The organism is Rhodococcus sp. 14-2470-1b (assembly GCF_002259415.1).
GTDB lineage: Bacteria > Actinomycetota > Actinomycetes > Mycobacteriales > Mycobacteriaceae > Rhodococcoides.
The window spans coordinates 1-57,671 of record NZ_NPFY01000008.1 but is presented as its reverse complement, the minus strand read 5'-3'; the positions used below and the strand labels follow the sequence as shown (position 1 = coordinate 57,671).

51 protein-coding genes and 1 pseudogene (1 of these 52 running past the window's edge) are annotated in these 57,671 nt (G+C 65.0%); 27 read left to right on the top strand and 25 right to left on the bottom strand.

Annotated features, from left to right (window positions below; translation table 11 throughout):
- From CH293_RS05215 to CH293_RS05205, 3 genes are all read left to right on the top strand, one after another.
- On the top strand, positions 1-690 hold the 3' portion of the coding sequence (locus tag CH293_RS05215) for a LysR family transcriptional regulator (RefSeq protein WP_037114303.1). The gene continues 207 nt to the left of window position 1, outside the view; the window shows 690 of its 897 coding nt (coding positions 208-897); the start codon falls outside the window, past its left edge; it ends in the stop codon at positions 688-690.
- Between the two features lie 28 nt (positions 691-718).
- Positions 719-1,270, top strand: coding sequence for a TetR family transcriptional regulator (locus CH293_RS05210; protein WP_037114302.1), 552 nt, complete (start codon positions 719-721; stop codon positions 1,268-1,270).
- 105 nt (positions 1,271-1,375) lie between these two features.
- Positions 1,376-2,962: a GMC oxidoreductase gene (locus tag CH293_RS05205; RefSeq protein WP_176459917.1), complete on the top strand. Its 1,587-nt coding sequence runs from the start codon at positions 1,376-1,378 to the stop codon at positions 2,960-2,962.
- 19 nt (positions 2,963-2,981) lie between these two features.
- On the opposite strand, the gene CH293_RS05200 is transcribed toward CH293_RS05205, so the two are convergent.
- Positions 2,982-5,171, bottom strand: coding sequence for an HNH endonuclease signature motif containing protein (locus tag CH293_RS05200; RefSeq protein ID WP_094719568.1), 2,190 nt, complete (start codon positions 5,169-5,171; stop codon positions 2,982-2,984).
- A 466-nt stretch (positions 5,172-5,637) separates the two neighbouring features.
- Between CH293_RS05200 and CH293_RS28120 the strand changes: the two genes are divergently transcribed.
- The 7 genes from CH293_RS28120 (at position 5,638) to CH293_RS05165 (ending at position 15,271) form a co-directional block, all read left to right on the top strand.
- On the top strand, positions 5,638-5,799 hold the full coding sequence (locus tag CH293_RS28120) for a hypothetical protein (protein WP_176459916.1): 162 nt from the start codon (positions 5,638-5,640) through the stop codon (positions 5,797-5,799).
- A gap of 132 nt (positions 5,800-5,931) precedes the next feature.
- On the top strand, positions 5,932-8,733 hold the full coding sequence (locus tag CH293_RS05190; RefSeq protein WP_094719566.1) for a helix-turn-helix transcriptional regulator: 2,802 nt from the start codon (positions 5,932-5,934) through the stop codon (positions 8,731-8,733).
- A gap of 118 nt (positions 8,734-8,851) precedes the next feature.
- Positions 8,852-10,123: an NDMA-dependent methanol dehydrogenase gene (gene mdo / locus CH293_RS05185; RefSeq protein ID WP_037114423.1), complete on the top strand. Its 1,272-nt coding sequence runs from the start codon at positions 8,852-8,854 to the stop codon at positions 10,121-10,123.
- Positions 10,124-10,141: 18 nt separating this feature from the next.
- The gene (locus CH293_RS05180) at positions 10,142-11,209 is read left to right on the top strand and encodes a MoxR family ATPase (RefSeq protein ID WP_037114297.1); all 1,068 of its coding nucleotides are present in this window, start codon (positions 10,142-10,144) and stop codon (positions 11,207-11,209) included.
- A complete protein-coding gene (locus CH293_RS05175; protein ID WP_094719565.1) occupies positions 11,206-12,744 on the top strand; it encodes a VWA domain-containing protein in 1,539 nt (512 codons plus the stop codon). The genes CH293_RS05180 and CH293_RS05175 overlap by 4 nt, the downstream gene beginning before the upstream one ends.
- A gap of 53 nt (positions 12,745-12,797) precedes the next feature.
- Positions 12,798-13,631, top strand: coding sequence for an NmrA/HSCARG family protein (locus CH293_RS05170; protein WP_094719633.1), 834 nt, complete (start codon positions 12,798-12,800; stop codon positions 13,629-13,631).
- Positions 13,632-13,654: 23 nt separating this feature from the next.
- The gene (locus CH293_RS05165) at positions 13,655-15,271 is read left to right on the top strand and encodes an MFS transporter (protein ID WP_255122702.1); all 1,617 of its coding nucleotides are present in this window, start codon (positions 13,655-13,657) and stop codon (positions 15,269-15,271) included.
- On the opposite strand, the gene CH293_RS05160 is transcribed toward CH293_RS05165, so the two are convergent.
- Entirely contained in the window at positions 15,238-16,122 is an 885-nt protein-coding gene (locus CH293_RS05160; RefSeq protein ID WP_094719634.1) for a DUF5996 family protein, read from the bottom strand. The genes CH293_RS05165 and CH293_RS05160 overlap by 34 nt on opposite strands.
- 68 nt (positions 16,123-16,190) lie before the next feature.
- On the bottom strand, positions 16,191-17,450 hold the full coding sequence (locus CH293_RS05155; protein WP_037184703.1) for an NADH:flavin oxidoreductase/NADH oxidase family protein: 1,260 nt from the start codon (positions 17,448-17,450) through the stop codon (positions 16,191-16,193).
- 90 nt (positions 17,451-17,540) lie between these two features.
- Here CH293_RS05155 and CH293_RS05150 point away from each other — a divergent pair, with 90 nt between their 5' ends.
- From CH293_RS05150 to CH293_RS05140, 3 genes are all read left to right on the top strand, one after another.
- Positions 17,541-18,116, top strand: coding sequence for a TetR/AcrR family transcriptional regulator (locus CH293_RS05150; protein ID WP_241483958.1), 576 nt, complete (start codon positions 17,541-17,543; stop codon positions 18,114-18,116).
- Positions 18,117-18,281: 165 nt separating this feature from the next.
- A complete protein-coding gene (locus CH293_RS05145; RefSeq protein ID WP_094719563.1) occupies positions 18,282-19,853 on the top strand; it encodes an MFS transporter in 1,572 nt (523 codons plus the stop codon).
- 41 nt (positions 19,854-19,894) lie between these two features.
- The gene (locus CH293_RS05140; protein WP_094719562.1) at positions 19,895-22,027 is read left to right on the top strand and encodes a thiamine pyrophosphate-dependent enzyme; all 2,133 of its coding nucleotides are present in this window, start codon (positions 19,895-19,897) and stop codon (positions 22,025-22,027) included.
- Here the strand turns inward: CH293_RS05140 and CH293_RS05135 are convergent.
- Genes CH293_RS05135 through CH293_RS05115 form a run of 5 tightly spaced genes read right to left on the bottom strand, consistent with a single transcriptional unit; the run spans position 22,024 to position 24,770 of the window.
- On the bottom strand, positions 22,024-22,458 hold the full coding sequence (locus CH293_RS05135) for a GNAT family N-acetyltransferase (RefSeq protein WP_094719561.1): 435 nt from the start codon (positions 22,456-22,458) through the stop codon (positions 22,024-22,026). The genes CH293_RS05140 and CH293_RS05135 overlap by 4 nt on opposite strands.
- 13 nt (positions 22,459-22,471) lie before the next feature.
- A complete protein-coding gene (locus tag CH293_RS05130) occupies positions 22,472-23,125 on the bottom strand; it encodes a TetR/AcrR family transcriptional regulator (RefSeq protein ID WP_037114281.1) in 654 nt (217 codons plus the stop codon).
- A gap of 20 nt (positions 23,126-23,145) precedes the next feature.
- The gene (locus CH293_RS05125; protein WP_019663698.1) at positions 23,146-23,331 is read right to left on the bottom strand and encodes a rubredoxin; all 186 of its coding nucleotides are present in this window, start codon (positions 23,329-23,331) and stop codon (positions 23,146-23,148) included.
- A 3-nt stretch (positions 23,332-23,334) separates the two neighbouring features.
- Complete coding sequence (locus CH293_RS05120) at positions 23,335-23,502, bottom strand: rubredoxin (protein WP_037114278.1); 168 nt, start codon at positions 23,500-23,502, stop codon at positions 23,335-23,337.
- Entirely contained in the window at positions 23,502-24,770 is a 1,269-nt protein-coding gene (locus CH293_RS05115; RefSeq protein ID WP_094719560.1) for an alkane 1-monooxygenase, read from the bottom strand. Before CH293_RS05115 ends, CH293_RS05120 begins: the two co-directional genes overlap by 1 nt.
- A 301-nt stretch (positions 24,771-25,071) precedes the next feature.
- Here CH293_RS05115 and CH293_RS05110 point away from each other — a divergent pair, with 301 nt between their 5' ends.
- The gene (locus CH293_RS05110; protein ID WP_033189251.1) at positions 25,072-27,249 is read left to right on the top strand and encodes a glutamine synthetase III; all 2,178 of its coding nucleotides are present in this window, start codon (positions 25,072-25,074) and stop codon (positions 27,247-27,249) included.
- A gap of 97 nt (positions 27,250-27,346) precedes the next feature.
- Here CH293_RS05110 and CH293_RS05105 read toward each other — a convergent pair whose 3' ends face one another.
- The 3 genes from CH293_RS05105 to CH293_RS05095 are packed head-to-tail and all read right to left on the bottom strand — an operon-like array spanning position 27,347 to position 30,388.
- The gene (locus CH293_RS05105) at positions 27,347-28,852 is read right to left on the bottom strand and encodes a tripartite tricarboxylate transporter permease (protein WP_019663694.1); all 1,506 of its coding nucleotides are present in this window, start codon (positions 28,850-28,852) and stop codon (positions 27,347-27,349) included.
- Between the two features lie 16 nt (positions 28,853-28,868).
- Positions 28,869-29,402, bottom strand: a complete 534-nt coding sequence (locus CH293_RS05100; RefSeq protein ID WP_094719559.1) for a tripartite tricarboxylate transporter TctB family protein — start codon at positions 29,400-29,402, stop codon at positions 28,869-28,871.
- The gene (locus CH293_RS05095) at positions 29,399-30,388 is read right to left on the bottom strand and encodes a tripartite tricarboxylate transporter substrate binding protein (RefSeq protein ID WP_037114269.1); all 990 of its coding nucleotides are present in this window, start codon (positions 30,386-30,388) and stop codon (positions 29,399-29,401) included. The genes CH293_RS05100 and CH293_RS05095 overlap by 4 nt, the downstream gene beginning before the upstream one ends.
- Positions 30,389-30,494: 106 nt before the next feature.
- Here CH293_RS05095 and CH293_RS05090 point away from each other — a divergent pair, with 106 nt between their 5' ends.
- The 3 genes from CH293_RS05090 to CH293_RS05080 all read left to right on the top strand — a co-directional run bounded on the left by CH293_RS05090 (position 30,495) and on the right by CH293_RS05080 (position 33,503).
- Positions 30,495-30,914: a universal stress protein gene (locus CH293_RS05090; protein ID WP_037114267.1), complete on the top strand. Its 420-nt coding sequence runs from the start codon at positions 30,495-30,497 to the stop codon at positions 30,912-30,914.
- 166 nt (positions 30,915-31,080) lie between these two features.
- Complete coding sequence (locus CH293_RS05085; protein ID WP_037114265.1) at positions 31,081-32,484, top strand: hemolysin family protein; 1,404 nt, start codon at positions 31,081-31,083, stop codon at positions 32,482-32,484.
- Entirely contained in the window at positions 32,481-33,503 is a 1,023-nt protein-coding gene (locus CH293_RS05080) for a hemolysin family protein (RefSeq protein ID WP_176459915.1), read from the top strand. The genes CH293_RS05085 and CH293_RS05080 overlap by 4 nt, the downstream gene beginning before the upstream one ends.
- A gap of 299 nt (positions 33,504-33,802) precedes the next feature.
- Here the strand turns inward: CH293_RS05080 and CH293_RS05075 are convergent, their stop codons facing one another.
- On the bottom strand, positions 33,803-34,291 hold the full coding sequence (locus tag CH293_RS05075; RefSeq protein ID WP_094719558.1) for a MarR family winged helix-turn-helix transcriptional regulator: 489 nt from the start codon (positions 34,289-34,291) through the stop codon (positions 33,803-33,805).
- A 93-nt stretch (positions 34,292-34,384) separates the two neighbouring features.
- On the opposite strand from CH293_RS05075, the gene CH293_RS05070 reads away from it, so the two are divergent.
- Genes CH293_RS05070 through CH293_RS05060 form a run of 3 tightly spaced genes read left to right on the top strand, consistent with a single transcriptional unit; the run spans position 34,385 to position 37,572 of the window.
- Positions 34,385-35,494, top strand: a complete 1,110-nt coding sequence (locus CH293_RS05070; protein ID WP_094719557.1) for an AbrB family transcriptional regulator — start codon at positions 34,385-34,387, stop codon at positions 35,492-35,494.
- A 52-nt stretch (positions 35,495-35,546) separates the two neighbouring features.
- Complete coding sequence (locus CH293_RS05065; protein ID WP_094719556.1) at positions 35,547-37,022, top strand: MFS transporter; 1,476 nt, start codon at positions 35,547-35,549, stop codon at positions 37,020-37,022.
- Positions 37,012-37,572, top strand: a complete 561-nt coding sequence (locus CH293_RS05060) for a TetR/AcrR family transcriptional regulator (RefSeq protein ID WP_241483957.1) — start codon at positions 37,012-37,014, stop codon at positions 37,570-37,572. The genes CH293_RS05065 and CH293_RS05060 overlap by 11 nt, the downstream gene beginning before the upstream one ends.
- Positions 37,573-37,590: 18 nt before the next feature.
- On the opposite strand, the gene CH293_RS05055 is transcribed toward CH293_RS05060, so the two are convergent.
- The 3 genes from CH293_RS05055 to CH293_RS05045 all read right to left on the bottom strand — a co-directional run bounded on the left by CH293_RS05055 (position 37,591) and on the right by CH293_RS05045 (position 41,039).
- On the bottom strand, positions 37,591-38,526 hold the full coding sequence (locus CH293_RS05055) for an iron-siderophore ABC transporter substrate-binding protein (protein ID WP_094719555.1): 936 nt from the start codon (positions 38,524-38,526) through the stop codon (positions 37,591-37,593).
- A gap of 62 nt (positions 38,527-38,588) precedes the next feature.
- Complete coding sequence (locus CH293_RS05050) at positions 38,589-40,619, bottom strand: neutral/alkaline non-lysosomal ceramidase N-terminal domain-containing protein (RefSeq protein WP_369597557.1); 2,031 nt, start codon at positions 40,617-40,619, stop codon at positions 38,589-38,591.
- A 45-nt stretch (positions 40,620-40,664) separates the two neighbouring features.
- Positions 40,665-41,039, bottom strand: a complete 375-nt coding sequence (locus CH293_RS05045; RefSeq protein WP_094719553.1) for a helix-turn-helix domain-containing protein — start codon at positions 41,037-41,039, stop codon at positions 40,665-40,667.
- Between the two features lie 110 nt (positions 41,040-41,149).
- On the opposite strand from CH293_RS05045, the gene CH293_RS05040 reads away from it, so the two are divergent.
- Positions 41,150-41,995, top strand: coding sequence for an SDR family oxidoreductase (locus CH293_RS05040; protein ID WP_176459914.1), 846 nt, complete (start codon positions 41,150-41,152; stop codon positions 41,993-41,995).
- Between the two features lie 31 nt (positions 41,996-42,026).
- On the opposite strand, the gene CH293_RS05035 is transcribed toward CH293_RS05040, so the two are convergent.
- Entirely contained in the window at positions 42,027-43,397 is a 1,371-nt protein-coding gene (locus tag CH293_RS05035; RefSeq protein WP_094719551.1) for an FUSC family protein, read from the bottom strand.
- A 74-nt stretch (positions 43,398-43,471) separates the two neighbouring features.
- Between CH293_RS05035 and CH293_RS05030 the strand changes: the two genes are divergently transcribed.
- Positions 43,472-43,981, top strand: coding sequence for a MarR family winged helix-turn-helix transcriptional regulator (locus CH293_RS05030; protein WP_037114241.1), 510 nt, complete (start codon positions 43,472-43,474; stop codon positions 43,979-43,981).
- Positions 43,982-44,072: 91 nt separating this feature from the next.
- Here CH293_RS05030 and CH293_RS05025 read toward each other — a convergent pair whose 3' ends face one another.
- Positions 44,073-44,684 carry a lipocalin family protein gene (locus tag CH293_RS05025; protein WP_176459913.1) on the bottom strand — a complete coding sequence of 204 codons (612 nt, stop codon included), beginning with the start codon at positions 44,682-44,684 and terminating at the stop codon, positions 44,073-44,075.
- 5 nt (positions 44,685-44,689) lie between these two features.
- Complete coding sequence (locus CH293_RS05020; protein ID WP_255122709.1) at positions 44,690-46,675, bottom strand: MMPL family transporter; 1,986 nt, start codon at positions 46,673-46,675, stop codon at positions 44,690-44,692.
- A gap of 193 nt (positions 46,676-46,868) precedes the next feature.
- On the opposite strand from CH293_RS05020, the gene CH293_RS05015 reads away from it, so the two are divergent.
- Positions 46,869-47,387 carry a MarR family winged helix-turn-helix transcriptional regulator gene (locus CH293_RS05015; RefSeq protein WP_170945164.1) on the top strand — a complete coding sequence of 173 codons (519 nt, stop codon included), beginning with the start codon at positions 46,869-46,871 and terminating at the stop codon, positions 47,385-47,387.
- Here the strand turns inward: CH293_RS05015 and CH293_RS05010 are convergent.
- Entirely contained in the window at positions 47,384-48,565 is a 1,182-nt protein-coding gene (locus CH293_RS05010) for a zinc-dependent alcohol dehydrogenase (RefSeq protein WP_026347533.1), read from the bottom strand. The genes CH293_RS05015 and CH293_RS05010 overlap by 4 nt on opposite strands.
- Positions 48,566-48,808: 243 nt before the next feature.
- Here CH293_RS05010 and CH293_RS05005 point away from each other — a divergent pair, with 243 nt between their 5' ends.
- Positions 48,809-49,210: an anti-sigma factor antagonist gene (locus tag CH293_RS05005; RefSeq protein ID WP_230620978.1), complete on the top strand. Its 402-nt coding sequence runs from the start codon at positions 48,809-48,811 to the stop codon at positions 49,208-49,210.
- 33 nt (positions 49,211-49,243) lie between these two features.
- Here the strand turns inward: CH293_RS05005 and CH293_RS05000 are convergent, their stop codons facing one another.
- From CH293_RS05000 to CH293_RS04980, 5 genes are all read right to left on the bottom strand, one after another.
- Positions 49,244-50,872, bottom strand: a complete 1,629-nt coding sequence (locus CH293_RS05000; RefSeq protein ID WP_094719631.1) for an NAD(P)/FAD-dependent oxidoreductase — start codon at positions 50,870-50,872, stop codon at positions 49,244-49,246.
- A 22-nt stretch (positions 50,873-50,894) separates the two neighbouring features.
- Complete coding sequence (locus tag CH293_RS04995; protein WP_037114235.1) at positions 50,895-51,545, bottom strand: ANTAR domain-containing protein; 651 nt, start codon at positions 51,543-51,545, stop codon at positions 50,895-50,897.
- 188 nt (positions 51,546-51,733) lie between these two features.
- Positions 51,734-52,117: a universal stress protein gene (locus CH293_RS04990; protein WP_037114232.1), complete on the bottom strand. Its 384-nt coding sequence runs from the start codon at positions 52,115-52,117 to the stop codon at positions 51,734-51,736.
- A gap of 28 nt (positions 52,118-52,145) precedes the next feature.
- Positions 52,146-53,543 carry a CitMHS family transporter gene (locus CH293_RS04985; RefSeq protein WP_037114228.1) on the bottom strand — a complete coding sequence of 466 codons (1,398 nt, stop codon included), beginning with the start codon at positions 53,541-53,543 and terminating at the stop codon, positions 52,146-52,148.
- A gap of 55 nt (positions 53,544-53,598) precedes the next feature.
- On the bottom strand, positions 53,599-54,594 hold the full coding sequence (locus CH293_RS04980) for a tripartite tricarboxylate transporter substrate binding protein (RefSeq protein ID WP_255122701.1): 996 nt from the start codon (positions 54,592-54,594) through the stop codon (positions 53,599-53,601).
- Between the two features lie 119 nt (positions 54,595-54,713).
- On the opposite strand from CH293_RS04980, the gene CH293_RS04975 reads away from it, so the two are divergent.
- Together CH293_RS04975 and CH293_RS04970 are read left to right on the top strand one after the other, a co-directional pair.
- Positions 54,714-56,258: an ATP-binding protein gene (locus CH293_RS04975; RefSeq protein ID WP_094719547.1), complete on the top strand. Its 1,545-nt coding sequence runs from the start codon at positions 54,714-54,716 to the stop codon at positions 56,256-56,258.
- Positions 56,259-56,260: 2 nt separating this feature from the next.
- On the top strand, positions 56,261-56,923 hold the full coding sequence (locus tag CH293_RS04970; RefSeq protein WP_176459912.1) for a response regulator: 663 nt from the start codon (positions 56,261-56,263) through the stop codon (positions 56,921-56,923).
- Between the two features lie 4 nt (positions 56,924-56,927).
- Here the strand turns inward: CH293_RS04970 and CH293_RS04965 are convergent, their stop codons facing one another.
- Complete coding sequence (locus tag CH293_RS04965; protein WP_241483954.1) at positions 56,928-57,284, bottom strand: DUF1801 domain-containing protein; 357 nt, start codon at positions 57,282-57,284, stop codon at positions 56,928-56,930.
- Between the two features lie 68 nt (positions 57,285-57,352).
- Between CH293_RS04965 and CH293_RS04960 the strand changes: the two are divergent.
- A pseudogene (locus CH293_RS04960) lies at positions 57,353-57,671 on the top strand (hypothetical protein); the annotation flags it as partial.

The following is a 57,671-nucleotide window of genomic DNA, read 5'->3' as shown; positions in this document are numbered from 1 at the left end:
GCCATATCGGCCGACGTGGCCGAATTGGAGGAATCCATCAGCGGCCACTATGCGGAGCTGCGTGGGCGCCTGCAGGTTCACTCGTCGGTCGGACTGGGGCGGGCCCACATCGCTCCCCTGATGGCGGAATTCGTGGCGTTGCATCCGAGGCTCGAGGTGGACGTGGAACTCTCCGCAACACCTCCGGCGGCATCGAGGACGCCGTACGACCTCTCCATTCGGGTTGGTGCACTACAGGATTCGAGGTCCACCGCCAAGCGGCTGGCGCGCAGCCGTCGAATCGTGGTCGCCTCACCCGGCTACGTCGCCGAGCACGGATTTCCTCGGACCGTCGAAGAGATACGCCGGCACAACTGCATCGTGCTTCGTCAGGACGAGGGTGACTTCGCGTTGTGGCGATTCGGCGTCGGGGCCGACGAGACGGCGCTGCGGGTCTCGGGCAACATGACGAGCAACGACGGGGACGTCACCACCGCGTGGTGTGTGGAGGGACGTGGTCTGCTGATGCGATCGCTGTGGCACGTCGGTCCGATGCTGCGTGACGGCACGCTGGTGCAGGTTCTTCCGGACATCGCCACCCCCGACGCGGATATTCACGCTGTGTACTCGGCGGCTCCCCAGGTTCCGCGACGAGTGCGTGCGGCCGTCGACCATCTTCGCGAACACCTGCCGCCGCGCCTGTCCGCATGAAACTGCTGAAGACGTAGATAATGGACCGATGCGGTCGCGGCAGAAGGTCCTCAACGCAACGTTGCGTCTGATCGAGGACGGTGGATTCGAAGGAGTCAACGTCGCCGCGGTCGCCAGTGCCGCGGGGGTCTCACGGCAAACCGTCTACAGCATCTTCGGGTCCCGCGAAGAGGTCGTGTCGCAGGCGGTGGCCAGCCTGGTGTTGGAGATTCTGGGCGGTATTCGAGTGAGGCTCGAATCCGCCGGGTCCGTCGCGGAGTTCGCGACGGAAATGATCGTGTCCGGGCGTGACGCGTTTCGGTCCAATCCGGTGCTCGCAGCGCTTCTGGTGGCCGAGCAGGGAAACCCGGTCTTCGACTACGGCATGATCGCGCGCGCCAAACCTGTTGCGAAGCAGTTCTTCGTTTCGCTCGTGGATCGCGGAATGGTCGACGAACACTACCTTGACGAGATCGTCGAGATCACCGTGCGCCTCGGGTTGTCGGTGATCGTCTTCGACAGTGATGCGGTGCGTACGGATGAGTTGCTCCGCGAGTTCCTCGGCAAGTGGCTCGAACCCGCGCTCGAACGGCTGACCTGACGCCGTTACCGAGGGAAACCTTGACACTTCTCCGCTGCGGTGTCTAGTTTTGGGTCCACTCAGCCCGAAGTGGCTGCAGTTTCCTACGGGGTGGGGGTGGGCTCGATGCCGACTGTGAGTCGCAGAACGTTCTTGACCGGGGCAGGGGTCGCCGTAGCGGGCGCCGCGCTGGGAGGTGGCCGAGCCGGTGCGCGGTCGAAGGTGAACCGGGTGCCCCTCGTCCGGGAGGACCACCGCGTCGTCGTCGTGGGGTCCGGATTCGGCGGCGGCGTCGCATCGCTGCGCTTGGCGGAGGCCGGTGTGCCGGTGACGGTGCTCGAGCGTGGAATGCGCTGGCCGACCGGCCCGAACTCCGAGACGTTCCCGCACGCGGCCAACCCGGACAAACGCATCTTGTGGCACAGGTCCAACCCGCAGCTGTTCGGGAGACCGCTCGCATTCGATCCGTACGCAGGCCTCCTCGAAGCCGTCGTCGGAGACAACATGACGGCTCTGTGCGCAGCCGGCGTCGGAGGCGGGTCCCTCGTGTATCAGGGTATGACGCTGCAACCCGCGGAACACGTCTTCGACGCCAACTTCCCGGACGGGCTCGACTGGAAGACCCTCGACCGTGTGCACTACCCGCGCGTGGCACGCATGCTCGGACTGGCCACCGCGCCGGACGAACTGATCGACAGCCCCAACTACCAGGCCGCGCGAGTGTTCGCACAGAACGCTGTGCGAGAGGGTTTTCCGGTGTCGAAGATTCCGATGCCGATCGACTGGAACTACGCACTCGCAGAACTGCGCGGAGAAATGGCCCCGTCGTACACCAACGGCGACGGAGCTCTCGGTGTCAACAACGGCGGAAAGAACTCTGTCGACGTCACTTACATTGCCGCAGGGGAGGCGACGGGACTCGTCACCGTGGAAATTCTCCACGAAGTCCGCGATGTGGAGCGAGCACCGGACGGCAGATGGACCCTCTACGTGGACCGGACGGACCCGTCGGGTGTGGTGCTCGAGAACAAGATTCTGACGACCGACACGCTCGTGATGGCCGCAGGAAGCACCAACACCACCAAGCTGCTGCTGCGGGCGTCCGCGTCGGGCCGTATCCCCGACATGCCGGATGCACTCGGTGAGGGATGGGGCACCAACGCAGACCGCATCTACGTGTGGACGGACATCGCGAACGGGTTCGGACCGCAGCAGGGAGGACCGGTCGTCTACGGAAGTTTGCAGTGGGACGATCCGCATGCCGCCTTCACTATCATCCAGGCGTCGTTCCCGCCGCTCGGACTGGACGGCAGAAGCACGACGATGGTCGGGTACGGCGTCAGTGCAGGCCGCGGAAGGTTCGAATACGACAGCGCCGTCGACGACGCGGTACTGCGATGGCCGTGGGAGGGCGACTCGGCCATACAACTGTCGAAGATCGGGCCCGCTGCACACAGGTTGGCCGGTCCATCGGGTCTGCTCACCGACACCAACGCCCTCGTGCCGACCACTTGGCATCCACTCGGCGGCGCCAACATGGGTTCGGTGTGCGATCTCGAGGGTCGTGTCCTCGGGCAGCGTGGACTGTACGTTCTCGACGGGGCGCTTCTCCCCGGCAATGCGGCCGCCTGCAATCCGTCGATGACCATCGCAGCCATCGCAGAACGCGCCCTCGACCGACTGGTCACCGAGGACGTCGGCACGGTGATCTAGCGTCCCGAGCGCAGAGCATTCAGAAGGGCGCCCGGTAGTTTCGTGTTTCTCGGGCTGCGATGACCGTTCGATGCTCGACGAACATGCGCCGAATGAACGTGGCGTCCTCCCGGTCCTGGGTGTCGGTCATCCGCGCGATGTCGCCGAGCGAGGGTATGCGAATGGTGCCGTCGGCCATCGGGGAATTCATGTCGGCGACCTTCGACCACGTCGAGTCGGTGACGGAGATGTGCATCTCCCACCATGTCGGCTCGTACAGTGCGTCGGAGGGCACACGCTCCAGTGCCGCTGCAGTGTCTGCTCTGTCGGCGGACATGGGTTGCGCCGAGTCGTCCAGATCGCATGGGTCGACGACGTAGCCCATGCCGTTCTCTCGGTCCGAGTTCCATATCCACGATTCAGGCCGCATGCGGTGTTTCGATGTATGTCGGAACGTCGCGGGCACCACGACTGTCCCGAAGGTCGACGGTGTCATGTGGCGCAGGCCCGACGTCGACACCCAGTAGATCGCGTCGCCGGCCAATACCGCAGCGGTCCACAGCTTCAGTGTCTTCGCCTGGTGGTGGTATTTGCACAGAGGCTGCAGGTTGGATCGAACGGTCCATCCGCCTGCGAGGGGATCGTTGTGATCGAACGGTACGACGTGGTCGATTTCGCACCGTTCGGACGGCACACTGCACCCAGGAAATGTGCACGTGCAGTGCGTAGCTCGCGTGAGTGCGACAAGCTCGGCCGACGGCCTGTACGTCAGCGCGCCAGGTGGCGGCTCGAGGAAACCGCCATGGCCGTCGGGGTGTATTCCGCGGGTCAACGATGAATCCTGCGCCGACGCGGACAGGAAGTCCTGTATGTACTTCGACAGATCGATGTCGTGGTGTCGGACCTTCGACGACGTTGTTCTGTTGGCGGAAGCGGATTCCCGTGAAGGTAGCGGAGCTGCCGACCGGATCTTGCCTCGGCGCAGCAGCCGCACAGCGCGCGGACCTTCCGATTCGCCGCTGCCCGAAGGTACCCGCGGTACAGGGCCGGACGGAACATCAGGGTCGGACGGAACACCAGGGCCGGACGGAACACCGGGGCCACCCGAGTCACTGGGGCCGCCCGAATCACCGGGGCCGTCGGTGTCGCTGTCCCCGTCGGTGTCGCTGTCACCGTCGGTGCCGTCGGTGTTGTGTTGTGGCGAGGCGTCGTCGGACTCGACCCGGGCTTCGGCGGTGCGATCGGTTGCAGCGGTCGCGTGGTGCGCGGCGTCGAGAAGTTCGGTCAACAGGATCTGCCACTCGGCACTGCGGGCGATGTGTCGTGCGATTTCAGGGTCGAGAACGGTTCCGTCTCCGAGGGTCGCGGGTTCGTTGGTCAGCCCCAGTAGTGTCTTGATGTCGATCATGATCTGGAGCAGGTGGGGGCGACGATCCTTGTGGACTCGCTCGGTGCTGCGGACAGGGCACTCTGCTCGACCGCAGGTGCAGAGGATGTAGTCCTCGCGGTGGAAGAGGGCCAGCAGTGCGAATCCTCGGAGCTGCTTCTTGGTCCGCGGATCACGGGAGCACACTGTCCCGATCAATTCTTCCAGAACCGAGTTGCATTCCGCGCCTTCGAGAGTGGACATCTTGGCAATGAGGGTGGCCGTACCGTCATCGCCTCGCTTCACCTCGGCGCAGCGCTCCTCGGATTCGGTTGCTTTCTGAGCGGCGGAGGCTTCGGCGGCGTCGTGCTCGAACCAGGCTCGCCAGATGTTCTCCTTGAGTGCTCTGGTGTTCATGCGCAGCGCGGCCGACAGTACGGACTCCTCCAACGCCGCGACCGTGGTATCGCTTGCCTTCTCCAGGGTGAGTGCGATTGCCCGGGCGCGTGGGTAGTCCAAGTCGCCCTCGTCGAAGGCTGCGGAGACCCGAGGTAGGCGCCACGCGAGTTGCGCACCGACGGTCAACAGGTCACGCGTCATCATGCGGGACAGGGACAATGCGACGGCGGCCTCGCATTCGACCGTGCGCCTGGCCAATGCGATATCGGCCTCGTCCTCTCCTAAGTGATGTACATCCATCTCCGTTGCGAATCTGAGTTCGGTCAAGTCGTGTACGGAACGGACCACCGCGGCGGCGCACCTGTTCTCGGCTCGGCGGGCATCTGCAAGCGAGGACAGCGCTGTCGCCGCGGCTGCATCGGCAGCCGCGCGAATCTCTCTGGTCGTGCCCCCCTGCATCCCCATGCCGCAAGTCTAATCGAACGTATGTTCGAACGCAATAGCCACGCGCTGTGCGTGTATGCGTGTAGGTAGTTCAGTTACCGAGGATCAACGTGTTGCGGGGTTTGCGTTGTTCGAGGAGGGTGTTGGTGCCCTCTCGGCTGCTGCGAAGGTCGGTGGTAGGCGCTGTGGTCTTGCTTTACGGCCGGTGGCGGGTTCGAGGGGGAAATGGGTTGGTGGAGAAACCGGATCGAGCTGGCGCGTGAGTGCGGACTGTCGTCGGCGAGAATCATCGATCCGTGGGTGCGCGGATATCGCCGCGCGGCGACGAGGCGCTACGTCCGAAGAGGTCGGGTCGGGGACCGGCACCGTCGGGAGTTGATCCGGGTGAGGCCAGCGAGCTCGACCGCCTGCGCGGAAGGAACGAGCGGGTGCGCACTCAGATGGCGTACCTGGGAGAATTGCGGGCCTCGAGGGAACTGGGACGACGGTGAAGGTTCTCGCTGGCATCGCGCTCGAGGCGCAGTATCGCTCTCGAGAAGAAATGTTTCGTCACCTCCGATACCTCGACTGGTTCTACAACGACCGCATCTCGTTACGCCTCGACGGCCTGAGCCCGGTGCGATGCCGAGCCCAGGCCCTCGCGGCCTAGGCTTTGCATTGAGCAGTCCAACCCACGGGGTCCAGCGCGCTGCCGTGGGTGGCCATGCGAACGCTGTACGACAGGCGCGGCGGTGTCACAATGTGAACGACATATTGTTGCTACAACTACGGGCGGTGCTCGATGACTGCGGAACGCGAGCCCGCTGGGGCGCTGGTGGGGCGAGACGCGCTGGCTGCGTCGATCACCCGCATGGTGACGAATCCGGGCGCGGGCGATCGGATGTTCTGGCTGCTGGGTGAGGCCGGGATCGGCAAGAGCACTCTTCTCCGGCATGCGCGTGCCGTCGCCGAGGACGCCGGTGTTCGAGTGCTGCAAGCCTCAGGCGTGGACGCCGAGACCCAGCAGATGTTCTCCGGACTGCAGCAGTTGTTGTGGCCGGTCATGGCGTATGCCGACCGTCTGCCCGAAGCAATTCGAATCCCACTCGACGAGATGCTGGGTCGCGCACCCCTGCCCGCCATGGTCGACATGTACGCCTGCAGGCACGCGGTACTCCACCTCCTCGAAGTGCTCGCCGCGGAGTCACCCCTCGTGCTGCTTCTCGACGACGCGCACCTGCTCGACCGTGATTCGCTCGACATCGTCGTCTACGCAGTCCGGCGGGTGGCCGGTCCGATGACCACGCTGTGCAGCTCGAGAGGTCACCGTATTCCCGACGGCGTCGATCCTGGCGTCGCCGCGGCGGAGGTCCCCAGTCTCACCGAAGCAGAGTCCGCCGTCTTGTTGGACCGTCAGCCCATGACACCGTCGCGCTCTGCGCGACTCGAGATCATTCGTCAGGCAAAGGGAAATCCTCTGGCGATCATCGAGTTCAGCCGTGCCGTCGTCCGGTCGGGCGTCGACCTGTCGGCCAGTACGGGCGACGACCGGGTTCGTCGGGTGCAGTCGCTGTTCTCCCTTCGAATCGCCGACCTGACGCCGCAGACCCGAAAGTTGTTGCTCTACGCGGCGTCCGGATCCGGATACGAGTCTCTGGACATCATCACCGCGGCTGCAGGGTTCGGCGGCGATCTGTCGGTGTGGAGGGAAGCGGAACAGTCCGGTCTCGTTGTGATCGACGGCCGTGCCGTACATTTCACGCATCCGCTGGTCCGCTCCGCAGCCTATTCCGACTGCAGTGTGGACCAGCGCCGCGCCGCACACGAGGATTTCGCTGCTCGACTGGTCGACGACCCGCCATGCCGGGCGTGGCATCGTGCTGCGGCCGCGGACGGCGTGGACGAATCGGTGGCCGCGGAACTGGAAGGCGCCGCCGAACTGTCTCACCGCCGAGGAGGGTTCTTCGAGGTCGCACGTGCGTTGGAACGGTCTGCGCAAATCTCTCCGGCGCCGGACAAAGCGGCGTTGCGATACGCCAGTGCTGCGCACGCTGCCTACATGGCGGGCGATCCGCAGTGGGGACTGTCGTTGGCTGCTCAGGTTCGCCGAGCAACGACCTCGCCCGAGATTCGCAGTGCGGCAGCGCTTCCGACTGCCTCGATACTGCTGCAAACGGCGAAACCGGACGAGGCGTTCGACGTGGTGCGTCGCACGTTCTCGGAGTACACACCGACGGACGAAAGTCTTACTCTGGCGCTGTTGTTCACTGCCCTCGGCGCGGCGCATTTCAGTGGCGGAGAGTGGCGAAGGACCGCATTGTCCAGTCTCGCCGAGGCGATTCCCGCACCGAGCGCCGGCGGTGAGGTCTCCTCGGAAGGGCGCGACCTTCTGTCGCCGATGCCGGATGCGGCGAAGGAAGCCGTCAGGCAGCTGATTGCCGAGTACTCGACGAGCACCCTCGGGGCGGAGGCTCGCGTAGCCCTCGACGAGACCTCGTCCATCGCAGCCAAGATCTCGTACCTGCTGGCGGAAGGGACGAGGGCATACCTCAGCGAGAACAGCGTCGACGCCCTGTCCTACTTCGGGCGAGGAATCGAATCTCTGCGTGAGGTAGGAAGTCTCGGAGCCGGGGCGATGGGGATGGCTGCATTCCTGGGTGCCCTTGTCGACACCGGCCGGTGGAACGAGGTGGACAAAGCTGCCGAGGAGGCATCCGAGGTGGCGACGGTGGGCAGGATGGCGCTCGTCGAAGCGATCGTCGAAATCCACCGTGGCACCATCGAGACTCACCGCGGCAACGTGGATGTCGCGAAAGGACACCTGGCCCGGGCGGCGACACTGTTCGAGCCGCGAGCGAACGGTGCGCTGACGGTCGATCTGACGCGGGCCCGTTCGTTCCTCGCCTGTGTGAACGGTGATTTCGCGAGCGCGTACGAGCGACTGCGAGGTGTCTTCGAGGACGACGGCACGCCGCTGCACAGCATCCAATCGGTGCTCGGTATCGCGGACCTGGCATGGGCTGGTGCAAGGAGCGGGCAACAGGCGTCGGCCAGGCGGTTCGTGACAGCCATCGGGCGTGCGATCGGGTCGAAGCCACCGGCCAGGATCAGGTTGCTTCGGCACCTGGCTGCCGCCCTGGTGAGCGAAACCACCCGCGGCGCCGAACGTCATTACCGGACGGCAGTTCTCGATCCGGACGGTGGTCAGTGGCCGGTCGAGCGTGCACGTGCTCAGCTTCACTACGGCGAATGGCTGCGGCGCAACCGCCGTCCTACCGACGCCAGGCCACAGTTGGCAGCGGCGTTGGACACGTTCGAATCCGTCGGCGCGCGGACGTTCGCGGACATCGCTCGGGCGGAACTGCGGGCAGCAGGCGGCACTCGCGGATCGACGTCGACGACGACGGACGGGTGGGCGTCGCTGACTGCTCAGGAACAACACATCGCGACCCTCGCCGCGGAAGGCCTGACGAACCGCCAGATCGGCGAGCAATTGCACCTCTCACCACGCACGATCGGCTCGCACCTGTATCACGTGTATCCGAAGCTCGGAGTCAGCAAGCGTCACGAACTGCGGGGGATGATCGACCGGGCAGCACGCTGACCTGACCGATCGGGTAGTTCGGTCCAGCGGACGGGCGGTTCGGGGTGAAATCCCTTGTCGCCGATCATGTCGAACCCTCAGAGTGAGCGTAGTCACACCGACTCACCAGGAGGATCCGATGGCAATCGAGCTCAACCAGATCTGGGACTTCCCGATCAAGGAATTCCACCCCTTCCCACGCGCGCTTCTCGGAGTGGGCGCACACGACATCATCGGCGTCGAGGCGAAGAACCTCGGATTCAAGCGTTCGCTGCTGGTCACCACCGGACTCCGCGGTTCGGGCATCATCGAAGAACTCATCGGCAAGATCGAGTACCAGGGTGTCGAGGTCGTCCTGTACGACAAGGTCGAGTCGAACCCGAAAGACTACAACGTCATGGACGCTGCTGCCCTCTACCAGAAGGAGAAGTGCGACAGCATCATCTCCGTCGGTGGTGGCTCGAGTCACGACGCAGCCAAGGGCGCTCGCATCGTGATCGCCCACGACGGACGCAACATCAACGAGTTCGAGGGCTTCGCCAAGTCCACCAACAAGGAGAACCCCCCTCACATCGCGGTATCGACCACCGCCGGAACGGGTTCGGAGACGTCCTGGGCATACGTGATCACCGATACCTCGGACATGGACAATCCGCACAAGTGGGTCGCGTTCGACGAGGCATCGATCGTCACCGTCGCCATCGACGATCCGCTGCTGTACTACACCTGCCCCCAGCACTTCACCGCCTACTGCGGGTTCGACGTGTTGGCCCACGGCAGTGAGCCTTTCGTGTCCCGGTTGGACTTCGCTCCGTCGCTCGGCAACGCCTTGTACTCGGTGGAGCTCGTGGCGAAGAACCTCCGCGAAGCCGTGTACGAGCCGCGCAACCTGAAGGCCCGCGAGGGAATGATGAACGCGCAGTACATCGCCGGACAGGCGTTCAACTCCGGTGGTCTGGGCATCGTGCACTCCATCTCGCACGCGGTCAGTGCATACTTCGACTCGCACCACGGTCTGAACAACGCCATCGCGCTGCCCCGCGTATGGGAGTACAACCTGCCCTCGCGGTACGAACGCTACGCACAGATGGCAGGGGCTCTCGGCGTGGACACCCGCAATCTCACGACGGTACAAGCTGCCGACGCCGCTGTGGAGGCCGCGATTCGGCTGTCGAAGGACGTGGGCATCCCCGACAACTTCGGTGAGGTCAACACCAGGCTCTACGACAAGAACCGGATGAACACCGGCAAGTACGCCGGCCGCGGCGAGGTCATCCCCGGCGACGAGAAGACGGTGCTCAAGATTTCCGAGCACATCCAGGGAGACTGGTGCACCCCGGGCAACCCTCGCGAGGTCACCGTCGACTCCATGATCCCCGTCGTCGACCACGCCATCAACAAGGCTTACTGAGCGCAGGAGAGAATTACCATGACATCGGCCGGCCTGGAGGCATGCAGTGAACCGATCTTCTCGACCAGTGCGGACACCGTCCGTGACGGGCTTCGCGAGACGGGATACATCTCGGGGGACGATCTCGCCGTCGTAGTCCATCTCGCGATCGCCCTGGATCGACCATTGCTGCTCGAAGGGCCGGCCGGTGTCGGCAAGACCGAATTGGCCAAGGCGCTCGCCGTCGCAGGCGGGCGCAGGCTGGTGCGGTTGCAGTGCTACGAGGGCCTGGACGACAACCGCGCCCTCTACGAATGGGATTACGCCAAACAGCTTCTGCACGTACAGATGCTGCGCGACCGCATCGGCTCCGAACTCGCGGCGGTCGAGAGCACCGAGGAAGCGTCGCAGATCCTGGCGGACACGGACTTCGGCCTGTACTCGGAGAAGTTTCTCGCGGTGCGGCCACTCCTCGACGCCATACTGTCCGAGGAACCCGTCGTACTCCTCATCGACGAGGTCGACCGAACCGAGGAATCCATGGAGGCGATGCTCCTGGAAATCCTCGCGGAGAAACAGATCACGATCCCCGAAGTCGGAACCTTCGTGGCCAGGACCGATCCGTGGGTCATACTCACCTCCAACGACACTCGCGAACTGTCTGCTGCGTTGAAACGTCGCTGCCTGCACTTCTCCGTCGGCTACCCGACGCCCGAACGCGAACGTGAGATCGTGTCCTCCCGGGCCCCCGAAGTGGAGGACGCCACCGTCGCCGACGTCGTCGAACTCGCCAGGTCCCTGAGGGAACTCCCGCTGCGCAAGAGTCCATCGGTCTCCGAGGTCATCGACGCAGCCCGCGCCGCGATGATCCTGAAGGATCACGACACCGAACGCACGCGAGAGATCCTGCTGGCAGCTCTTCTCAAGTACGGAAGCGACGTCGAACTGGTTCGTGGACGAGCGCAGGCGCCTGCCCCGGACACATCCGACGAGCCGAACGCGACCGTCGCCTCCCGCCCGCCCAACACCACCACCGCGGCGTTTCGAGGCACCGGCGGCCGCGACCCTCGCACGAGCGGCGTGGGGTTCGGAATCCGAAAGAAGTGAGTGCCGTGTCCGATCTCGGTCGCCGAAGCACACCGGCCTACGTACTCGACGTCCTCGCAGCGGTGTTCGGCCGCCTGCTTCGTCGTCACGGTGTATCGGCGTCGCCTGCCGAAGTGATCGAGGTGCGTAGAGTTCTCGGTCTCGTCGGCGCCGGTGACCTCCGAGTGCTCGAATCCGCGCTGCGCGCGACGTGTGCCAAGTACAGCTACGAGCAGGACGGATTCGACGCCGCGTTCGAGCGGCTGTTCCACCCCCGCCCGGTTACCGTGTTGGACGAGCGTCGGCCGACGCATGATTCGGGTGCCGACGGGGCGCCCACTACCCTCGAGATCTCGAACGACGACAGGGACACCGGCCGCTACGCGGACTACAACGAGAATGCAGCCGAAGTCGGTGACTTCTTCGACACTCCCGAGGCGGACAAAGGATTCAATCCGCACAAGGACGACGACGACCTGTCCATCACCGGCGCGGACTCCAACCTTGCCGTCGACACCGAGAACGACAGCGGCAGAAGGGGCGTGTCCTTCACCGTCGACGTCGACCGCGCCGACTCCGCGACCGTCGGCGACCTCTCGTCGGCACAAGCGATGATCTCGCAAGGGACGCTGGCATGGGATGACCCGGAGGGCATTCTCCGTTGGCTCGACGCCTACGACCCCCACTCGCTCTACGGTGATCAGGGAGACGGTGAGCCGTTGACCGCGGCACAACTCGACAAGTTGGTCGACGCGGTGGAAGCGTTCGTCGACGCCATCGCAGGCCAGGATCGAACCGCAGACTCCCGAGACACGGCGACGGCGTCCGACGCACCCGACTCGGACATTCCGTCGCGCGCCGAGGTGGGCGATGCGTGTCGAGAAGTACTGCGCCGCATGCGTGGTACACCGCGACCTCGCCCACGTGAAGCCACGAACGGGCGACTGAACATGCGCCGAACGGTCCGGGCGAGCATGAGAACCGACGGCGTGCCTTTCCATTTGATGGTGGACAAGCCAGTGCCGGAACGGGTTCGGCTCCTCGTCCTCGCCGACGTCTCGCTGTCGGTGCGTCCGATCACCGCGTTCACACTGCGGCTCGCGCAGGCGATGCGGCACCGGACCAGCAGGTGCACGGTGCTCGCCTTCGTGGACAATCCCGTCGACGTGACGGACCTGCTGGCGCGCAGTACCGGTGACGACGCGCTCGCATCGGTGCTCGCGGCACCCGAGTTGGACCTGGAGGCGAGCAGCGATTACGGCCGCACGCTCGAAGAGCTGTTGACGACGCACGGCTCCAAGGTCACCTCGCGCACCTCGGTCCTGATCGTCGGTGACGGCCGGTGCAACGGTCTGCCACCGCGGGTGGACAAATTGGAGGAACTGTCCAGGAAGGTGCATCGCCTGGCCTGGGTGACACCCGAGCACGAGAGGTATTGGTCGCAGGCCTCGTGCGCCATGAGCGAGTACGCCGAGGTGTGCAACGGCGTCGTGACGGCCAGGGATGCGCGTCAGTTGATCGAGAGGGCGCCCGATTTGGGTAATGCTCTGCGCTGAGTTCAGTCGCACGACTGATGACCGAGCCGCACGGACACGGCACTGTGACGAGTATGAGCAAGCCTTGTGCAGTCGTGGGAGCAACCGGAGGTCAGGGAGGGGCGGTTGTCGACGCCCTCCTGGAACGGGGCATTCCGGTCCGGGCCCTGGTACGGCGCCTGTCCGCCCGCACCGACGCACTCCAGCAGCGGGGTGTGGAGATCAGAGAAGCGGACATCACCGATCGGTCCGCGACGACCGACGCGTTCACCGGTGTGGCCGGAGTGTTCGCAATGACCACTCCGTTCGAGGACGGGCCGGAGGCTGAGATCGCCCAGGGGCAGGCACTCGTCGACGCACTGGTGGCCGCGAACGTTCCCCACGTCGTGTTCTCGTCCGTTGCCGACGCGGATCGATCCACGGGAATACCGCACTTCGAGACGAAGGCCAGGACGGAAGCGATTCTGCGAGCGTCCACCGTGCCGTTCACCATCGTCGGCCCCACCTACTTCTACGACAACATGCTGGGCGGCATCGAGGACGTTCGACGTGGACGACTCGACCTACCGCTACCGGTGGACACCCCGTTGCAGCAGATGTCCCGCCGCGATCTCGGTCGATTCGTCGCGCTCGTGTTGTCCGATCCGTCCCGATTCCTCGGCGCCCGAATCGATCTGGCGTCCGACGATCCGACCCCCGCCCAGATGGCCGCTGCGCTCGGGGCAGTCCTCGGTACCGCCGTCACCGCGCACTCGTACGACGCCGCCGCGATCTCGTCGCCGGACATGCGCGCGATGTTCCAGTTCCTGACCGATACCGGGTACGACGCGGACATCGACGGTCTGCGCCGCGAGTACCCGGAGGTCGGCTGGCAAAGGTTCACGGACTGGGTGGCGGAACTGAGGTGACTGGGGTGACTGGGGTGACTGGGGTGACTGCACACGAGGGTTCAGCATGGGCGCCGCTGCGAAACTCGGTGTATCGCATGCTTTTTCTCGCTCAGCTCGTGTCCAACATCGGCGGCTGGATGCAGACCGTCGGGGCGCAATGGTTCCTCGTCGAACGAAGCGCGTCGACGACGGTGATCGCCTCGGTACAGACCGCGAGCCTCGCCCCGACGTTGCTGCTGGCGCTGTTCGCGGGAGTCCTCGCCGACGCACTGGATCGCAGGATCCTGCTTCTCGTGATCGGCGTCGCGTCGAGTGTCACGGCCGGCGTTCTCACGGTCCTCGCCTGGACGGGCACGCTGACCCCGATCGGTCTGCTGGCGTCGACCTTCGTCCTGGGGTGTTGGACGTCGCTGTCGGCACCGGCATGGCAGGCGATCCAGCCCGAGTTGGTTCCACGGGAACAGATTCCTGCAGCGTCCGCACTGGGAAGCGTGACGGTCAATGCAGCTCGCGCTGTCGGTCCCGCCATTGCAGGCGTGCTCGTCGCGTTCGCCGGGCCGACGTTCGTCTTCGGTCTCAACGCCCTGTCGTTCCTGGCCGTAGTCGGTGCGCTGCTGGGATGGAAGCGTCCCCGCACGGACAACTCCGGCCGCGAGCGACTCGGAGAATCGTTGCTGACAGGCCTTCGGTACGTACGATCCGGGCCGATCGTCCGACGGATCATGGTCCGCTCGGCACTGTTCGCCTTCCCTGCGTCGGCGCTGTGGGCGCTTCTTCCGTCCATCGCGTCGTCCGTTCTGGACCTGGGCGCAATAGGGTACGGCGCGCTGCTGGGGGTCCTGGGTGTCGGGGCGGTGGCAGGCGTAGCACTGACACCCGCGCTGCGAGCCCGGTGGTCCGCCAACACACTTCTCGTCGTGTCGGCGGTGGCGTACGGCGCGGGAACCGCCGCCCTCGTGTGGTTGCCGATGTGGGTGGTGATCCCAGGTCTGGTGTTGGCCGGTATCGCGTGGATCACGACACTGACCGCATTGAACGCCGCCATTCAACTGTCGGTTGCGCACTGGGTCCGCGCCCGGGCGATGTCGGTCTATCTGCTGGTCTTCATGGGATCGCAGGCCGCCGGTTCCCTGATCTGGGGGTGGGTGGCGTCGACCATCGGTCTCGTCGACGCCGCGCTGGTGGCGACGGCACTGCTCGTGATCGTCGCCGCCAGCGTGGCCCTGCTGCCGCTGCTGCCGGACACCGGAACCCTCGACCGAACGGTGTCGACTGCATGGCCGACACCGACGGTGGTGTTCGAACCGGAACCGGACGACGGACCCGTCCAGATCACGGTGTCCTACACGGTCGAGGAAGCTCGACGAGACGCGTTCACCAGGGCGATGGCAGACGTCGGACGATCACGTCGACGCACCGGTGCGTTCTCGTGGCGGATGTATCGCAGCCTCGACAACCCGGAACTGATCCTCGAGCAGTTCCGCGTGCCGTCGTGGTCGCAGTACCGGCGCCAGCGCGACGAACGGTGGACCGGCTCCGACCACGAGGCCATCGCTGCGGCACTCACCCACGTTCTCGGCGGAGAGCCGGCAGGCGAAACCCACGCGGTCTGCCTCTCGGTCCCTCACCAACCGGCGGTCTCCACGGCAGCGCGGTGAGTCTGCTCCAGGAACCGGCGCACCGTGGCCGCGGGGTCGTCCGACTGGCGGACGAGGTGGTACGGCAGGACGTACTCGCCGAGCGTGGAGTCCCACCGGCCCGGCGCCTCGACCGCAGGGTGGGTGTCGTACCCGTCGGGATGCGGATAGGCGTAGGCGTAGAAGACGCCTTCCTCCGCTCCGCCCGGCCAGTAGCCCGCGCTGGAGACCTCGTCGCTGTACGCCTCGTGCATCACCCAGTCCGGGCAGTTGGGGATACCACCGGGATGAGTGGGCGCAGGTCGGCCGGAGAATCGCGTGACCGCCAGGTCGAACGCACCCCAGAAAAAATGTACGGGGCTCGACTTGCCGCGGAAATCGGCCCGGAACGCGGAGAACACCGAGTGCGCGCTGACAAGCGAACGCCAGAATGCCGACACCGCCTCCGCGTCGTAGGAACCGTGCACGGTGTCCTCGGCGAACGGCGTCGCGTCGGGCAACTCCACCGGCGTTCCGACGATGTCGACGTCGATCTTCAACGCGTCGAGATGCGCGGTGTACTCGGAGTAGAAGTCCGCGACGGTGCGCGGTTCCAGCTTCATGCGGCGCGAGCTGCCGTCGGTGACCTCGAAGACCAGTTCGTGAGCGAGGAAGTCGAACCTGATCTCGAGCCCTCGATCGCCGACGGGCATCAACGACGTCGTCAGGCCACGGGCGTCGACGTACAGGGGCACACCCCACCAATGATTGACGGCCGGACCCAATGCCATTCGGGTCTTTCCGACGATCTGGGTCCAGAGTTGAACGGTGTCGCGGGTCTCGATCCACGAGTCCACCGGAAGTGACGGCCATGCGTCGTATTCGGGTTGCATGGCCATATCGTCCTGCACATCGACTCGAAAAACATCAGTACGTCGACTGACTACTTGTGTTCACCCCGCTACTTGGATCCGCTGCGCCTGCTCCGGAAGGCATCGAGCCCGTTGCGCTGCAGAGTCCTCACCGCGGTGCGCCAGACGGATCGGTTCGGGTCCGGCTCGGACCCCGCACCGATCAGGTGCAGCTGGTCGGTGTGCCACTGCAGGTCGAGGGCGCCGTCGAGCGGCTTGGCGAACCTGCGCGGCAACCCGAGGCCGATCGCCGGCGACACGACGCTGTCGGCCCCGCCTCGAAGCAGCGCGTTGCCTGCGTCGGGTGTCACGGCGGCAGGTCGCCCGAGACCGACGACGTCGCACTCTCCCGACGCCACCGCGGCACCCATCGCCGACCGCGTGCGGAAGCCTCCGGTGACCGCGAGCGGAACGTCGCCCGCGGCAGTGCGGACCTCGCGGGCATAATCCAGGAAGTACGCCTCACGCCGACGCGTACTGTCGGCCACCGACCGGCCCATCATCGCGGGCGACTCGTAGGTTCCACCGCTGATCTCGATCAAATCGATGTGCTCGTCGGCCAGATGTTCGACGACGAGGCGTGACTCTTCTTCGCCGAATCCGCCGCGTTGGAAATCTGCCGAGTTGAGCTTGATGCCGACGGCGAATCCGGGGGACACGGCCGTGCGGATGGCGCGGACCACGTCGAGTACGAACCGCATGCGGTTGTCGAGACTGCCACCCCATCGGTCTTCACGTCGGTTGGCCGACGGTGAGAGGAACTGCGAGACGAGGTAGCCGTGTGCCCCGTGGATCTGGACGCCGTCGAATCCGGCGGACTCGGCGACGAGTGCTGCGGTCGCGAATCGCTCGACGATGCCCCGAATCTCGTACTCCGTCATGGCGCGCGGTGCCGGGATGCCAGGAATACCGGGAGCGATCGCCGACGGCGCGATCGGCTTGGACCGGGTCGCCATCGGATTGGCCTGGCGACCGGGGTGGTTGAGTTGCATCCAGATCGGAGACCCGCCGTCGCGCGCGGACTTGGCCCACCGGGTCATACCGTCGAGGTCGCGGTCGTCCTCGATCACCACGTTCCCGGGTTCACCGATGTGGTGACGGTCGACCATGACGTTGCCGGTGAGAACGAGACCGTAACCTCCTGCGCCCCAGCGCGTGTACAGGCGTTCGAGCCGAACGTCGGGACTGTGGGTCCTGGTGCCGAGGCCCTCGCTCAACGCGGCCTTCATGAGGCGGTTCGGCAGCACCTGACCGCACGCCAAGGTCAGCGGTGCCGCGAGCGTGGTGACAGGATCGACCTCGGTGGTCATGGTGGCCTCTCGTCGTCGACGTTATGCTGTAGTGCATACCCGAGGTCACCGTATGTGTGACGATCGGTAACGTCAAGAGGGGTAGGTCGCGTGAGTCGGAGTACAGCCCGCGAGGACATGTTGCGCAGCGCGGCCCTGCTGTTCAGAGAGCGCGGCGTCGAGGCCACGTCGCTCGCGGACGTCATCGAGCATGCAGGCGCGCCCCGCGGGTCCATCTACCACCACTTCCCCCGCGGAAAGCCGCAGCTGGTCGAGGAGGCGACGAGGACCGCGGGTGCGCTGATGGGGTCGATGATCTCCCGCGGTCTCGCGAGCGACGGGCCCGCTGCGACGCTCAGAGCCATCATCGGGGGTTTCCGTCAGCAGTTGGAAGCCACCGAATACACCGCGGGTTGCCCGGTGGCCCCGGCTGCACTGGAGGGCATGAATTCGCCCGCGGCCCTCGTCGCCGCCGGTGAGTCGTTCACGTCCTGGGAGGACACGATCGCCGCGTCGCTGTGGCAGCGCGGACTGTCGCAGGACCGTTCGAGAGGTCTCGCCACGATGGCAATCGCGTCGTTCGAAGGGGCTCTGATCATCGCGAAAGCCCAGCGCAGCACCGCCGCGCTGGACCGGGTCGAGGTCGAACTTCTCGCCTGGCTGGAGGCTGCGCTCGACGCATCCTGACGCCGCCACTGTTGCTATTACTTCGAGTTACAGTTACCTTCCGATGGTCGCTATGCAGCGCGTCATAGTCCGGGCATGTTCGAAAAGCTCGCGGCATGACCAGTCGAGAAGGATCCGCCCATGGTTCGAACATCTCAGCACCGATCGCTCGCATCCCCTGTATCGATGACGACAGTCAGGCAACGCTGGATCGCGCTTGTCGTCATCTGTACCGCCGAACTGCTCGTCGTACTCGACAACACCGTCGTCAACGTCGCCCTCCCGTCGATGGGCCTGCAACTGAGGTCCAGCATCAGCGGCCTGCAATGGGTCGTCGACGCCTACACGCTGACCTTCGCTGGTCTCCTGCTCGCGTTCGGGCATCTAGGGGATCGCTACGGACGGAAGAAAGTCATGATCGTCGGCCTCGCCGGAATCGCGGTGATGTCGATCGGCGGCGCTCTCGCCGCGAACCTCGGACAGGTGATCGCGGCCCGCGCGCTCATGGGAATCTGTGCCGCAGCGGTGTTTCCGGCAACCCTCGCGCTGATCATCAACATCTTCTCCGACGCCAGGGAACGCGCACTCGCCATCGCTGCGTGGACCGCGATGGCAGGTTTCGCCATTGCGATCGGACCCACCGCGGGAGGCTTTCTGCTGGAACATTTCTCGTGGCACTCGGTGTTCTGGATCAACGTGCCCGTGGCCGCGGTGGTGCTGGCTGCGGCGTGGAAATTCGTGCCGGAGTCCAAGGCATCGCACATCGGAAAATTCGACCCGGTCGGTATCGCTCTGTCCCTGGTCGGCATCACCGTACTGGTGTGGGCCATCATCGAAGCCCCACACCAGGGTTGGCTGTCCGGAATCAGTATCGCGGCTTACCTGCTCGGTGTGGTCTGCCTCGCGGTGTTCGTGTGGTGGGAACTACGCACCCCCTCGCCCGTTCTCGACATGGCACTGTTCCGGATCAGACGATTCTCGCTGCCTGCCTTGGCCATTGCCGTCGCGTACTTTTCGATGTTCGGGTTCCTGTTCATGATCACCCAGTACTTCCAAGGTGTGATGGAGCTCAGTCCACTCCAATTCGGCATCCACTCATTACCGTTCGCGGTGTCCATCGCGATCGGCGCGCCACTGGCCACCCTGATCGCACAACGCGTCGGTACCACGGCGGTGATCGTCTTCGGACTCGTCGTGATGAGCGTCGGCATGTTCATCGCAGGCCAGGTGAAAGTCGAAACCCCCTACTTCGGACCGGTGTTGATCTCGATGGTGCTGATGGGATTGGGACTGGCCATCGTTCAAGGGCCCGCAACGGAATCCATCATGTCCTCGGTCTCCCTCGACGAAGCAGGGGCAGGCTCGGCCGTCAACGACACCACGCGTGAAGTCGGCGGAACGCTCGGAGTTGCTGTGCTGGGGTCGATCGTCGCGTCCATCTACACCACCAAGGTGGGACCTCGAATCGACGCGATCCCCGACGCGCTGATGGAGCCCTACCAGAAGGCGTTCGCTCGGGAGACCGTCGTCAGCGTCATCGAGATCGTGAAGGCACCGACCAACTCGGTGTTCGCCACGCAGAAGGCGGACCTGGTGTACGCGATGAAAGCCGCGTCGCTGGAGGGATTTCAGCTCGCGTCGTACGTCACCGTCGGATCGGCACTGGCCTGCGCCCTCGCCGTGGCCGTGTTCCTTCCGTGGGCGCGTCAGTCCGGGGCCGGTGTGCTCTTGGCCTGGCGAAACACCGACTCGCGCTGACTTCGCCCGCGTGCGGTGGCGCACGCGCATATCCTGACCGCATGGCCGAGCCGATCGACGAGTACTTCCTGCAGTCGATTCGAGCTGCGGTACCAGGTCGAGAGGAACTCGGGACCGGTCTCACGCCGACGAGGGCGCTGGATTTGTTCGACGCTCAACTCGGCAGCCGCCACCTCGACCTCGCGGCACGATGGCTGCGTTCCCACGGCACGGGCTTCTACACGATCGGCTCGTCCGGGCACGAGTTCAACGCAGCGGTCGCCGGTGCGCTGAGGCCGACGGACCCAGCTCTTCTGCACTATCGGTCCGGAGCGTTCTTCCTGGAACGCGCCAGACAGGTAGGGGGAAGCGATCCGATTCGCGACGTCCTGCTCGGGGTCGTCGCCGCCACCGAGGAACCCATCTCCGGTGGCAGGCACAAAGTGTTCGGACGAGTAGACCTCGCAGTCGTCCCACAGACCTCGACCATCGCCTCGCACCTGCCGCGCGCGGTGGGAGTCGCATTCTCCCTCGCCCGTGCACCCAAGCTCGGGGTGGACACCACGTGGCCGTCCGACGCGGTGACCGTATGCAGCTTCGGTGACGCATCCGCCGGCCACTCCACCGCGGTGGGTGCGATCAACTCCGCGATCAACACTGCGTATCAGGGTGTCCCGATGCCCCTGCTGTTCGTCTGCGAGGACAACGGGATCGGCATCAGCGTGCGTACACCCACGGGATGGATCGCGTCGAACTTCTCGACCCGAGCGGGCCTCGAATACTTCCACGCGGACGGCCGGGACCTCGAGGAGGTCCACGCCGCATCGATCGCGGCCGCGAACTGGGTCCGGACACGACGTCGCCCCGCGTTTCTGCACATCGAGTCGGTCCGATTGATGGGGCACGCAGGATCCGACGTGGAGTCGTCCTATCGGTCGGCCACGGAGCTCACCGCCGATCTCGCCCGCGATCCGGTCCTCTGCACCGCACGGCGCCTCGTCGAGACGGGGGTCCTCGAGATCGACGAGGTGGTGGATCTCTACGAGAACAAGCGCGCACAGGTGCTCTGTGTGGCACGGGAAGTAGCCGAGCTACCGCAATTGAGCAGCGCGGCAGCGGTCATGGAACCCCTGACGAGCGCATCCGAGCAGGCGCGTGGAACCACCGAGACGGAGAGCATCGAGTTGCCGCAGGCGACCACCCTGGCGAAAGCCGTCAACGCCGCGCTGCAGCACATTCTGTCCATGTATCCACAGTCGATTCTGTTCGGCGAGGACGTGGCGCGCAAAGGCGGAGTGTACGGCGTCACCCGAGGTCTGCAGGCGTATGCCGGAGCGGCCCGAGTGTTCGACACCGTGCTCGACGAACAGACGATCCTCGGGCTGGCCCTGGGCGCCGGAGTGTCCGGTCTGCTCCCGATCGCCGAGATTCAGTACCTCGCCTACCTGCACAATGCGGCAGACCAACTTCGCGGGGAAGCGGCAACGCTTCAATTCTTCTCGAACGGTCAGTATCGAAATCCGATGATCGTCCGGATCGCGGGATACGGCTACCAGAAGGGTTTCGGCGGACACTTCCACAACGACAACGCTGTTGCCGCCCTGCGCGACATCCCCGGCATGATCATCGCCTCACCCTCGACGCCGGACGACGCAGCCGCCATGCTTCTCGTCTGCGCCCACGCCGCAGTGGAACACGGCGCCGTGTGCGTCGTCCTGGAACCCATTGCGCTGTACCACACCAGGGATCTGTACCTGGACGGCGACGGACTGTGGCTTGCCGGGGGAGCAGTGCCGCCTGCCCCGATCGGACGCGCTCGAATCCACGGGGACGGAGTCGATCTCACCATCGTCACCTTCGGCAACGGCGTCAGGATGAGCCTGCGGGTCGCGCGGGCACTCGCCGACGAAGGCGTGGGCGTGCGCGTCGTCGACATCCGGTGGATCGCACCACTTCCGTTGGCGGACATCGTCGAACATGCAGAGGCCACCGGCCGGGTGCTGGTGGTGGACGAGACGCGCAGGTCCGGTGGTGTGAGCGAAGGCATCGTCACCGCAATGGTCGACGCCGGATACCCGGGCAAGGTGCGACGCGTCTGCAGCGAGGACAGTTTCATCCCAGTGGGTGATGCAGCACTGCACGTCCTGCTCTCCGAGAACACTGTCCTCGAAGCAGCACGGCAGATGACCGCCTAATCGCCCTTCCTGGTCATGGGAAGGTGGGGGATCCCGTCCTCGTCGTAGTTCTCACCGCTGCGAACGAAACCGAACCGGCCGTACCATTGCTCCAGATGAGCCTGTGCTCCGATGACGATGGTATCGCCGCGTGCGTGATCGATTGCCGCGCGTAGCAATTCGGCGCTCAGGCCGCGGCCGCGAGCGTCCACCGCCGTGCACACCCGTCCGATCCTGGTTTCCCCGTCGATGTACAGCAACCGCAGCGCGGACACGATCCGCCCGTTGTCCGTGTGCCAGAAATGCACGGTCGACGGATCCTCGTCGGCGCCGTCGAGCTCCGGGTATGCGCAGTTCTGCTCGACGACGAACACGTCGACCCGTAGTTTGCACAGTGCGTAGACCTGGTGGCCGGACAGCTCGGCGAAGTGCGCGCGGTGTACTTCGCTCATGCGGTGTACTCGGTCATGCGGTGCCCTTGATCGCGTCGACGAACGGGGTGAGCAGCGACGCCAGATCCGCAGCCACGTCGGCCGAGTTCTCCGGCGGCATCGAAATGTAACTGAGCGCCAGCCGAACCACGGTGCGGCCCAGCACGTCTGCGTTGTGCGCCGACGCGCGGAGCCAGCTGCGTTCGAAGGTCCGAGCGAGTCGCAGCGACGCATGCTCGATGAGGGCACCGCTCTCGGTGGTGACGAGCCGTAGCAGGTCCGGCGGAGGATCGTCCGTCAGCATCGACAGCACCAGCGGGTCCGATGCACTGCGGCCGAAGAACTCGGTGAACGCGACGTAGAGGGTGCGCAGACTGTCACCCTCGTTGGCGTACACCGCATCGTCCACCGCCGAGACGAACGAATCCGTCAACCTCAGTGCGTACCCCTGTGCCAACCCCTTACGGGTACCGAACTCCTTGTACAGCGTCTGCCGCGAGATGCCCGCCGCCTTGGCGACGTCCGCCATGTTGACCGTCGACCACGTGCGCTCGAGAAGGAGATCGTGCAGCCCGTCGAGAATCGTCGTCCGCATCGGGCTCGACACGGCATTCTTGAGGGGTGCGTGCTTGATCGCGGCGTCCTGGTAGAGGCTCGGGTGGACCGGTTGCGTTGACACGACCCCCACTCTATCGGGCGCCCCGAGAGTCACGGCCTGCTGATCTCGACCATGAAGAAGTCGGCCTTCGCGGCTCCGCAGTCCGGGCAGCTCCAGTCCTCGGGGATATCCTCCCACCGAGTACCCGGTTCGATCCCGTCCTCCGGCCAGCCCAGTTCCTCGTCGTACTCGAAACCACACTGAATGCACTGGTAGAGCTTGAAATCCGTGGCCATCTCTCATCCTGCTTTCTGTTCGAAGTCGATCTTCTCCCGGACGCCGCAATCCGGGCACGGCCAATCGTCGGCGATGTCGGACCACGGCGTTCCTGCCGGGAAACCCTCCCGCGGCGCCCCGGTGGCCTCGTCGTAGACGTAGTTGCACACCGGGCACTCGTACGCCGTCATCACTGCGCGTCCTTCGGTGCATCTGTAGCTGCACCTGATCGGCCACCGGACTGGGCGCCGTGGCGTGCGAGAATCTTGTCGCGCTTGCTCGGCTCGATGTTGACCGCGGTGATATCACCCCGGTAGTGATCGAGAACCCTGTGGTCCATCACCTTTCGCCAGAGCGGCGGGAAGTAGGCGACGGTGATCATGCTGGCGTACCCGCTGGGAAGATTGGGTGCACCTTCCATACTGCGCAGGGTCTGGTACCGCCTGGTGGGGTTGGCGTGGTGATCGCTGTGGCGCTGCAGGTGGTACAGGAAGATGTTGGTGACGATGTGGTCGGAGTTCCAGCTGTGCGCCGGAGCACACCGCTCGTAGCGTCCGGACTTGGTGGTCGCCCGCAGCAACCCGTAGTGCTCGAGGTAGTTCACCGTCTCGAGCAATGAGAACCCGTACACGGCCTGGATGACGAGGAACGGCAGGATGCCGACTCCGAACACGGCCGTCAGAACGCCGAACAGCACGATCGACATGAGCCAAGCGTTGAGCACATCATTGCGAATGTTCCACGTGGACTTGCCCAATCGCTGCATGCGAGTCTGCTCGAGCTTCCACGACGATTTCAGGCTGCCCCACACGCTACGAGGAAGGAATCGCCAGAAGCTCTCCCCGAACTTCGAGCTGGCAGGGTCCTCCGGCGTCGCGACGCGAACGTGGTGTCCTCGATTGTGCTCGATGTAGAAGTGGCCGTAGAACGTTTGAGCCAGAGTGACTTTCGACAACCATCGTTCCAAGCTGTCCTTCTTGTGCCCCATCTCGTGTGCGGTGTTGATTCCGACGCCGCCCATGACGCCGATGCTGATTGCCAAACCGATCTTCGAGATCAGCCCGAGGGCACCGTCGATGCCGAGCCAGCTCAGGTTGTCCGCCGTCCACAAGTAGCAGGCGATCACCAGGCTCGCGAGTTGGAACGGAATGTAGATGTAGGTGCAGTACCGGTAGTACTTGTCGTTCTCGAGCGCTTCCATGACCTCGTCCGGCGGATTCTGGCCGTCGGGCCCGAAGAACAGGTCGAGGATCGGCAGCAGCCCGTACACCAGAATCGGGCCGATCCACCACCAGATCGGTGAAACGGCATTCCAGCCGAGTTGGTTGAATGCCCAGATCAGACCCAGCGCCATGAAGATCGCGGTCGGAGGTACCAGGCCGAACAGCCACAGGTACCGCTTCTTGTCGCGCCACTCGTCGACCGGCGTATTCGACTGTGGACTCGTCTGGGTTGCCACGACTGAACTCCTCGTCTTCAGGCGGTCGATCGAGCCCTGACCGTCTAGTGGTGTCGATCACTACGAGAGTGACAATACCGCTTTAATGTAAACCTGGATAGACAAAATTGAAGATTTGTCTATCTCGTTGTGATTCAGTCCATACCTGAGCCGCACGACTGGATGCCGGTCTCACCGCGCGCGGCCGTCGAATTGCAGTGGTCACAGCGGCGAAACATTGCCGCCACGGGAGCTTCGTACTGTCGCCAGGTCGGACTCCGCGAAATCCAATTGCGGAGCGCACCTTGTCAAGGGGTAGCTCATGAGTGGAAATACCGTCCGCCTGCAGGCGATCAAGGACGTCGAGGCGTACGTCCCGCCCGCGGTCAGCTTCGTCGGGGAAGAGAAGCCCGGCGAGATCTTCGGCGAGAACGTCTTCAGCAAAGTGGTCATGCAGAAGCGCCTGCCCAAGTCGGTCTACAAGTCGGTCATCGCGACGATCGAGAAAGGCATGGCCCTCGATCCCATGGTCGCCGACGCCGTGGCGTCGGCGATGAAGGATTGGGCGCTCGAGAAAGGCGCCACCCACTACGCGCACGTCTTCTACCCCCTGACGGGATTGACGGCGGAGAAGCACGACAGCTTCTTCGACCCCGTCGGTGACGGCAGTGCGCTCGCCGAGTTCGCCGGCAAGACCCTCATCCAAGGCGAGCCCGACGCGTCGAGCTTCCCCAACGGCGGTCTGCGCAACACGTTCGAAGCCCGCGGCTACACGGGTTGGGACGTCACCAGCCCGGCGTACGTGCTCGAGAACCCGAACGGCAACACGCTGTGTATCCCCACGGTGTTCGTGTCCATGACCGGCGAGGCGCTCGACCACAAGACGCCGCTGCTCCGTTCGCAGCAGGCGATGGGCGGTCACGCCGAACGCATCCTGACGCTCTTCGGACACGAGGACATCGAGAACATCGTGTCCTTCTGCGGCCCGGAGCAGGAGTACTTCCTGGTCGACCGGCACTTCTTCCTCGCACGCCCGGACCTGCTCAATGCAGGCCGTACGCTGTTCGGCTCGAAGCCCCCCAAAGGGCAGGAATTCGACGATCACTACTTCGGCGCCATCCCGGAGCGTGTCCTCGGCTTCATGATGGACACCGAACGCGAGCTGTTCAAGCTGGGTATTCCAGCGAAGACACGGCACAACGAGGTCGCGCCGGGGCAGTTCGAGATCGCGCCGATGTTCGAGCGCGGCAACATCGCAGCCGACCACCAACAGCTGTTGATGACGACGTTCAAGACGATCGCCAAGAAGCACGGCATGGAATGCCTGTTCCACGAGAAGCCGTTCGACGGCGTCAACGGATCCGGCAAACACGTCAACTTCTCGCTCGGCAACTCCGAGCTCGGGTCACTGCTGGTGCCGGGAGACAACCCGCACGACAACGCCCAGTTCCTCGTCTTCTGCGCTGCGGTCATCCGCGCGGTGCACAAGTACGGCGGCCTGCTGCGCGCCTCGGTGGCGTCGGCGACCAACGATCACCGGCTCGGCGCCAACGAAGCCCCACCGGCCATCATCTCGATCTTCCTCGGCGACCAGCTCGCCGACGTCTTCGATCAGATCGCCAAGGGCGCGGCGACGTCGTCGAAGGGCAAGGGAACCATGATGATCGGGGCCGACACGCTGCCGGTGCTCCCGACCGATCCGGGCGACCGCAACCGGACGAGCCCGTTCGCGTTCACCGGCAACAGGTTCGAGTTCCGCGCACCGGGCTCGATGCAGACGGTGAGCGGGCCGATGGTCACGATCAACACCATCATGGCCGAGTCGCTCGACTACATGGCCACCAACCTGGAAACCGCGGTTGCGAACGGCACCGAATTCGACACGGCCGTCCAGAATCTGCTCACCGAGATCATCACCGAGCACGGTGCCGTGGTGTTCAACGGTGACGGTTACTCCGACAACTGGCAGATCGAGGCCGAGTCCCGCGGGTTGCCGAACCTGCGAACGACGCTCGACGCGCTACCGGAACTCATCACCGATTCCGCGATGGAGCTGTTCGAGAAGTACAACGTCTTCAACCACCGAGAGATGCACTCGCGGTACGAGATCGGCTTGGAGCAGTACGCACTGACGGTGTTCGTCGAAGCGCGCCTCACCGTCGAGATGGGACGGACATCTGTGCTTCCCGCGGCCGTGCGGTACCAGACCGAGCTGGCACAGAACGTCGCAGCGCTGAAGGCTGCAGGCGTCGAAGCCGACACCGCCGAACTGCAGTCGGTGACCGAGCCGCTGTCCGCATTGCGTTCGGCTCTGGCGACTCTCGAGGCTGCACTGGACAGCGACCCCGGCGGCGACGCTCTCGCCGAGGCGACCCACGCGAAGGACGCTCTGCTTCCTGCCATGGCCGCAGTCCGGACAGCAGCGGACACTCTCGAGGGCATGGTGGCGGACGATCTCTGGCCGCTTCCGACCTACCAGGAAATGCTGTACATCCTCTGACTCACGTGAGCCCAATGTGAGTGGAAATGACAGTGCCATCGGGTCGCTCCGCAGGCTCCGCTCCTGTCCAGGGTCTGCATTTCCACTCACACAGGGGTCAGAAGTCGACCTTCGCCCGAGCGCGGATCTTGCTCACGATCGTGAAGACGATGGCCAGAGCCATCAGGGAGTACAGCACCACGGTGATGGCGCTGCCGACGAGAATGGTCGGATCGCCTTCGCTGACTGCGAGCGCGCGTCGTAGCGAATCCTCGGCGAGGGGTCCGAGGATCACCGCGATGAGGACCGGGGCCAGCGGAATGCCGTAGCGGCGCATCATGAATCCGAGGATTCCGAGGCCGAGCATGAACATCAGATCGACGATGGACGCACTGGATGCGTAGACACCGAGGGCCGCGAACACCGAGATACCTGCGTACAGGTAGTTCTTGGGGATCTTCAGCAGTTGCGCCCACAGAGGCGCGAACGGCAGGTTGAGGATCAGCAGGACGATCATCGCGAGGAACAGGCTGGCGATGAGGGCCCAGACGATGTCGCCGCTGCGTTCGAACAGCAACGGCCCCGGCTGCATTCCGTACTGCTGGAATGCCGCGAGAAGGATCGCCGCGGTGGCGGACGTCGGCAGACCCAGCGCGAGCAGTGCGCCCATCGCGGTACCGGCCGTGGAGTTGCCCGCAGCTTCAGGGCCGGCGACGCCGCGGATGGCGCCCTTGCCGAACATCGGGTTCTTGCGCCGACGGTCGAGCCTGCGCTCGGTGCCGTACGCGAGGAAGCTCGGTACCTCGGCGCCGCCGGCGGGGATGACGCCGAACGGGACGCCGAATGCGGTGCCGCGCAACCAGGCCGGCAGTGCTTCCCGGAACTCGGACTTGCTCAGCCATGGCCGACCGCCCGAGTTGATCAACGAATTGTCCTCGGGACGACCGATTCTCGATGCGATGTGAATGACTTCACCGAGTGCGAGCATCGCGACGGTGATGACGACGATGTGGATGCCGTCGAACATCGCGGGTACATCGAACGTGAAGCGCGACGCTCCGGACGGCCCGTCGATGCCGATGACCGCCAGGGTCAGGCCGATCAGCAGAGCCGTCAGGCCCTTCAGGGCGGAATCCGACACCACCGCGGACGTCGCGATGAACGCGAACACCGCGAGAGCGAAGTATTCGGCGGGCCCGAAGTTGGTCGCCAACGACGCAAGGGTCGGCGCGAAGAACACGACGAGCGTCGTTGCGATCATGCCGCCGATGAACGACGCGATAGCCGAGGTCGCCAAAGCCTGGGGCGCACGACCGTTCTTGGCCATGCGATGGCCTTCGAACGTGCCGGCGATGGCGGTGCTGTTGCCGGGGGTGTTCATCAGGATGCCGGAGATCGAATCGCCGAACAGTCCGCCGAAGTACACACCCGCGAACATGATGAGGGCAGCGGTGGGATCGAGGGTGAACGTCACCGGGAGCAGCAGGGCGACAGCCATGGCGGAACCGAGGCCGGGGAGGACACCGACTGCGGTGCCCAGGAGCGCGCCGACGAACACCCACACGAGGTTCATCGGCGTCAGAGCCGTGCCGAAGCCCTCGAAGAGATTGTTCAGTGAATCCATGAGAACGTCAGCTCCATCAGAAGATCTGGGCGAGAACGCCGCCGGGCAAGGTCAAGCCGAGGCCGGCGGAGAACGCCAACTGCACAGCCGAGGAGACCAGTAGCGCCACGGCTGCGTCGAACACGTAGCGGCGTCCGCCGAGGCCGATCGACACACCCCAGAACAGCAGTGCACCGGCGAGGACCCAGCCGAGCGGGTTCAGCAACACGATGAACAGCGCGACCGATCCGACGGTGATCGCCAGGGTGCGCCAGTTGCTGACCGTGCCGGTCAACGCGCGTCCGTCGTCGTCGACGCCTCGATCGATCTCGTCGGGCTTGACCAGCAACTGAATGGTCACCAGCAGCGCCACCACGAAGCAGCCAACCGCCACGATGGAGGGGAAGACTTGTGGGCCGGGCGACGTCGCGGTCGCCGGAACATCCATGGTGATCGTTCCGTAGACGAGGAAGATGCCGAGCGCGACGAGCAGCGCCGGAACGATCAATCCGCTCCGGCCGACCCAGAACGAGCGCGAGGCCTCGGATTTCGTAGTCGTGTCGGCGGTCATACGAGTCCCAGCTCTCGGAGAATGTCGGTGATGCGGGTCTGTTCCACGTCGAGGAACTCGGCGAATTCGTCGCCGGTGGAGAACGATTCCTTCCACCGATTACGTTCGACGGCCCCCTGCCACTGCTCCGTCTCGTGCATCTCGGTGGCGATCGCGATCAACGTGTCGCGGTCCTCGTCCGAGATACCGGGTGGTGCGACGATGCCGCGCCAGTTCACCAAGTCGACGTTGTATCCGAGCTCGGTGAAGGTGTCGACGTCGATGCCGTCGACGGGTTCGGGTGCGGCGACCGCGAGTGCACGGACGTTGCCTGCTTCGATCTGGTCGCGGAAGTCGTTGTATCCGCTGACCGCGACTCCGACCGTGTTGGACAGCAGCGAGGTGAGGACCTCGCCGCCACCGGAGTACGCGATGTAGTTGATCGCGGCGGGATCGATGTCGGCTTCCTGCGCGAGCTGGCCTGCCACGATGTGGTCGATGCCGCCGAGCGATCCGCCACCGATGGGGAGGCCGCCGGGGTTGGCACGCCACGCCGCGATCATGTCCTCGAGATTCTGGTACGGCGATTCCTTCGGCACGACGAAGACTTCGAAATCCTCGGCAAGCTTCGCGATGGGAACGGTGTCGGCCAGTGTCGTGTCGGAATTGTTGATCGCGATGCCGCCGAGCATGACGGTGCCGGTGATCATCACCGTCGTCGCCTGACCGGACAGATTGTCGAGCTGGCTGAGGCCGATGGTTCCGCCCGCACCCGGCACGTTGACCACCTGTGCGTTGTTGACGATACCGTCGCTGCGCAGGGCTTGCTGCGCTTCGCGAGCGACGAGATCCCAGCCGCCACCCGCCGCGGCAGGCGCGATCATCGTGAGCTTGGACCGGGCGTCGGAGCCGCTTTCGCTGCGGCTCGCATCGATACCTGCGACGCTCACGGCAGCAACGACGGCGACGGCAAGAATCGACTTGGACAATGTGGGCGAGACCGCCATCAAAAACCTTTCGTGTGATGTGTCACAGCGACACAGTAGATACGCTTTGTCCGAATAGTCCAATCATTCGACGTGACCACAATGAGCACAATTCAGAGGAAGTGAAATGCCCATGTCTGTAGCGGTAGTGGCGAGCGATTCGCCCGAGGGCCGGGAGGCCCTCGTCCGGGCCGTGTCGGAAGCGAACCTTCGGGGCCTGGAGCTCGTCGCCCTGGCTGTCGTGGACACCAACTCCGTGTCCGAGGAGGACAGGGAAGCAACGACTCTCGCGACGGAGCAGATTCTCACCAGCCGCGGTGTCGCCGACGCGACCTTCTCGGTGCGCGTCGAGCCGGACGGGGGAGATCCCGCCGGAGCAATCGTCGACCTGGTCGCCGACACCGGTGCCGAACTTCTCGTCATCGGGTCGAAGCGGCGCTCCGCCGTCGGGAAATTCCTGATGGGAAGCACCGTGCAGCGTGTGCTTCTGGACAGTCCGGTCCCCGTTCTCGTGGTGAAAGCACCCGAAGTCGAGCGAGGCCGCTAGAATCGGACATCACGGTCCGAAGCAACACCCGAAAACCACGGTGTCGAACAAATCAGGGTCGTGCACTGCCCAACCCATCAAACAGAGGATTCATGGACAGCGATAAACCCGGGCCGGACACGGCCCCCCGCACTATTTCCACGACGTGCGAGGCGGTGTCCGGCGAATGAGCGTGATTCTCACTCTCTTGCTCGGCTTCCTCGTCGTATTCCTGATCACGGTCGGTACCGGCTACTTCGTGGCCCAGGAATTCGCATACATGACGGTGGATCGCTCACGGCTCAAGGCTCGCGCCGAAGCCGGTGACGCGGGCGCCCGTCGAACTCTTCAGGTAACCAAACGCACGTCCTTCATGCTGTCCGGCGCCCAGCTGGGAATCACCGTGACCGGACTGCTCGTCGGTTATGTCGCCGAACCCCTCATCGGCCAGTCGCTCGGCACCATCCTCGGCGGCGTCGGGATCCCGACCGCCGTGGGAGTCGGCATCGGCGCAGTGCTCGCGCTGCTGTTCTCGACGTTCGTTCAGATGCTGTTCGGCGAGTTGTTCCCCAAGAACTTCGCGATCGCTCGTCCCGAGCCGGTGGCCCGGTGGCTGTCGCTGTCGACCACCATCTATCTGAAGCTCTTCGGTTGGCTCATCACCATTTTCGATCACGCATCGAACCTGTTGCTGAAGGCTCTGAAGATCGAACCGGTGCACGACGTCGAACATTCGGCCACCCCTCGGGACCTCGAGCACATCGTCGCCGAGTCCAAGGACTCCGGAGATCTGCCCGACGAGCTGTCGGATCTGCTCGATCGCATCCTCGACTTCCCGACCCGCACGGTGGAACACGCGATGATTCCTCGTTCGCGGGCGGCGACCGTCCGCGCGACGGACACTCTCGCCGAGGTCAAGACGCTGATGGGTCAGGAGCACTCCCGGTACCCCGTCCTCGACGACGACGACGGAATCGTCGGCGTCGTGCACCTGCAGGACATCCTCGCGGTGACCGATCGACCGGACGCGCAGGTGTCCGAGTTCGTCCGCCCCGCGTTGATCCTCCCCGAGGTTCAAGCCCTGCCCGACGCCGTCGTCGAGCTGCGGTCGTCGAAGAACCAACTCGCCTGCGTCATCGACGAATACGGCGGGTTGACGGGCGTCGTCACGATCGAGGATCTCGCCGAGGAACTCGTCGGCGAGATCACCGACGAGCACGACGAGGACGAAGTCGATCAGACCCCGATCGCGGGGGAGGACGGCTCCTGGACCATGGCGGGTGAAGTACACGTCGACGAGGTCGAGCGGTCGATCGACCACGACCTTCCGGACGGTGATTACGAGACCATCGCCGGTTTCGTCATCGCGCACCACGGTTCGTTGCCGACCGTCGGCACGCGCATCGAGGTGGATCTGCCGGCCGAGTCGGAAGACCTCATCGCCGACGACGACGAACTACCCGAGCGGTTCGTGTCCGTCGAGGTGCTCGAGATCGACAATTACGTCCCGTCGTCCGTGCGCCTCGAACTGGGGCAGCGAGAAAAAGCCGAGGCCGATTCGGCCGAGGCAGAAATGGATGATCACCGATGAGCAATCCCTGGGTAGTTCTCGTGGTCACCATCGGACTCATCGCAGCCAGCGCGTTCTTCGTCGCGGTGGAGTTCGCACTGTTGGCGGCCAAGCGTCACCGGCTCGAGGACGCAGCTCCGAACAGTAGGTCCGCACGGGCCGCGCTCCGTAGTTCGAGCGAGCTGACCGTTCTGCTGGCAGGCTCGCAGCTCGGAATCACACTGTGCACGTTGGCGCTCGGCGCGACCACCAAGCCTGCAGTGCACTACGCGCTGACTCCGGTGTTCGAGTCGTGGGGCATCCCGTACTGGGTCGCCGACGTCGCAGGCTTCGTTCTCGCGTTGATCATCGTCACCTTCCTGCACCTCGTCGTCGGGGAGATGGCGCCCAAATCCTGGGCTATCGCTCACCCCGAGAAGTCGGCGACGATGCTGGCATTGCCGATGCGCGGTTTCATGTTCCTGACCCGGCCCGTCATCGTCGCGATGAACGAGATGGCCAACTGGCTGCTCCGCAAGGTCGGCGTCGAGCCGACAGCACAGGTGGCGTCGGGCCAGAACCCGGACGATCTGAGGCAACTGGTCGAGCATTCGGTGAACGTCGGTGCGCTCGACGCCAGTTACTCGGTCCAGATCGCGGGTGCGCTCGAGTTGCAGAACCTCCAGGTCGGCGATCTCGTTCGTGCGCAGGGTGTCCCGATCTCGGTCCGGACGGACGCGACGGTCGAGGACGTGCGTGCAGTGGCCTTGGAATCCGGTCATCTGCGCATCCTGGTGCGTGACGGTGACACGATCAGCGGTGTCGTGCACGTGCGTGACACGCTCTCCGGGGACGTGACGCTCGCCGAGGTCACTCGGCCGGTCTTCACGTTGGAGGCGTCGACGCCGGTGTATGTCGCTCTCGCGTCGATGCGTGAGACGAGCAGTCATCTCGCACTCGTCGTGAACCGCTCCACGGACGGAGCCGATACGACGGTGGGCGTCGTGACGCTGTCGGACGTTCTCTCACGTCTGTTGCCGACACCCGTCCCGGCAGGCTAGCCGCAGGGGTTCGAGAAGCAGGGGCCGCACCGATTTATCGGTGCGGCCCTTGTCGTGTGTAGTGCCACCGCAGTGATCAGAAGGCGGGAGCGATCAGGCGGGAGCGATCAGGCGGGGTTGATCACCAGGAGGGTGGCCCAGTAGGTGGCGATATCGTGTCCGAGCTGGGGGAGCAGGGCGTCGTACAGCAGGTAGGACATGAGGGGCGAACTCCTTGTTCTTCGCTGCGCCGCACGCGGCGCACGGTGGCGGGCATCGACGTTCATGTTTCCCCACGCCGGGCCCGTGGTCAACGTGCGTCAGGCCTGTTGGACGAGGGGCTCGGGACTTCTGGCCAGTTTCCACAGGATCGGGGCGGCGAGGTGCAGGACGTCGCGTTCCAGTTGGGTCAGTTCCTCGCTCATCGCCTCGGCGAGCCAACTGTCGCGCTGTTCGCGGTCCGCCGCGACGAGTTCGGTGCCGGAGTCGGTGATACGAATCAGCAGGCGTCGACGGTCGCCGGGATCGGGGCTGCGGGTGATGAACCCTTCGGCCTCCAGTGCGTTCAGGTTGCTGGTGAGCGATTGGATCCGCACGCCTTGCATCGCGGCGAGGTCGACGGGTGCGCTGGACCCGCCGCTGCGTTCCACGTCGCCGAGCACCTGCATCTGGCTCGGCGTGAGGTAGTGCCGGGGGCGTTGGCGTCGGAGCCTGCGTGTCAGGGCGAGCATCGCCTCGCGCAACTCGGTCGCGTGCGGCGGACTCACCCCCGCGCCGGCAGGCGTAATGGCGGTGCTGTCGATGCTCATGCGTTCCGACCCCGTTCTTGGTAAGGGTGTGCGTACCTTTAACAGCCTTTGAATCGATTATGTGCGTCCCAATGATAAGAGTAGGCTTAGCGTGTGCGAAAACTTGGGTACACGCTGCAGCGAGCTGTGAGGCTGTGGGTGGGCCTCGTGCTCGTCACTGGGGTGGTGTGGGCGGTCCTGGCCGCGATCGGGCTGTCGGCGGCGCCGTTGTTCGCCTCGCTCGTCGTCGCCGCCGTGTTCGCGGTGAAGGGATACGGTCCGCGCAAGGTGCCGAGGCCCGCGGGTATGGCTGCACAGGGCATCCTGGCGGTCAGTATCGGACTCATGATCGACACGGACACGTTGTCTGCGCTCGGGGCCAACTGGCTTCCGGCGCTGGCTGTCTGCGTCGCCACGTTGATCGTCAGTGTGGCAGCCGGGGTATTGCTCGGCGCGCACCGCGACGTCGACGTGCTGACCGGGGCGCTGTCGATGATCGCCGGAGGTGCGCAAGGCCTCGTCGCGATCGCCAGAGAGCTCGGTGGCGACGAGCGGATCGTCGCCGTCGTGCAGTACGTCCGCGTCGGTCTGATCATCGTCACGATGCCGCTGGTGGCGACGCTCGTGTTCGGTGCCGGCTCGTCGGGTGCCGCGCTGGGTTCCGGCGGCGACGGTCCCCTGTACATCGACCTCCTCGTGGTTCTCGGATGCATCGTCGTCGGAATCGGCGGTGCACGCCTGATCAGGCTGCCCGCGCCCGCGACGCTCGGGCCGCTGGTGGCGTCGGGCGCGCTGGAGTTGTCGGGGTGGATCGACTCGGTGTCCGCGCCGATGGTTCTGCTGCCGATCGCGTTCGTCCTCATCGGTTGGCAGGCAGGCCTCGCCTTCACCGGGGAGAGTGTGCGAGCGGTCGGCCGTGTGCTGCCCTGGGCGATCCTGCTCATCGTGATCCTCGGCGTGATCTGCGCCTTGCTGGGTCTCCTGCTGTCTCACCTGACCGGAATCAGCCTGCTCGAGGGATACCTCGCGACGACGCCCGGTGGTCTGTCGGCGGTGTTGGCGGTGTCTGCGGCGAGTGGCGCCAACGTGACCTTCGTGGCTGCGGTCCAGGTCGTTCGGTTGGTCATCATGCTGTTCGCCGCACCGTTCGGTGCCAAGGCGTTCCTGGCGGTCCGGGCGCGGTCCGATCGGAAGAAGCAGCGTGACGACGCCCTCGTGGGCTGACGCTCAGTTCATTTGATTGGGTAATGAAAGCGAAGTCGTTTATCATCAGCCGATGACATCGACCGGTGACATGCACGCCGCGCGGGCAGACACGCGCAGTCGACTACTCGTACCTGTCCTGATCGCGATCTGCACCATCGTGGCTGTGGTCAGCAGCGTCGGTGCACCGCTCATCCCCACGGTGGCCGAGACGTACGGTGTGTCGTTCACCGGCGCCCAGTGGTCACTGACCATCACGATGCTCACCGGCGCCGTCACGGTTCCCGTACTCGGACGGTTGGGCGACGGGCCGAGGCGTCGAGAAGTCCTGATCGGTGCCCTGGCCGTGGTCCTGCTGGGATGCATCTTCGCGGCAATTCCCGGTAACTTCGCCATGCTGATCATCGGGCGTGGTCTGCAGGGAATCGGCCTCGGCCTCATGCCTCTGGCCATGGCCATCGCTCGCGACCACCTGAACCCGCCCCAAGCCCGATCGTGTGTCGCGGCACTGTCCGTCACCGCGGTCGCCGGTATCGGACTCGGATATCCGTTGACCGGAGTCATCGCCCACGTCTGGGGATTTCACGCGTGCTTCGTCGTGGCCGCGCTGGCGTCGGCGCTGGTTCTGGTGTCGGCCGTCGTCGTCGTGCCGAGCAGCGCGCACCTGACACGGCACCGGCTCGACGTCACCGGTGCTCTCGTGCTCGGCGCCGGCCTGACGTTCCTGCTCCTCGCGATCAGCCTCGGTGGGCAATGGGGCTGGGGATCACCGATGCTGATCGGTTCGTTCCTCGCCGCCGCCGTCACCCTCGCGCTGTGGGCTCGCCACGAACTACGCACGCCGCACCCCATCGTCCAGCTTCGACTGCTGCGCACTCGGTCGGTGCTCACCGCCGACGTCACCGGACTGCTGGCAGGCATCGGCATGTTCGTGCTGTCCTCGACGGTCATCCGACTGGTGCAGACCCCCACCGACACCGGGTACGGCCTCGGTCGGTCGGCCATGGTCGCCGGACTCGTGCTGGTGCCGTTCTCGCTGGCCAGCGTCGCGGCCAACCGTCTGCTGCCTGCGGCGAGCAGGGTCCTGCCGAAGAACCTGATCATGCCCATCGGTGCACTGGCATTCGTCGCCGCGCTCGTCGTCTTCCTCGTCGGTCGCTCGGAACTGTGGGTCGTGTTCGCGGTGATGGGCATCGCCGGACTGGGTGTCGGCTTCACGTTCGCCGCCATGCCTGCACTCATCGTCAGTGCGGTCCCGCAGCACGAGACCGGCAGCGCACTCGGCGTCAACCAGGTCACACGCACGGTGGGCGGTGCCATCGGAAGTGCCGTCAGTGCAACGGTTCTGGCCGCGTACACGGTGCCGGACACTCTGTATCCGACGGCCGACGGGTACACGGCGATCATCGTCGTCGGAGCGATCCTGTGGATCGTCACCGCTCTGCTCGCAACCGTGCTGTCCTACGCCCGTCGGCGCACGCCCCGAGCGACGGAGGTGCGCGGCGATTCAGAGGTGCGCGGCGATGTCGAGGTGCGTAGTGGGATCTGAGGGGCGGAACAGGAATTCGGCACGCACCAGGGCGGATCTGCTGGCAGCCGCGGCCGAGTTGTTCGGGCAGCGAGGATTTCAGAAGACGACCCTGCGCGATATCGGCGACCGCGCCGGCGCCGACCCGGCCCTCGTCGCACGATACTTCGGCAACAAGGCGGCGCTGTACCTCGCGACGCTACCCACCGACGACACAGGCCCGGACCTCGCCGACATCGCCGATCCATCGCGCATCGAGGACACGATCAGGAGGGTCGCTCGCCTCGGACCGGGACCGGTTCTACATGCCGTCGTAGGCAAGCACGACGACCCGGACGTGCAGGCAACCGCCGCGGAGCGGGTGGACAAACGCCTGACGGTGGGACTCGAGAACCGGCTGCGCGCAGCAGGTGTCGGCAATCCGCGGTTACGGGCACAGCTGGCGGTCGCGGCGCTCTCCGGTATCGCGCTCGGCCGGGTTGCCGGCACGCTGGACGAACTGGCGACCGCGGATCAGGACGACGTCGTCGCCCTGACCGCACGGATAGTCGGATCCCTGCTCGAGCCGTGAATCACGACTCGAGACGCCCTAGGACTCGAGGACGTCGAGCATCTTGTTCGCCTTCATGATGCTGCCGAACAGGTAGGCGTTGGACGGCAGGTACTCGATCCGTCCCTGCAGGAGCCCGAACAGCGGGTTGGACGTGACGGTGTCGAGGAACTGGCCGGGCTCGGCCGCAGCGCCGTCGGTGACGACGAAGATGCGGTCCGCGTCGAGCAGATTGGTCTGTTCGAGGCTGACCTCGAAGAACGAATCCTCCGCCGTGCCGACGTCCTGGTACTCGGGCGACCGGAGACCGACTGCTTTCGGTGTGGTCCAGATGAACGAACCCTCGTACCCCATGTAGTTCAACTTGTCCGCACGCACGCGGATGAAGCTCGCCGTCCCCGGGTCGGGACCGAGTTCCTGCCGCACCGCGTCGACGCGGGCCTCGTAGTCCGACAGCAGCGTGGCGGCCTCGTCCTGTTTGCCGAGGTGATCGCCGAGCAGACGGAGAGTGTTCTTCCACTCTTTCGCGACATCTCCGACGGCGACGGTGGGAGCGATGCCGGAGACATTGTCGTAGAACTCACGTTGGGACTCGTCCTCACTGGTGACGATGATCAGGTCGGGGTTCGCGCCGATGACCTTCTCCACGTCCACGTTGGCCTCGGAATCGCCCACCGACGCGGCGTTCTCGGGAAGCTTCTCGGCAATGAAGTCCGGCCAGGTGCCGGTCGTCTTCGGAACGACCGTCGCGACGGGTTCGACTCCGAGAGCGAGGACCGACTCGAGCACGTTCCCGGCGTCGAGCACGACGACACGCTGCGGGTCCACCGGAATGTCCGTGGTGCCGTACAGGTGGGTCACGGTCCGAGTGTCGGCGGACGACGTCTCGTCTTCCTGTGGGGAACTGCACCCGGTCAGGACCGCGACGCATACGAGGGATGCCGCGAACGCGCTTTTGTAGACAACATTAGGCATGGCTTAGAAACTAGAGAGTGACTTCACTCGGACACAACTCGGCGGGGCTGACGTGACATGTCTCACTTCCAACTTCGACCGACTTCGAACGACGACGAGATTCCGGTGAACGGTGTCAGATGTCCGGCGAGATCCCGCGAGCTTCCGTAGAGCACCACCCGATACGTGCCTGCGGGCTGATCCGTCGGTATGTCCCACTCGACGGTCGTCGTGGTGATCGGCCCGGCGGCGTCGAAGAAGATCTTCGTGTACCAATCGCCGTCGTCGTATTCGCGCGTCCACGTACCTGCTCGGTCTCGTTCGATCGCGAGATAGGTGTCGTCGCGGCGTAGGTCGGAGTTCGGGTTCGAGCCGGAAAAACGAACCGACACCCGCTGCCCGACGCCGTATGCCGCGGCCGGTTGGGTCAGGACGTCACCGAATGTGGTTCGGGGGGCGGCTATGTCGACGAAGGGTAGTCCGCCGGGGGAGTTGGGAATCGACCCCGTGAGATCTCGCTGGGGTTCTCCGCTCGGTACGGCTGTTCCGTCGCGGAGAGCGATGGCGAGCTCGGTCGCGATCTGAATCGTAGCGGGCAGTTGCCAGCGCCCGAATGCGGTGGCGCCGCCCTCGTAGTCCTGCTGGTCGTACTCCTCCGGAGTGGTGACGTAGTGGCCGTATCCGTTCGTGTAGCCCTGAACGACGACGAGTTCGCGGTCGACTCCCAAGGTGTCCGCGAGTGCAGTCCGCAGGCGCGAACCCGCCATCACCGTCGGTTCGAACGGGCAGGAGAAGAGGTGGAATGCGCCTATTCGCGCGAGGTGGAACGGCAGGACCTGCTGTACGACACCGGGGATCAGCCCGACGGGGAGGATCACGTCCTTGGGTGCGTGTGCGTCGCGCAACCACTGAGGCATGACAACCGAACCGAGCGCTGCCAGTGCAGGATTGCCGCCGCGCTCCCCCTCCTGCAGGCCTAGCTCCGGCAGGCCGCCACCGTCCTCCTGACTCGACGCGGCGAATGCGGCCCCGAGGGCCGCAGGGCTGGTGGTGTGGGTGCGGCCGTCGCCGGTGAACTCCGGTCGCACTGTGACGGAGGTGAAGTCGACGTACATTCCGCGCATGTCGATGCCGGACCGAAGCGCTGTGCCTGCTCCGCCGATCTGCGCACGTGCCGAGTCGAATTGGCGTGCACCGATGATGCGGGTGTTCTCGAATTCGTCGCCGGTCGGACCGGTGCCCGGCTGCTTGTCGAGGTTCGGTGTCACATCTCCCGGTGTGCTCTGGCAGAACGCCGCGACGAACGACGGATCGCGGTAATCGACACCCGCGACCTCACGCTCCCAGTGCCACGCTGCGTAGCCTTTGTTGTCGGTGCTCACCAGCAGGTTGGTCGCTTTCATCGACGTACCGTGCGTGGCAAACCAATTGACGACGCCTGCGAGCTCACCGCGTCTGGACACCTGTAGCGTCACCGAGCGAGGATCGATCCGCCCCGGCAGTTCGGCGGCGTCGGGGTTCCGGTCGAACGCCTGCGGCGAACGGTTCACCCCGGCATCGGTCAGGGAGGATGCGGTGACGGCGACATCGGACGGCTGAATGTCGGCGTGAGCCCGCGAGATCGCGTCGACGATGCCGGAGACGTTGGCCTCGAACGTGATCGGACGGAATCCGAGTGTCGTGATGTCCACGAGGAGGTGCCCGTCGGTACCGCCGGGTGCAGCGTGGGTGTGGGTGGCCGACAACAGGACGTTTCCGCGGTGGTAGAGGTGTCCGTACACCGCGTCGAGCCGAGTGAGCACCGCTTCGAGGATGCTCTCGAACATCAACCCGACCTCGCATGTCACGTGCACCAAACGTGTGTCCGACGCCGGATCGACGAAGACGAATGCCCGTGCGCGCTGCCGTAGATGAAGGCCTGCGCTCGATTGTTCCAGTACTGCATAGCCGTTCAAGCCTGCGCCGAAGGGCTCACCCGTCATGTCGCCGATTCCGCGACCGACATGCAGTCCGGCGGGTGACGCCCATGCGGAAGTCGATTCGCGCGTTGCAGTCGCCAGAGTTGCCACGCCGGCTGCAGCAAGGAATGTTCTTCTTGACGGATGCGAGGTCACCGGTGACACGCTATAGCCGCTGCTTCTTTCAGGCGCGCAAATCGCTCAGCGAGCGTCGTGCTGGGTGCGAGCGTCGAGAACGGCGGGGAGATTCGATTCGACCAACTCGATCAGGCCGACCAGTCGATCTGCGACCGAGCGACCGAGCGGGGTGAGGCTGTACTCGACCTTTGGTGGTATCGATTCGAGGACCGTCCGCAGAACGAATCCGTCGCGTTCGAGGGTCTGCAGTGTCTGGGACAGCATGCGCTCGCTGACGCCGTCGACCCGTCGCCGTAGAGCGTTGAACCTGTAGTCGCCTTCGGACAGAGCGGCGAGCGCGAGGATGCCCCAGCGGCTGGTGACGTTCTGCAGTGCTTCACGTGAGTGGCAGCCCCGCGCGAAGACATCGGCCTCGAGTGTCGGGTCCTGTTCGCTCATGCAGTCCAGGGTAGCGCATGCATATCGTATAGCGCTGCACCAAAAGGTTGCACTGTCGAAAAAGTAAGTGCATAGTGGTCGACGAACACCGACAACCGAAGGAACGAATCATGACCACAGCAGTTACCGGCGCAACCGGACACCTCGGCGCGCTCGTCGTGGACGGCCTGATCGAACGTGGAACGGATGCAGGGGACATCGTCGCCGTCGTCCGCGATGCAGCCAAGGCGCAGTCGCTCGCAGACCGCGGAGTGCAGGTACGCGTCGCGGATTACACCGACACCGATGCGCTGCAGGTAGCGTTCGCCGGCGTCGACAAGCTTCTGCTGGTCTCGGGGTCGGACGTCGGCCAACGCATCGCGCAGCACGAGAACGTCATCGGCGCAGCCGAGGCCGCGGGTGTGTCGCTCATCGCGTACACCTCGTTGCTGAAGGCGGACACGTCCGGCCTGAGCCTCGCACCCGAACACCTCGCGACCGAGAACCGCCTGACCGAGTCTTCGGTCCCCTCCGTCGTTCTGCGCAACGGTTGGTACTGGGAGAACTACCTGGGCGCGGTGCAGCAGGCAGCCGACACCGGAGTGCTGCTGGGCGCGGCGGGCGAGGGCAAACTTGCCGCGGCGTCGCGCGCGGACTACGCCGCCGCCGCCGTGGAGGTGCTGCTCGCCCAGGATCAGGGCGGCAAGGTCTACGAGCTGGGCGGAGACGAGCGGCTCACCTACGCCGAGCTCGCCGCTGTGTTCGCAGAGGTGTCCGGCAAGCCCGTCGAGTACAAGAATGTGTCGGAGGACGACTACAAGGGTGTCCTCGAAGGAGCAGGCCTGCCGGGCTTCGTCGCCGAGATGCTCGCGAGTGCCGATGCGGGAATCGCACGGGGCGAGCTCGACACGGACTCGGGCGACCTCCAGACGCTGATCGGCCGGGCGTCGACGCCCGTCGCGTCCGTTCTCGGCTGACGGTAGGACGGAAGTGCAGCCGGACGGACCGTCACCTCACGTGGTGGCGGTCCGTCCGGTCCACCGTCAGGGCGGCAACGCCGATGCCGATGACCACGCCGACGAGGGTGTCGCCGATCCGGCTGACGGACACCGTGGGGCTCAGATGGCCGGCCAAACCGGTCATGAGCAACGCCATCGGAGTGATCGCGAGCGAGGTCAGAGCGTAGTTCTTCATCACCAGAAGTTCGGCGGCGATCTGCATCGCGACGATCACCACCACGGTCTCCCAGTACCCGAGTGACGAGGCGATGAGCACCGCGGCGATGGCAGCGCCGCCGACGTTTCCGAGCAAACGCTGGATCCCTCGCTGAACCGTGGTTCGGTAATCGATTCCTTGCATGGCAGCCATCGCGCCCATCGTCGCCCACAGGGGATGTTCGAACCCGAGAGCAGTAGCGCACCAGGCAGCGAGAGCCGCCGCGACGGTGATGCGCACGGCGCCCCGCACGATCGGTGTCGATGCCGCCTGGGTCAGGCCTTCGGCGAAGAAATTCCGTGGTTTCGGGTGCACCAGCGCCTCGGCGGAGAGCATGCCTGCCATCGGAACGCGGTAGCGGCGCATTTTGCGCAGGTGCCGTTCGTGGGCCAGAACCTCGGCGGCGTGCGAAGGATCCTCACCGCGGCTCCACGCGTCGAGCACGGCGTCGGCGTCGTCGAGAAGTGTGGTCAGACCGTGCCGATGTTCACGGTCACCGGGATCGAGCGCGACGACGGTCCGCGCGCGGGCGATTGCGGCTCGTGCGCCGGGTGCGTCACGACGGTCCAGTGCGGTCAGGGCCCGGGCGACGGCGAGCTGCGACGGGCCCGTCGGATGCAGGATCGCCGGGGCCATGGACAGTGTCCACCCGACGACCGCGCCGACCGCGACGGACACGAAGACGGGTCCGAGGTCCCCGATGGCGTGCGAGAACCCGACGGCGGCGGTCGCGGCGAAGATGAGAATGACCGCGCCGGGACCGGTGATGGCGAACGCTGTCAACAGCAAGGCCGCCACACCGGCCGCGACGGAGATGGCCAGCACCTGGATGATCGCCGACGTCGTTGCGGCCCCGAGTGCGGCGCCGAGCGTCGCGTACACGACGATGAGCGCCCCGACGAGAGCGATCTTTCCTGCACGTCGGGGATATGGCTCGTATCTGCCGAAGGCCGAGCACAACGCTCCGAGCGCGGCGAAGCCCGCGAGGTCGTGCCGTCCGAGGATGCCGCCTCCGACCAGGACGATCGCCACGGCGAGCCCGACGCGCACGGCGGGTGCGATGGTTGCATCGGCCTTCCCGACGGTCAGTGCCTGGCGCCAGGTGCTGACCGCGACGGCATGGGCGATCGCGGAACGGGTGTGGTCGATTCGGTCGAGAAGCACGGGATCAAGGGTACAGATATTTCACTAGTAAAATAAACCACGAGCCGGTGTGATACTCGCCGTAGGGTGAAGTCATGATTCCGGCGCAGCGATCAGGTGGGGATTTCGTCGACCAGGTCAGACGAGAGTGGACGACCACTTTCCCCGACGTCGACACCTCCGCGATCGAGGTGCTCGCTCGCGTGGGCCGCATCGCGTCGCGGGCAAGTCACCTGCTCGACGCGACGCTTGCTCCCGTCGGGGTCTCGCGCGCCGAATTCGACGTCATGAGCGCGTTGCGACGGGCGGGACGGCCTCTTCGTGCCAGTGAGGTCACATCGGTGACACTTCTCAGTGGGGCGTCGACGACGAAGATCTCCGAGCGACTCGTCAAGGAGGGTCTGGTCGAACGCAAGCGGTTCGAGCGTGATGCCCGGGTCGTTCTTCTCGAATTGACCGACCGAGGAACCGATCTGGTGGATCGGGTGTTTCCCATCCGACTGCAGCGAGACGAGGAACTCCTGGGCGGGCTCGACGAGGACGAACTGCGCACTCTCGCAGCACTTCTGCGTAAGGTCGCGCTGAATGCCGACAAACCTCTGTGAGTGGAGATGTAGCGTCTTCTGGTCGCTCCGCAGGCTCTGCTCCTGGCCCATGGCCTACATCTCCACTCACACAAGGGTTGGACCGTGGGGGTCAGACCGTCGAGAGCGGGCGGATGTCCGTCGCCCCGCCCGCGGTGGGCGAGGTCAGGATGAACGTCGAGTTGTATCCCTTGGACTCGACGACTGCCCGGATTTCACGGAACTTCTCGGTGCTGACCTCGGGAGAACGCGAGAGGATGAAGCCCGACGTACGCAGCGGGTCGCCGACGAGCGCCCACGAGTAGTCGTCCGCGATGTAGGCGACGATGTAGTTGGTCGGCCCTTCCGGATTCTCCTGAATAGGAACGCCCGGGAAGCTCACGTGCAATTGGGCGTTGGTCACCGTGTCGTTCACCCGTGCATTACCGACGATGCGGTTCTGCTCACCTGTCCACGTGGTGCAGGTGTTCTCGACGCGGATGTTGGCCGGATCGATCAACTGGTAGTTGGCCTGGGTGTCGCGCGCGCACTCGAGGTTGAACGGCTGCGGTACCGCAGCGACCTGGTTCCAGGTTCCCAGATAGCGCTCGACGTCCAGCGACGGAATCGGGGTCAGTGGCTGCCATCCCGCCGATCCCGTGTCGGGCGCCGCCTGGGCCGGGCTGCCCACGAGGGCGAGTCCTGCCACGCAGGCTGCTGCAGCGATCGAAACACGTACCTTCATGAATCTCACTCCTTTGTTCCCACCAGTTCGGTTCTGCTGGAATCGATTCGGTTCGGCCACCATATCCCCGGGCCGACAAGGGTGAACAGTGCCGGTATGACCAGCGTGCGCACGACGAACGTGTCGAGAAGGATGCCGAACCCGACGATGATGCCCAACTGCGTCAGCGTGATCAGCGGTAGCACGCCGAGGACGCAGAACACAGCGGCCAACACGATGCCGGCGCTGGTGATGACTCCACCTGTCGCGCCGACGGCTCGAACGATGGCCGAGCGCGTGCCGTGACCTGGAACTTCCTCGCGCGTGCGAGTGACGAGGAAGATCGTGTAGTCCACACCGAGCGCGACAAGGAAGAGGAACGCGTACAGCGGGACGTTGTCGTCGAGCGCCGGGAATCCGAACACGCTGCTGCTGAACCAACTTCCGACGCCGAGCGCGGCCAGAGCGCTGAGCACCGTCGTGCCGACGAGTATCAACGGCGCGATCAACGAGCGCAGCAGTGCGATCAGCACGACGAGTACGACGATCAGGATGGCTGGAACGACCACGAGTCGGTCGCGTGCGGCGGCGTCGGATGTGTCGAGGGCCTGTGCGTCGCTGCCGCCCACCAGGGCGTCGGGGATGTCGGAGAAGGCAGCACGCAGTTCCTCGACAGCTGCGAACGCGTCGTCCGAGGCAGGAGCTGCGTCGGTGACGACGGACCACTGAGTCAGGCCGGTCCCGGAATCCGCTCCGCGCGTGAACGAGTCGACGGAGGTGACCCCGTCCAGGGCGGTCTCGATGCGATCGGCGGATTCGGTGGGTGCGACGACGGTCGTCGGATCGGCCAGTCCGGCCGGGAAATGTTCCGAGAGAGTGTCGAAACCTTCGACGGACTCGGCGGTGACGCGGAACTGCTCGGTCTGTGACAGGCCGATTCCGGTGCCGAACAGGGCCGCGGCGCAGGCGATCAGCGCGACGAGTGTGACGGATGCAGTACGCGTCGGGTGGCGTGAGACGGCCGCAGCGACCGAGTGCCAGGCACCCGTCGTCGCGGTGTCCTTGTCCTCGCCCTTGGGGATGAACGGCCAGAACAATTTCGGCCCGCACAACGCGAGCAGCGGCGGTAGGACGACAAGAACGAACACGGCCGCCACCACGAGGCCCGCGGCAGCGAGAGCACCCAGGCTGCGGGTGCTGGGCAGGATCGCGAGCAACAACGTCAGCAGCGCGAGGACAACGGTGGCGTTGCTGGCGAGAATGGCGGGCCCGGCGTGTCGAACGGCATGCCGCAGCGCCTCGCGGTGGTCGTCGCGGGTGCGCAGTTCCTCTCGATATCGCGAGATGAGAAGGAGTGCGTAGTTGGTACCCGCGCCGAAGACGAGCACGCTGGTGATGCCGGATGTCGACCCGTCGAACGACAGGCCGGTCAGTTCGGCCAGAGCGGTGCCCACCGAGGTGGCGACGCGGTCGCCGAGCCCGATGACCAGCAGTGGAACGAGCCACAGGATGGGGGAGCGGTAGGTCACGATGAGCAGGATCGCGACGACGAGTGCGGTGACGGCCAACAGGGTGAAGTTGGCGCCGGAGAAGGAGTTCGCGATGTCGGCGCCGAATGCGGGCCCGCCGGTGAGCTGCGCCTCGAGGTCCGAGGGAAGCCCGTCGACCGCCTTGTCGCGGAGCGAGGTGACGGTGTCGTTCAGGTCGAAGCCGGACAAGGAGCTGTCCACCTGCACGATGCCGAGGGTGGCTTTGCCGTCCGGCGCAGGTACCAGCGGTGACGCGGTGTCCGATGACGCGGTGTCCGACAGGCGTGCGAGGGCCTGAGCGGCGGCATCGGTGTCGGCCGGGGTCAGGACACCGTCGTCGATGCGGCTCACCACGAGGATGACCGGCGCGGTCTCCGACCCGGGGAATTGGTCGAGTAGTTCGGTGACCTGCGCGGAATCCGCTTCGGGTGGCACCGAGGAAGGGGCTTGCCCGGCTGAGTCGTTTTCACCCACGAGGCCCATGAAGGCGACGGAGAGAACGATCACGGCAAGCGACAGGGCCCACGAGCGTCGTGAGCTGACAATTCGGGCAAAACGAGTCCAGAAGTCCACCGGCCAACAATCTCATTAACTTAACAATTAAGCAACTGAGAGAACTTGCGCGTCTTCAGCGCGATAGTGTTGCCCAGGACCCGATGGAACGAAACCGAAGAAAGTGAACCCCGTGCCCGACCGCAGTACATCCGAGCGACGTGCATCCGAACGACGCGCGGAACTGGAGTCGATGATCTCGTCGGACGTTCGCGCCCTGTCGTCGGTGTCCGAGGAGATCGGCCGAGCGTTCGGGGCGCAACATGAGCTGCGGCCCAATGACTTTCGTGCCCTGCTGCTCATCATGGTCGCCGATGTCGAGGGGCAGCCGCTCACCGCGGGCGAGCTCGGCGGCCGGCTCGGACTGTCCTCTGCGGCCATGACGTATCTCGTCGAACGCATGATCTCGTCGGGACACATCCGGCGGGAAAAAGATGCGCACGACCGCCGCAAGGTGATCCTCCGGTACGACGAGCACGGCATGGAAGTCGCGCGCGGATTCTTCGGACCACTGGGGATCAAGACGTCGGCCGCCTTGGCCGACCTTCCCGACGGAGATCTGGCTGCCGCGCACCGGGTGTTCGCCGTGCTGATCGACGCCATGCGCGATCACCACGACGAACTACACGCCGGGCAGAACTAGGGCTTCAGCAGCACCTTCACGGCTCCGTCCTGCTTCTTCTGGAAGATCTCGTAGGCGTGCGGCGCCTGGTCGAGGGGCAATGTGTGGGTGGCGAAATCGTCGACGCCCAGCGGATCGTCGTCGGTCAGGAGCGGCAGGATGTCGTCGACCCACCGCAGCACGTTCGCTTGGCCCATGTGCAGCCGAATCTGCTTGTCGAACAACGTGAGCATCGGCAGCGGGTCCGCCATACCGCCGTACACGCCGCTCAGCGAGATGGTGCCGCCCCGTCGGACGATGTCGATGGCACTGTAGAACGCGCCGAGACGGTCCACGCCCGCCTTCTGCATCATCGGTCCGGCGATCGCGTCGGGGAGCAGAGACGTCACACTCTGGGCCAACTTCGCCACGGGAGACCCGTGTGCCTCCATGCCGACCGCGTCGACGACGGAGTCGGTACCGCGACCGTCGGTGAGGTCGCGGATGGCGTCGGCAAGATCGCCGCCCAGATCGTCGAAGTTCAATACCTCGATTCCGCGGTCCGCGGCACGCTGGAGCCGCTCCGGGACTCGGTCGACGCCGATGACTCGGTGACCACGGTGATGCGCGATGCGGGCCGCCATGTCGCCGATGGGGCCGAGTCCGAGCACCGTGACCGAACCTCCGTCGGGAATGTCGGCGTATTCCACCGCCTGCCACGCTGTGGGGAGCACGTCGGACAGGTAGACGAACCGTGAGTCGTCCGGCCCGACGGGAACCTTGATGTGCGTGTTCTGCGCTTGCGGAATCCGAAGATACTCGGCTTGACCACCGGGAACTTGGCCGTACAGGCTCGAGTATCCGAACAAGGCGGCACCCATTCCCTGGTCGCGGACCTGCGTGGTCTCGCACTGGGTGTACAGACTCGAATTGCACATGTAGCAGTGACCGCACGAGATCTGGAACGGAACGACCACCCGGTCGCCGACCTTCAGATCGCCGACATCCGGCCCCACCTCCTCGACGATCCCCATGGGTTCGTGCCCCAGGATGTCGCCCTCGGACATGAACGCACCGAGCACTTCGTACAGGTGAAGGTCCGATCCGCAGATGTTCGTGGTGGTCACCTTGATGATCGCATCGGTGGGTTCCTCGATCCTCGGATCAGGCACGGTGTCGACGCTTACCTTGCGCTTTCCTTGGTATGTAACAGCTTTCATGTTCGGTCCTCGCTAGGTCGGAGACGGTCGAGCTCATGTCTCGGGTGCCCTGGGTAGGACGAGCCGAAACGCGGGTGTACGGGAAGCCCCCGGTGCCGTAGGGTTGGACGCGGTTGAGATAACAGCCGTTGTCGGAGGAGACTCCACGGGATAGCCCGGCGGCTTGTTCGGATGTGTGGCCGGCTCCGGTCACCCGCATCAGCTCGCTCAGTTTCCTCCCGATCGATCAACGATGGGATGGCTATGACTGTTACTCCACACGGTTTGAACGACGAAGGAACTACCCGGCCGCATGCTGCCACCGAAACTTCGGTCTCGGTTGCCGCGACAGGTGCCATTTTCAGCGCCTCCGCGGCCGGATCCAACTCTCTCGTCGTCAAAGTTCACGGCGACATCGATATGCGTAGCGCACCGATTCTGACGGATTTCGTTCTCAGTCGGGTCACCCCCGACGTCAGGATGATTCTCGATCTGTCGGATGTGGACTTCTTCGCAATCGCCGGATTGACGATCTTCACAGCACTGGACGAGGCACGCCTGGACTGGTGCCTGGTCGAGGGGTACGCGGTGCACAGGTTGCTGCAGGCAGCAGCCGTCGTTCCCACGGCCCAGAGGTTCGACTCGGTCGAGAACGCGGTCCACTGACCGCCCGCTAGCAGATTCATGTAGGCACGCACTTCATCTGGTGACCAGCTCCAACAGGGAGCTGGTCACTTTTTTGCGTACAGGGCCGAGCAGGCCCGTCTGTCCAAGGGCAGCGCGAGCTGCGTTCATCCCGGCTGCGCCGTGCACCCCGCCACCGGGATGAGCGGACGAACTTCCCAGGAACAGCCCTTCGACGGGCGTCTCCGCCCGCCCCAGACCCGGCGTCGGCCGGAAGATCAGTTGCTGTTGCAGTTGCGCGGTCCCGCCGTTGACCGCACCGCCGAACAGGTTGGTGTTCTCGGTCGCCAGATCGGACGGGCGTTGAACGACCTCGCCGACGATCGATCCGCTGAAACCGGGTGCGTGTTCCTCCAGTACCGTCCGCACCCGAGCCGCGATGGTGTCGGCCGACGCGTCGTCGGTGACTCCGCGGGGAAGGTGCGTGTACGCCCATGCGCTCTCGGTCCCCGCCGGTGACCGAGAAGGATCCGCGGTGGTCATCTGGCCGAACAGCATGAACGGGCGCTTGGGCAACACGTTGACCGACAGGTCCGTGGTCCACCGCAGCAGCCCGTCCTCGTCCGCACCCAAGTGGACGGTCCCCGCGTCGGACAGACTCTTCGATCGCCACGGAATCGGACGGTCGAGCGCGTAGTTGACCTTCACCACCGGGGTGTCCCATTCGAACTTCGCCAGGTCGTCGTGCATGCGCTGCGGAATGGCGTCGTGCGGGAGGAGGTCCTGGTAGAGCATCGGCGCCGAGACGTCGGCGACGATCGCCTTACGGGCCAGGACTACGTCGCCCGACGCGGTGCGAACCCCGGTGGCCCGGCCGTTCGACGTGATCACCGACACCACGGGGGTGCCGCACCGGAGCTCGGCGGACCCGGCCCGACGAACCAGGGCGGCCGTCAGCTCGCCGGCTCCGCCGACCGGAACGGGGTAGCCGACGTCCTGAGCCATCATCGTCAGCAGATACCCCATCGCGCCGCTGACCGACGCATCCAGGGGTGCGTCTCCGTGCATCGCGTTGCCCAGCAACAGGCACCGGGCCGCGGAACTGCGGAACGTCTCGTGTGCCATCGCACGTGCAGGCAACGCCATGAACCGCGCGAACCTCAGCGTCCCCGCGGGACCGAGCTTCCTCGACAGAGACACGCCGGCCTTGACGGGCGGAAACGGCGTGAAGAACGCGTCGAGCAGCGGTTTCTTGATCTTCTGCCACTGCTCGAACAATGCGAACCACGCATCGCCGTCACGACGGTCGTGCTCGCTCAGTGCGGCTGCAGTATCGGCGACGTTCCGCAGAACCGTCGGCGCATCCTCGTCGGCGGACGACCGAGCGTGGCCGTACGCCGCAGGCGATCGGGACCACCTCAACCCGTGGTCCTCCAACCCCAGCGCCGTCATCGCCGGAGACGACGCGCCGAGTGGATAGAACGCACTGAACAGGTCGCTGGTGAAGCCGGGAACCAGTTCGGCGCTGCGTACCGCGCCGCCGGGAGCGGACGCCGCCTCGACGATCACCACGTCCCAACCCGCGTCGGCAAGTGCGGCGGCGGCGACGAGGCCGTTGTGGCCTGCGCCGATGACAACGGCATCGGCAGTGGTGGTGGTGCTCATCCGGGAGGCGACCTTTCGCGAGAGTGCTGCCGGGTGCATGCCCCGCACGGGCGAGAGTCAATCAGGACTGGTCGCGGCCGACCGATTCGACGATGCGGTGAGCCAGGGTGTGCAGCTTGACGTTCTCGTTCTGCGATTGCAGCGACAGTACCTCGAAGGCGTCGTCCGCAGCGATGCCCCGGATCGCCATCACGATCCCCTTGGCCTGCTCGATCGTCGCTCGTGTGCGCATCGCCTCACGAAGTCCCGTGAGTTCGCGCTGCGCCTCGCTCGCACGTCGCGAGTTCCAGATGGCGCTCTCGACCGCGGTGACGAACACCTTGATCAGTATCTCGTCCGTCTCGGTGAACGTGTGGTCGGTCAAGCTGTAGACCTCGAGGGCGCCGATCTGCGTCGTGTCGACCGAAATTGGCGCAGACAGCGACATCGGCGCCGACAGGCAGCCCGGCGCATCGAACTCGAGAACACGAGGGTCCGTGTACGCGACCGTCTTCGGAGTTCCTGTCGACTCGTCCACGAGTGTGACGCCAGCCATGTCGGCACCCAGCACGGTGTCGACGACCTGGGTGCACACGCTGTGCAGCAGTGTCTCGACCTGAGCGTGCGACAGCAGGAGGTTGCGGAACGATTCGAGCCCCGGCTCGAAGGAGCCGTCGTCGCCCGCGCGCACGTCGCCTTCACGCGAGTAATCGACTCGCGGCGTCTCTTTCATGTCATCACCACACTCTTCGAGCGCACTTGCAGTGCCCTTGGATTGCCGGCGATGACTTCACCGAATGAGACTGGAAATATTACGACAACACCCGTCGGACTTCACGCACCAGGTCACCGTTGTGCAGTCCTGTCACACGCGAAAGGACGGACCCGCGTGTCGGATCCGCCCCTTCGGTGGTGAACGTGTTATCGGGATTTGACCAACAGGATCTCCACCGGTATCTCCAGCAGCAATCGCTGGACCGTCTGCCCCATCAGGAATTTCCCGACGGCGCTGCGGTGACGTGACCCGATGACCACGAGCTCCGCGTCCACCTTGTCGACGAGTGCAAGCAACGTGGACGTCGAATCGGGATCCGGGGCCCCGACCTCGACCCGTGCACCGGGTGCCAGAGCGTGCACCGCGGTTTCGACCGCGGCAACTTCCTGCGCCTGCGCACGTGGTTCCGGCGAACCCGACAGTGCGTGAATCACAACGAGTTCGGTTCCTCTGGACTGCGCCTCACGTACACCGGCGGTGAGTGCGCTTCTTCCCTCGTCGGACTGATTGTGAACTACTACGACGGACATGTGCTTGACCTTTCGGGTACGTGGGGGATCAGCCGAACGGGATCTGGCCGAGGGCAACACCGACGACGAGCATGGTCAGGGAGATGACCGCTGCGCGCCACAGAACCTTGCGGTGATGGTCGGCGAGCGATACACCGGCGAGGGTCACGAGAAGCAGGATGGCGGGGACGAGAGGGCTCTGCAGGTGGAATGCCTGACCGGTGATCGACGCACGCGCCATCTCGACGGGCTCGATTCCGTACTGCGCAGCGGTTTCGCTGAGAACCGGCAGGATGCCGAAGTAGAACGCGTCGTTGGTCATGAAGAACGTGAACGGAAGGGACAGAACGCCGGTGATGACGGCGAGGTACGGACCCATACCCGCCGGAATGACGTTGAGCAGCCACTCGGCCATGGCCTCGACCATGCCCGTTCCCTGGAACACGCCGGTGAGGATCGCTGCAGCGAGAACCATGGCGACGACGGACACGATCGACGACGAGTGCCGCGCGATGGCCTCGCCCTGCTCCTTGACCTTCGGGAAATTCACGGCGAGCGCGATCGACGCTGCGATCATGAAGAGCACCGGGATGGGGAGGATGTCCATGACGAGGACAACCAGCAACGCGACGGTCAGAGCGGCGTTGAACCACAACAACTTCGGACGCAGCGTGTCGCGATTGGGATCGAGGCCGTCGATGAACTGACCGGCGCCGCCGTCGTGATCACTGCCAGTGCCTGCCGATCCGCCGGTGTTCTTGGAGCCACCGGTCTTCTTGGACCCGGTGCCAGTGGAGCCGCCTGCGTGAACCAGCTCGGATTCGTAGACCAACTTGCCGATTCGTTTACGCTCCATCAGCCCGAGGTGCACCGAGAACAGCAGCACGATGACCAATCCGGCGATCAACGAGGGAACCATCGGCACGAAGACCTCCGAAGGCGAGATGCCGAGCGCCGACGCTGCACGCACGGTGGGTCCGCCCCACGGGATGATGTTCATGGTTCCGTTGGCCAGACCGGCAACGACCGTCAAGATCACCGGGCTCACACCGAGTTTCAGGTACAGAGGCAGCATCGCGGAGGTGACGATGATGAACGTCGTCGACCCGTCACCGTCGAGGGACACGACCATCGCCAGAACGGCAGTACCGACGACGAGCCTCATCGGGTCGTTCCTGACGAGCTTCAGAATGCCCTTCACCAGTGGATCGAACAGGCCGACGTCGATCATGATCCCGAAGAAGATGATCGCGAAGAACAGCAGGGCAGCCGTCGGGGCGAGCGACTTGATGCCGTCGGTGATCATGTCGCCGATCCCGAGTCCCGCACCGGCCATGAGGCCGAACGCAACCGGCACCAACGTCAGCGCCACGACCGGGGTCGCGCGCTTGGTCAGGATCAGATACATGAAGACGGCAACCATGAGGAAGCCCAGTATCACGAGCATGGGTGTACTCCTTTGTGCGAGCAGGGTGAAACGTGGTGTCGGGTGAATCCGAACGTCAGGGGGTGACGGTCAGCGTCTCGTGGACGAATCGAGCTTGTTCGCCCAAGAAATCGGCGAAGTCGGAGCCGGTCAGTATCGAACTGCGCCAGCCGTTTCGGGTGAGGATGTCCTGCCATTGGCCGGACGTGTCGAGATCACGGATGCGGTCGGTCCACGTCGTCGCCTGGTCCGGCGTGATGCCCGGCGGCGCGAGCAGGCCTCGCCAGTTGGCGAAGACGACGTCGACCCCGGCCTCGCGTGCGGTCGGCGCGTCCACCACCGGCACGCGTTCGTCGGTGCTGATGGCAAGTGCCCGCACGGTTCCGGCCGAAATCTGGTCGAGATACTCGCTGACGCCGGTCGTCGCGACGTCGACGTCACCGGTCAGTAGCGCCGGAAGCAGCTGCCCGCCACCTTCGTACTGTCGATACGTCGACGCCGACGGGTCGACGCCGATGGCCCGAGCAAGAAGGATCCGGAACAGACCGTCGGGCCCGCCCTCGGCGGAACCACCGGCAAAACTGAGCGCCGACGGGTCGGCGCGCCACGAGTCGACCAGATCGTTCATCGTCCGAAGCGGCGAGTTCGCCGGAACCAGAACCACTTCCGGTTCCTCCAGCAGCTTGGCGACGGGCGTGGCCTCGGACAGCGAGTTGTCGGACTCCGTCGTCTCCAGTGCGCCGATCAGACCCAGGCCCATGACCATCGCGAGGTCGGGATTTCCGCGCTCGAGAGTCAACCGGCCCAGGCCGACGATGCCACCCGATCCGGGCAACACCACGACGTCGTAATCGGGGTCGGTGCTGCCGGGGGTGCCGCTGCCCAGAGCTTGGGTGAGATTTCGGGCCGTCAGGTCGTATCCGCCACCTGCATCCGACGGCACGACCAATTGGACCCGGGGAGTGCCGTTCGCGCCGGCGAACACCGCCGGTTCGGAACTGCATGCGCCCACGAGAACGGCAACCGCGACGCACACGGCGCTGGTTGCTGATCGAACTCTCGTAGTAGGCACCATGGAAGTGAACAACACTTTGTGACTGCGGTCACCCTTGCGATCACAGTTTCTTTTGTGTCCATTGTGGTCGCGCCGAACTGCGCTCCACTCTCCGGGCTGCGCAGTAGGGTCTCTTGGTGCGCAGAACCACGCTGGCGGCCCAGTTGCTGAGGTTGCAGCTGCTGATCGTCGTGGTCGTTCTGGTCGCCATCGGCGGCCTGTCGCTCGCCCAATCGTCGACCGCGTTCCAACGAGACGCAGGCCGCCGCGCACAGTCTGCGGCCGAAACTCTCGCGGCGAACCCCGTCGTCCGTCAGCTGTTGCCGTCGGCCCAGCCTCGTATCCGAACCGGTCTGCAGAGCGCAGTCGAATCCGTTCGCGCAGTCTCCAGCCTCGACTACGCGGCACTCTCGGGCGTCGACGGAGTGGTGGTGTTGTCCACCGTTCCCGAACAAGTCGGGACGACCGTGCAGACCGGTGCGGACGGATCGAGGGTCGGGCTCACCGACACGGCGGCGGGTAGAGCCGTCGAAGCGCGGGTACCGGTGCTCGACGACTCGGGAACACTCGTGGGAACGGCCGTCGTCGGCGACCGATATCCCTCGGCCGTGGACCGGTTCCTGCAATCGGCACCCAATCTGATCGTCTACCTGGCGGTCGCGTCGGTGCTGGGCGGGCTGGGTTCGGTACTGCTCGCGCGGAGAGTCAAGCGACAGACCCTCGGCATGGAGGCCAGCGAGATCCTGGACCTCGTCGGACAGCGAGAAGCGATGCTGCGGGGACTCAAGGAAGGCGTCATCGCCCTCGACCCGAACGGCCGCGTCGTGCTGATGAGCGAGAGTGCGCACGAGTTGCTGCACATCGAATACGGAAGCAAGGGCGCAACCGTCGACGAGCTCGGCGTCACCGGTCGGCTTCGCGACGTCCTTCTCGGAACCGTGGAGACCTCCGACGAGATCGTGCTGGTCGGCGATCGAGTCCTGGTCCTGAACACGGTCCCCGTCGTCGCCGACGGCAAAGCGGTGGGAACGGTCACGACCTTCCGTGACCGCACCGAACTGACCGACGTCGAGGAGGAACTCGGAGTCACCAAGACCAGTTCGACGGCGCTGCGTGAACACATCCACGAATTCGACAACCAGCTGCACACCATTTCCGGACTGGTTCAACTGCACGAATACGACGAGGTGGTGCGCTACGTGGACGGACTCACCGCGCGCCGTGAGGATGCGACGTCGGTGGTCACCGATTCCGTCGCCGACGTCAGTGTCGCTGCGCTCCTGATCGCGAAAATCGGTGCTGCCGCGCATCGTTCGGTGACCGTCGACATCGTCGAGGGATCTGCTCTTCGATCGCACGGGGGAGCGTTGTCCCGAGATCTCTGCACTGTCCTCGGCAACCTCGTCGACAATGCCGTGGCGGCATCGAGTGGACGGGTACGGATCGCGTTGCACGAGAACGGCGGTGACATCGTAATCGAGGTGTTCGACGACGGACCGGGCGTCGACGCGTCGGACACCACGAAAATCTTCGAACAAGGCTGGAGCACGAAAGGGGCAGTGTCGACCGGTCATGGCTTCGGTCTCGCGCTGGTCCGGCTTGCCTGCAGGCGTCGGGGCGGCGACGTGACCGTCGGAAAGGACGGCGAGTGGACGGTGTTCCGCGCGATGATGAAGGAGTGAGTGTGATTCGGGTTCTTGTCGTCGACGACGACTTCATGGTCGCCAAGGTGCATTCGGGGTTCGTCGGGAAGGTCGACGGCTTCGAGGTCTGCGGCGTCGCCCACACGTCCGAGTCCGCGATCGACGCAGTGTCCACTCTCCGTCCGGACCTCGTGCTGCTCGACGTGCACCTGCCCGGTGCCAGCGGCCTGGACCTCATCGGGTCGTTCCGAGAGTTGGTGCCGGACCTCGACATTCTCGTCATCACCAGCGAACGAGAAGTCGCGTCCGTGCAGAAAGCGCTCCGGAGCGGCGTCGTGCATTACCTGATCAAGCCGTTCAAGTTCTCCGTGCTGCAGGCGCGGCTGGAGCAGTACCGAACCACGCGGCAAACCCTCGGGTCCTCGGCGGAGGCCGAACAGGCTGCCGTCGACAAAGCTTTCGGTATCAGTGGATCCGGCCAGGACCTTCCCAAAGGTTTGAGTCGCGTCACGCTGGATCTGGTCGAACTCAGGCTTCGTGACGTGGAAGGACCGGTGTCGGCCACCGAGATGTCCGAGCGAGCGGGGATCTCCCGATCCAGCGCTCGGCGGTATCTCGAATACCTCGCGGGTATCGGGCGCGTCGAGGTGTCCCTGGACTACGGGAACGTCGGACGGCCCGAAAGGCTCTATCTACGTAAATAATTCATCACTCGACTGCCCGTCGAACGATGGCTGCGATCTTCTTCTCCGTCGCGTCGTCGAGCTCCGTCACAAACCATCCCGACGGCATCAACAGGTCGTCCGCATCGTCCGGCACGGACACGTTCGCCTTCTCCGACAACCCGAATGCAATGTATTTCTCGGCGATGAAGTGGCAGAGAATCGGGCCCTTCCCTTTCGCGTATCCGGGCATTCCGTAGAACAACCGAGGTTGCAACTCCGGCGCGGCAGCCAGGATCACCTCGTGCAGCCTGCGCCCGACGGAGTCGTACGGTGCGGGGTAGGAGGCGATCTTCTCCAGTACTGCAGCGGTTGGGTCCTGTGTCGATTTCTTGGCTGGCATGCACGTCATCATTCCCCACTTCGGCAGTGTTTTCGCTTGTGTCGGACCCTCTCGGTATATTCGAAAGTATGTTCGATACTGGGGTTTCGGCGGGGTACGACGGTACCGGGGTCGGTACGGCGGGGTCGAGTACTGCGTGCGTGGCCGGGTTGGCAGGTTATGCCGCGGTGTGCCGGGTGCGGGAGAACATCGCCCGCGCCAGGACGGTGGAGGCGGTGTGCGAGATCGCCGACATCCGCCTCGCCGACGCCGACACCGCCGACACCACCGGCATCGGTGGTGATCCGTCGACTGTTCTGGCGCAGGTGGTCACCGAGGTGGCGGTGTCGCTGGGTCTGTCGCAGAGCGCCGCGCGGCCGTTGTTGAGCGTCGGGCAGGAGTTGTCGC

What these genes read in the sequence shown, in the direction of transcription:
- CH293_RS05210 (WP_037114302.1), top strand. Translation starts at nt 719, where the DNA reads ATGCGGTCGCGGCAGAAGGTCCTCAACGCAACGTTGCGTCTGATCGAG.
- CH293_RS05205 (WP_176459917.1), top strand. Translation starts at nt 1,376, where the DNA reads ATGCCGACTGTGAGTCGCAGAACGTTCTTGACCGGGGCAGGGGTCGCC.
- CH293_RS05200 (WP_094719568.1), bottom strand. Translation starts at nt 5,171, where the DNA reads ATGGGGATGCAGGGGGGCACGACCAGAGAGATTCGCGCGGCTGCCGAT.
- CH293_RS05190 (WP_094719566.1), top strand. Translation starts at nt 5,932, where the DNA reads ATGACTGCGGAACGCGAGCCCGCTGGGGCGCTGGTGGGGCGAGACGCG.
- mdo (WP_037114423.1), top strand. Translation starts at nt 8,852, where the DNA reads ATGGCAATCGAGCTCAACCAGATCTGGGACTTCCCGATCAAGGAATTC.
- CH293_RS05180 (WP_037114297.1), top strand. Translation starts at nt 10,142, where the DNA reads ATGACATCGGCCGGCCTGGAGGCATGCAGTGAACCGATCTTCTCGACC.
- CH293_RS05170 (WP_094719633.1), top strand. Translation starts at nt 12,798, where the DNA reads ATGAGCAAGCCTTGTGCAGTCGTGGGAGCAACCGGAGGTCAGGGAGGG.
- CH293_RS05160 (WP_094719634.1), bottom strand. Translation starts at nt 16,122, where the DNA reads ATGCAACCCGAATACGACGCATGGCCGTCACTTCCGGTGGACTCGTGG.
- CH293_RS05155 (WP_037184703.1), bottom strand. Translation starts at nt 17,450, where the DNA reads ATGACCACCGAGGTCGATCCTGTCACCACGCTCGCGGCACCGCTGACC.
- CH293_RS05145 (WP_094719563.1), top strand. Translation starts at nt 18,282, where the DNA reads ATGACGACAGTCAGGCAACGCTGGATCGCGCTTGTCGTCATCTGTACC.
- CH293_RS05140 (WP_094719562.1), top strand. Translation starts at nt 19,895, where the DNA reads ATGGCCGAGCCGATCGACGAGTACTTCCTGCAGTCGATTCGAGCTGCG.
- CH293_RS05135 (WP_094719561.1), bottom strand. Translation starts at nt 22,458, where the DNA reads ATGAGCGAAGTACACCGCGCGCACTTCGCCGAGCTGTCCGGCCACCAG.
- CH293_RS05125 (WP_019663698.1), bottom strand. Translation starts at nt 23,331, where the DNA reads ATGGCCACGGATTTCAAGCTCTACCAGTGCATTCAGTGTGGTTTCGAG.
- CH293_RS05120 (WP_037114278.1), bottom strand. Translation starts at nt 23,502, where the DNA reads ATGACGGCGTACGAGTGCCCGGTGTGCAACTACGTCTACGACGAGGCC.
- CH293_RS05110 (WP_033189251.1), top strand. Translation starts at nt 25,072, where the DNA reads ATGAGTGGAAATACCGTCCGCCTGCAGGCGATCAAGGACGTCGAGGCG.
- CH293_RS05105 (WP_019663694.1), bottom strand. Translation starts at nt 28,852, where the DNA reads ATGGATTCACTGAACAATCTCTTCGAGGGCTTCGGCACGGCTCTGACG.
- CH293_RS05100 (WP_094719559.1), bottom strand. Translation starts at nt 29,402, where the DNA reads ATGACCGCCGACACGACTACGAAATCCGAGGCCTCGCGCTCGTTCTGG.
- CH293_RS05095 (WP_037114269.1), bottom strand. Translation starts at nt 30,388, where the DNA reads ATGGCGGTCTCGCCCACATTGTCCAAGTCGATTCTTGCCGTCGCCGTC.
- CH293_RS05090 (WP_037114267.1), top strand. Translation starts at nt 30,495, where the DNA reads ATGCCCATGTCTGTAGCGGTAGTGGCGAGCGATTCGCCCGAGGGCCGG.
- CH293_RS05085 (WP_037114265.1), top strand. Translation starts at nt 31,081, where the DNA reads ATGAGCGTGATTCTCACTCTCTTGCTCGGCTTCCTCGTCGTATTCCTG.
- CH293_RS05080 (WP_176459915.1), top strand. Translation starts at nt 32,481, where the DNA reads ATGAGCAATCCCTGGGTAGTTCTCGTGGTCACCATCGGACTCATCGCA.
- CH293_RS05075 (WP_094719558.1), bottom strand. Translation starts at nt 34,291, where the DNA reads ATGAGCATCGACAGCACCGCCATTACGCCTGCCGGCGCGGGGGTGAGT.
- CH293_RS05065 (WP_094719556.1), top strand. Translation starts at nt 35,547, where the DNA reads ATGACATCGACCGGTGACATGCACGCCGCGCGGGCAGACACGCGCAGT.
- CH293_RS05055 (WP_094719555.1), bottom strand. Translation starts at nt 38,526, where the DNA reads ATGCCTAATGTTGTCTACAAAAGCGCGTTCGCGGCATCCCTCGTATGC.
- CH293_RS05045 (WP_094719553.1), bottom strand. Translation starts at nt 41,039, where the DNA reads ATGAGCGAACAGGACCCGACACTCGAGGCCGATGTCTTCGCGCGGGGC.
- CH293_RS05040 (WP_176459914.1), top strand. Translation starts at nt 41,150, where the DNA reads ATGACCACAGCAGTTACCGGCGCAACCGGACACCTCGGCGCGCTCGTC.
- CH293_RS05030 (WP_037114241.1), top strand. Translation starts at nt 43,472, where the DNA reads ATGATTCCGGCGCAGCGATCAGGTGGGGATTTCGTCGACCAGGTCAGA.
- CH293_RS05025 (WP_176459913.1), bottom strand. Translation starts at nt 44,684, where the DNA reads ATGAAGGTACGTGTTTCGATCGCTGCAGCAGCCTGCGTGGCAGGACTC.
- CH293_RS05020 (WP_255122709.1), bottom strand. Translation starts at nt 46,675, where the DNA reads ATGGGCCTCGTGGGTGAAAACGACTCAGCCGGGCAAGCCCCTTCCTCG.
- CH293_RS05010 (WP_026347533.1), bottom strand. Translation starts at nt 48,565, where the DNA reads ATGAAAGCTGTTACATACCAAGGAAAGCGCAAGGTAAGCGTCGACACC.
- CH293_RS05005 (WP_230620978.1), top strand. Translation starts at nt 48,809, where the DNA reads ATGACTGTTACTCCACACGGTTTGAACGACGAAGGAACTACCCGGCCG.
- CH293_RS05000 (WP_094719631.1), bottom strand. Translation starts at nt 50,872, where the DNA reads ATGCACCCGGCAGCACTCTCGCGAAAGGTCGCCTCCCGGATGAGCACC.
- CH293_RS04995 (WP_037114235.1), bottom strand. Translation starts at nt 51,545, where the DNA reads ATGAAAGAGACGCCGCGAGTCGATTACTCGCGTGAAGGCGACGTGCGC.
- CH293_RS04990 (WP_037114232.1), bottom strand. Translation starts at nt 52,117, where the DNA reads ATGTCCGTCGTAGTAGTTCACAATCAGTCCGACGAGGGAAGAAGCGCA.
- CH293_RS04985 (WP_037114228.1), bottom strand. Translation starts at nt 53,543, where the DNA reads ATGCTCGTGATACTGGGCTTCCTCATGGTTGCCGTCTTCATGTATCTG.
- CH293_RS04965 (WP_241483954.1), bottom strand. Translation starts at nt 57,284, where the DNA reads ATGCCAGCCAAGAAATCGACACAGGACCCAACCGCTGCAGTACTGGAG.